The sequence below is a fragment of the Acidovorax sp. GW835-FHT14B10 genome, assembly GCF_058793725.1.
On sequence record NZ_JBXAGC010000009.1, the window covers coordinates 55,949 to 113,619 of the forward strand.

Here is a 57,671-nt window from a genome sequence, read left to right on the forward strand (position 1 = left end):
GAGGCAAAGGTTGCTTCGGGTCCTGCACGGCTCCCGCACTTGACAAGGATTGATCATGAAAGAAGGCATTCACCCCAACTACCGCGAAGTTCTGTTCGTGGACCTGTCCAACGGTTTCAAGTTTGTCACCCGCTCGTGCGTGAACACCAAGGAAATGGGCAAGACCGACGACGGCCGTGAGCTGCCCCTGTTCAAGCTGGACACCTCCAGCGAATCACATCCTTTCTATACCGGCACGCAAAAATCCGTGGACAACATGGGCGGCCGTGTGGAGCGTTTCCGCAACCGTTTCGGCAAAACCGCAGCGAAGTAATTCGCCGCGTTTCCGCCAAGAAGGCAGCACGGGCAACCGCGCTGCCTTTTTGTTTGGATTTGCCCTTATTCTCGACAGCCAGCCATTGCCATCCTCCTGACGCGTGAACGCTCCCACCCCCGCCATCGTTACCCGAAATGCTGCACGCCCGCTTCCTCGCTGGGCCTTGCTGCTGCTGTGCCTGGCTTATGTGGTGCCTGGCTTTGTCGGCCGAGGCCCGTGGAAGAACGCCGATGTAACGGCCTTTGGCTACATGCTGGAACTGGCCAACGGGCACACCCCGTGGCTGAAACCGCTGCTGGGAGGGGTCCCTCCCGAAACCGACGGTTTGCTGCCCTACTGGTTGGGAGCCTGGGCCATCCGGATCACTCCCGATGGGCTGATGGCGCCCGAGATGGCGGCCCGCCTGCCCTTCATGTCGCTGCTGGCGCTGACGCTGGCTGCCACCTGGTATGGCGTTTACTACCTGGCGCGCAGTCCGGGTGCTCAGCCTGTGGCATTTGCCTTTGGCGGCGAGGCCAACCCCCTGGATTACGCCCGCGCCATTGCCGATGGCGCCTTGCTGGCCCTGATCGCCTGCCTGGGCCTGGCACAGCTTTCGCACGAAGCCACTGGCTATCTGGTGCAACTGGCATGTGCGGCACTGATCTTCTTTGCCGTAGCCGCCTTGCCTTACCGCACGGTGGTGCCCGCCGTGGCTCTGGTTGCGGGCATGATGGGACTCACGCTGGCCGGCGCGCCCACGTTCGCCGCCTTGCTGGGGGGGGGCTGCATTGCACTGGTTGCGCTGGCACCACCCGGCCCCGCCGACCCCACCCATCGCCCCGATCGACGCCTGCACTGGGTCGCGGCGCTGGCCGCCATCACGCTGCTGGCCGCCGCCGTGGCATGGCAACTGGATCTGTGGCGCTGGCGCCTGCTCGATGCGGCCACCGAGGGCAAAGAATTCAGAAGCCTGATACGGCTGCTGCTCTGGTTTGGCTGGCCAGCCTGGCCCATGGCCACCTGGACGCTGTGGCGCTGGCGCAAACAGCTGTTCGACCGCCGGTTGCACCGCCACCTGTGGTTGCCCCTGTGGTTTTTGCTGGTATCGGTAAGCGCCACTTTCACCACACAACCGGCAGACCGTGCACTGCTGGTGGGTTTGCCGGCGATCGCCACACTGGCAGCGTTTGCGCTGCCCACCTTCCGCCGCAGCATGGCGGCACTGATCGACTGGTTCACCTTGCTGTTTTTCAGCGCATCGGCCCTGGCCATCTGGGTGATCTGGCTGGCGATGCAGACGGGTGTGCCTGCAAAGCCTGCGGCCAACGTGGCCAAACTGGCACCCGGGTTCACCCCCGAGTTCTCGTGGCTGGCGCTGGCAGTGGCACTGGCGGCCTCTGCGGCATGGTGCCGGTTGGTCTGGTGGCGCGCAGCACGCAACCGTGCCGCCATCTGGAAAAGCCTGGTATTGCCCGCCAGCGGGGCGGCGCTGGGCTGGCTGCTGCTGACCACCCTGTGGCTCCCGCTGCTCGACTATGCCCGCAGTTATGCACCGCAGGCGCACAAACTGGCGGCTGCCCTGGGCCCACACCCCGGATGCGTGCAGATGGTCGGCCTGAGCCGGGCGCAGGTGGCCGCACTGCAATACCACGCCCGGTTGCGCCTGCAACCGGCCAGCCCGGCAAATCACTGCCCCTGGCTGATTGCAGACAACAATGCCTGGCCCGCGCCCGCAAACCTGGTGAATCCTGACCACTGGAAGAGACAAGCCACCATCGGCCGCCCTACCGACAAGAACGAGTTCATCCTGCTGTTCCGGAGAACGGCATCGCCCGACTGATGTCGGAGTCTTCCACCATCTCCCGCCACGCCCTGACCGTGCTCACGGGGCAGCTGGCGGTGATGGCCTTCGGCGTGACCGACACCATCGTGGCCGGGCGCCACGGCGAGACCTCCCTGGCGGCACTGTCGGTGGGCTCGGCCATCTTCATCAGCGTCTATGTTGCCCTGATGGGCATCTTCCAGGCCCTCATGCCGGTCTGGGCCGAGCAGCGGGGCGCGCGCAACCCGAGCGCCATTGGCCAATCGCTGCGCCAGGCGCTCTACCTGTTTGCCGTGGCAACAGCCGTCGGCATGCTCGTCCTGTTGTCGCCCGGTCCGCTGCTGCGCTGGACCGAGGTACCCCAGGCGTTGCGCACCGAGGTAGAACAATACCTTGCAGTGCTGGCCCTGGCGCTGCCGCCCGCCCTGCTCTTTCGCCTGTACAGCACGCTGAACCAGGCCATTGGCCGACCGCAATTGGTGACCTGGCTGCAGGTGGGGTCACTGTTCATCAAGGTGCCCCTGTCCATCTGGTTCACCTTTGGGGGCGCCGGCCTGCCGGCGCAAGGGGCCGTGGGCTGCGCCTGGGCCACCCTGGTGGTGAATGCCAGCATGCTGGCCCTGGCTTTCTGGCTGTTGCGCAGCCAGGATCTCTACACGCCGCTGCGCATCTGGCAGCGCATGGAGCCACCCCATTGGCCCACCATTTTCGGCTTCACCCGGCTGGGCGTGCCTGCGGGGCTTGCCATCCTGGTGGAAGTGACTTCGTTCACCTTGATGGCCCTTTTCATTGCCCGCCAGGGCACGGTGGCCACCGCAGCCCACCAGATCGCAGCCAACGTGGCGGCCGTGCTGTACATGGTGCCCCTGTCACTGGCCATTGCCACCAGCGCCCGGGTGAGCTACTGGCTGGGTGCCGGCAACGCTGTGCAGGCACGCAGCGTCGTTTTTATAGGTTTCAGAATCGCAGTGCCTATGGGTATTGCGCTATCAACTCTATTATTTATAGCAAATGGAACCCTCGCCGCCCTGTATTCCAGCAGTGCCGCCGTGGTGGCAACCACCGGTGGATTGCTGTTGTGGGTTGCGATCTACCATGCCGCTGACGCCGTGCAGACCCTGTGTGTCTTTGTGCTGCGCAGCTACCGCATCACGATCGCCCCCCTGGTGGTTTATTGCGCGCTGCTGTGGGGCGCCGGGCTTGGCGGGGGCTATGTGCTGGCCTACCAGGGGCTGGGCCCTTGGGCACCCATAATGTCCCCTGTGCCGTTCTGGGCGGCCAGTGCGCTGGCACTGGCCATCACGGCAGGGCTGTTTGTGCTGATGCTGCGGGTTGCAATCCGGCCGGCAACGCGGAGCGGCGAAGCCGGTTGGCAGGAAAAGTAACCGAGAAAACCGATCCCTTGCCCAGTGCACTGGTGATATCGAGCGTGGCGCCATGCCGCTGCACGGCATGCTTGACGATGGCCAGCCCCAGGCCCGTGCCGCCCGTTTCCCTCGACCGGCTGCGGTCGACGCGGTAGAACCGCTCGGTGATGCGCGGAATATGCTCCGGCGCAATGCCGGGCCCGGTGTCGCTCACGGAAAAGATGGCATTGCCATCGGTCGTGTAGCGCCATTGCACCGTGATGGTGCCGCCTGCGGGTGTGTAGCGCACGGCATTGCTGATGAGGTTGGACAGCACACTTTGCAATTCGGCCTGCACACCGGCAATTTCGCCCACGGCACGCAAATCCTGCGCCGAAGGAAATTGCAGTACATGGTGCCGATGGTTGTTTTGCGTCAACAGGGCCGACAGGGCCCGGCCCTCTTCCTCGCACCGCAGCATCAGGACCTGTACCGACGTCCATTCGGAAATACCAGGCAGGGGACTGCCTTCCAGGCGCGAGAGTGTCAGCAGATCGTGCACCACGCTTTGCATGCGCGCCGCCTGCTGGGCCATCATGGCCAGGTAGCGCGCACGCTCCTCGGCATCCAGCGGCAGGGTTTGCAGGGTTTCCACAAAACCCGTCAGCACTGTCAGGGGCGTGCGGATTTCATGGGACACATTGGCCACAAAATCGCGGCGCATGGCGTCGGCCTGCTCCAGCGCCGTGACATCCCGGGACAGCATCAGCTTGCGCCCATCGCCATACGGATGCAGATGTACCGCAATGCGCACGGGCCGGGACAGCGTGCTTTCCCGGCCCTGCAGCACCACATCGTGGGTGTAATCCTGGGCGGCATAGTAGGCACTGAAATCGGGGTCCCGCACCAGGTTGCCGACAGACTGCATGACATCCCGCTGGGCATCGAACCCAAACTGTGCAGCCGCCAGCTGATTGCACCATTCAATGCGCCCTTCACCGTCGAGCAGGACAATGCCATTGGGCGTGGCCTGAAGTGCCGCCAGAATTTCCTGCAGACGATCCTCGCTTTCGTTGACCTGCGCCTGGTGCTGGCGCAACAGACGCCGCGCGCGATCTGCAGCTTCGCCCCACATGCCAAAGCTTGACGGAGCCGCCGACAGGTCACCCGAGCGCAGCCACTGCAGCACCCGCACCCCCAGCCACAAATCTCCGACAAACCACAACCATGCAGCCACCCCGGCCCCGAGCACTGCGCCCCAGGGGCCTCCTTGCCACCAGCCGAGCGCGCCTCCAGCCAATTGCCAGGCCAGAAAATAGAGAAAACGCCAGAGCATGCGGACTACACAACTTTCTCGGTGGTCACGAAGGCGCTCCGCCCCCGGACTGAAACATTCAGGCCTGCATCAGCGCGGGCGGCTGGGCGGTGAGCCGGTAGCCCGCGCCGCGCACGGTTTCCACCATGACGCCAGCCGCACCCAGGGCCTCCCGCAGCCGCTTCACATGCACGTCCACGGTTCGCTCTTCAATGAACACATGGTCGCCCCACACCTTGTCCAGCAGTTGTGAGCGGCTGTGCACGCGCTCCGAATGCTTCATGAAGAAATGCAGCAGCTTGAACTCGGTCGGCCCCACCTTCAACGGCTGCCCCTGGAAGGTGACCCGGTAGGTACCCGCGTCCAGCACGAGATCGCCAATGGTGACGCTGTCGCTCACCTGCTCGGGCGCGCGGCGCCGCAGCACCGCCCGGATGCGCGCCAGCAGTTCCTGCGTGGAAAACGGTTTGGTGATGTAGTCGTCCGCTCCCGCATCGAGCCCTGCCACCTTGTCGGGTTCATCACCCCGGGCGGTCAGCATGAGGATGGGGATGGGTTTGGTCCGACTGTCTGCACGCCACTTGCGCGCCAGCACGAGGCCGCTTTGACCGGGCAGCATCCAGTCGAGCAGGATGACATCGGGGAGGACAGCATCGAGTTCACGCTGGGCCGAATCACCATCTTCGGACCAGATGGGCTGAAAACCGTTGTGGCGCAGATTGACAGCAATCAGCTCGGCAATCGCCGGCTCATCTTCCACAATCAATACGCGAGGAAGCTTTTTCATGTCAATGCCAATAGGTCACAAAAGCGCAGCGGATTCAATTTCATCCATCGTCGTGTGTCGCACGTCCTTGCCCTTGACGAGGTAGATGACGAGTTCGGCCACATTCTTGGAATGATCGCCAATGCGTTCGATCGCCTTGGCCAGGAACAACAGGTCCAGGCTGGCGGAGATGGTGCGTGGATCTTCCACCATGTAGGTGATGAGCTTGCGGACAAAGCCATCGAACTCTTTGTCAATGAGGTCGTCCTCCTTGAGGATGGCCAGCGCCGCCTTGGTGTCCAGGCGCGCAAAGGCATCCAGCGCCTTGCGCAGCATGCCCGAGGCCAGGTCGGCCGATACGCGCAGGTCGCTCGATGGCAGTGAACGGGCCGCACCGCTCTCAATGATCGACTTCACCATGCGGGCCATCTTGTTGGCCTCGTCACCCACGCGTTCCAGATTGGCGGTGGCCTTGGAAATGGAGAGCAGCAACCGCAAGTCGCGGGCAGTGGGTTGGCGCCGGCCAATGATGGACGCGAGTTCGTGGTCAATCTCGACCTCCATGGCATTCACGCGCTGCTCTATCAACGCCACCTGCTCCACCGCTTCGAGGCTGAAATGTGAAAGCGCGTAAATTGCCTGGCGAATCTGCGATTCCACCAACCCCCCCAATTCCATGACGCGGGCAGAGACGCCGTTGAGTTCGCTGTCGAACTGCGATGAAAGGTGCTTGTCAGCCATGAATTTGCCTCCTCAGCCAAAACGGCCGGTAATGTAGTCTTCGGTTTCCTTGCGCTGGGGCTTGAAGAACATCTGTTCTGTCTCACCGAATTCCACCAGATCCCCCAGATACATGTAGGCGGTGTAGTCGCTGCAACGCGCTGCCTGCTGCATGTTGTGCGTGACGATCACCACGGTGTAGTCGTCCTTCAGTTCGGCAATCAACTCCTCGATCTTGGCGGTGGAGATCGGGTCGAGGGCCGAGCACGGTTCGTCCAGCAGCAGCACCTCTGGCTTGATGGCAATGCCACGCGCAATGCAAAGACGCTGCTGTTGCCCGCCCGAGAGACTGGAACCACTCTGACCGAGCTTGTCCTTGACCTCATTCCACAGCGCCGCCTTGCGCAATGCCCACTCCACGCGGTCATCCATGTCCGTGGCGCTGAGGCTTTCAAACAGCTTCACGCCAAAGGCGATGTTGTCGTAGATGGACATGGGAAAAGGCGTTGGCTTCTGGAACACCATGCCGATCTTGGCCCGGATCAGCGCCACGTCCTGCTTGGTGGTCAGCAGGTTTTCGCCATCCAGCACGATCTGGCCTTCGGCACGCTGCTCGGGATACAGCTCGAACATGCGATTGAAGGTGCGCAACAGCGTGGACTTGCCACAACCGGACGGTCCGATAAAGGCCGTGACCTTGTTTTCCGGAATATCCAGATTGATGGCCTTGAGGGCGTGGAACTTGCCGTAATAGAAGTTCAGGTCCCTGACCGTGATCTTCGACGGGCCCGGTTGTGATTTTTGGAGAGTGGAGGGCATGAAAGTCTTCCTTGCTTATTTCTGCCGGGTCAGAACCCGCGCGAGGATATTGAGTCCGAGAACGGCCAGTGTGATCAGGAACACCCCCGCCCAGGCCAGTTGCTGCCAGTTTTCATAGGGACTCATGGCGAACTTGAAAATGGTGACGGGCAGACTGGCCATGGGTTTGGACAAGTCCGAGCTCCAGAACTGGTTGCTCAACGCCGTGAATAGCAAGGGCGCCGTCTCACCCGCAATGCGCGCCACCGCCAGCAATACCCCCGTAATGACGCCGGCCCGCGCCGCACGCAGGGTGACCATGGTGATCACCCTCCACTTGGGTGTGCCCAGGGCGTAGGCCGCCTCGCGCAGGCTGGCCGGCACCAGAATCAGCATGTTTTCAGTGGTCCGGATGACCACCGGAATGACGATCAATGCCAGGGCCAGAATCCCGGCGTAGGCCGAAAAGCTCTTGAAACGCACCACCACCACGGCATAAACAAAAAGGCCGATCACGATGCTGGGTGCCGACAGCAGAATGTCGTTCACGAAGCGTGTCGTGGATGCCAGCCAGCTGCGCACGTCGTACTCGGCCAGGTAAACCCCGGCCATGATACCGATGGGGGTTCCCACGAAAGTGGCCAGCACCACCATCACCAGGGAACCGAAAATGGCGTTGGAGATGCCCCCCGCCTCGTTGGGCGGTGGCGTCATTTCGGTGAACAGGGTGAGGCTCAACCCACCGACCCCGAGGCGCACGGTTTCCCACAAGATCCATACCAGCCAGAACAAGCCAAATGCCATGGCGGCCAACGACAGGGTCAGGGCAATCTGGTTGACGCGCTTGCGGCCGTTGTAGCGGGCCTGGCGCGCCTGCGCGACATCGGCCGCCGAGATAAGAGGCTGCGAGGTGGTCATGTGCGGGCTCCTTCGTTCTTTTGAAGGCGTGACAGCAAGATCTTGGACAAGGCCAGCACCACAAAGGTGATGAAGAAGAGCACCAGCCCCAGATAGATCAGTGACGCCTGGTGCAGGCCTTCGCCAGCCTCTGCAAATTCATTCGCCAGGGCCGACGTGATGCTGTTGGCGGCCTCGAAAACCGACAGGGAATCGAGCTGGTTCATGTTGCCGATGACGAACGTTACCGCCATGGTTTCCCCCAGCGCACGCCCCAGCCCCAGCATGACACCCCCCAGCACGCCCGTCTTGGTATAGGGCAGCACCACCTTCCACATCACTTCCCAGGTGGTCGAGCCCAGACCATAAGCCGACTCCTTGAGGAGTGCTGGCGTGACATCAAAAACATCCCGCATCACCGCAGCAATGAAAGGAATGATCATGATGGCCAAAATGATGCCCGCCGACAAAATGCCAATGCCTACCGGGGGACCCGAGACCAGCGCGCCCAGATAGGGAATACCGGCAAACAAGGACTGCAAGGGCTGCTGCACAAAACGCGCGAGGATGGGGCCAAAAACCATCAACCCCCACATGCCATACACAATCGACGGCACGGCGGCCAGCAACTCGATCGCCGTTCCCAGGGGCCGCTTCAGCCAGGCGGGAGACAGCTCGGTGAGGAACAAGGCAATACCAAAACTCACAGGCACGGCAATCAGCAACGCGATGAACGACGTGGCCAGCGTGCCATAGATCATGACCAGGCCGCCGTACTCGTTTTGAACGGGATCCCAGACGCTGCGGGTGAGGAAACTCAGGCCGTATTGGGAAATGGAGGGCCAGGCACCCGCCACCAGCGACGCCATGATGCCCAACAGCAACAACAGCGTGAGGATGGCCGCGCCACGCGCGAGCCATCCAAAAATTCGGTCAGCCAACATGCCTGATATCAGCGGATTGCGGGGTGGAGGCGTGCTCCGCTTGATGCCAGAGGCCGCCTCTGAGGGCGAACTCTGGCGAGCCGGCATCGTAGTAGACACGTTGGTAGCCTTGAAAGGTTAAATCAAAAGGCCGGCAGGGTGCCGGCCCCGCAGATTACTTGAACGACACAGCCTTGCCAGAGGTGTCCTTGATATCACCCCAGGATTTCAGGATGTTGCTCTTAACGATCTCGGGCATGGGCACGTAGTCCAGATCAGCGGCCGTCTTGTCACCCGCCTTGTAGGTCCATTCGAAGAACTTGAGAGCCGTAGCGGCGTCCGCAGGCTTCTCCTGCACCTTGTGCATCAGGATGAAAGTGGGGTTGGTAATGGGCCAAGTAGCATCGCCCGGCTGGTTCGTCAGAATCAGATAGAAGCTCTTGGGCCAGACAGCGCCGGCAGCTGCGGCCTTGAAGCCCACGTCATCCGGCGAGGCAAACTTGCCCGCTGCATTTTGCAGCAGCGTGTAAGTCATCTTGTTTTGCTTGACGTAGGCGTACTCCACGTACCCAATGGAGTTGGGCAGACGGCCCACAAAAGCGGCCACGCCCTCGTTGCCCTTGCCACCCGCACCCACAGGCCAGTTCACGGCGGTACCCTCACCCACCTTGGCCTTCCACTCGGGATTGACCTTGCTGAGGTAATTGGTAAAAACAAAGGTGGTGCCCGAACCGTCAGCGCGGCGCACCGGCGCAATCGCGGCGTCCGGCAGCGGCACGGAAGGATTCAGCGCCTTGATGGCAGGGTCGCTCCAATTGGTGATCTTGCCCAGATAGATATCCCCCAGCACCTGGCCCGTCAGCTTGATCTGACCGGGGTTGATACCTTTGATGTTGACCACTGGCACCACGCCACCAATCACGGTAGGGAACTGCACCAGCCCCTTCTTTTCCAGGTCCTCGTCCTTCAAGGGCATGTCAGAAGCGCCAAACGCCACGGTCTTGGCATCAATTTGGCGCAAACCCGCACCCGAGCCCACCGACTGGTAGTTGACCTTGACACCTGTGGCCTTGTTGTACTCAGAAGCCCACTTGGAATACAGCGGCGCCGGAAACGTGGCGCCAGCGCCCGTAACCTCTTGCTGCGCCATGGCGCCAGAAAATGCGCCAGCAGAAGCCACACCAGCCACCAGAACTCGGATCACGGACATTTTCATGAAGATACCTTTGGGGTTGAAAAAGTTGGGATGCCGCGACTCTAGGTGCCATATATGACAACACCGTGACATTTACCAATACCTGTCACACACCTATTTTCCCGTTCCCACGGGGCAGCATTGAATCAAATCGTCATATTTTTGTCATGGCTGTTGCGTAGTCTCCTGCGACCGACATGCGTCGGCTATCTACTTCCAGGAGAATTCCATGTTTCGCCGTCATGCACTTCAATCTGCCCTCGCCCTGGTGGCAGTGACCGCTTTGGGCGCCTGCGCCACGCACGCGCCAGCATCCCAGACTCTGGCCGACACGGTCGCCAAAACACCCTCGTTGCAGACTTTCAACACCCTGGTTGCAGAAGCCGGCCTGACGGAAACCTTCAAGGCTGCAGGCCCTTACACTGTTTTTGCACCGTCCGATGCGGCATTCAAGACAGTTCCCGCCAAGACCCTGGAAGCACTCAAGAAAGACAAAGCGCTGCTGAAATCCGTGCTCAGCTACCACATCGTGCCATCGCGCCTGGCCTCTGCCGAAGTGAAGCCAGGCAATTTCAAGACCGTGCAGGGCGCAAACATCGCGCTGGCGCGCGCTGGCACGTTCCTGACCGTTGAAAACGCCATGGTGGAGCAAGCCGACATCGCGGCCACCAATGGCGTGGTGCATGTGGTGGACCGCGTGCTGATGCCGCCGAAGAAATAAGCACCGCTCAGACCATCAATGGCCATGTACTTCTCCGACATTCCCGCGGTTTCACTGAATCGCCGACACTGGATTCAATGGTCCGCTGCTGCCAGTGCCGTCATGGCAGGCGAAGTAATGGCCCAGCCCTCCTCAGTGAGCCCTTCTCGCAATAGCGACGGAGAACGCTCGCTGGTGGTGGCTCAGATTGTTGACCTGACTTTCGGCCAGCAGGATGTGAGCCGCGATTTTCTGGTGGGCTCCCGATCTGCCTGGCAAGACCTGAACGCCCGCGGCGGGGTGCGCGGACGGACCGTGCGGCACGTCACCATCGAGACCGATGGCACACCCCAAGGCCTCGCGGCCGCATGGCAGGCCGCCCATCGTCAACCCGAGTGCATAGCGCTGTCTGGTTGCGTGGGCAATGCCGCAGCCGCCGGGCTTGTGACCCTGCAGACTTCGGCGGGTTCGGCATCCCCCCTGGCACTCGTGGCCCCGTGGCTGCACAACGCCGTCACCGACAACGAGGCAGAGACAGTGTTCGAGGTGTTCCCGGGCCACCAGATTCAGATAGCGCATGCCATCCAGACCCATGCATCCCTGGGCGTAAAGCAGATCGGCGTGGTGTTTGCTTCCGCACAGGTACAACACCAATCCCAAGCCTATGTTCTCCAGGCAGCGAAGAGCCTGGGTCTGCAAGCACAGCTATTGCCGCTTCCGGGCACAGAAGGTCCGGCAGCGAATCAGCTCATCAATCCAACCCAGACCATCATCTTGTTCGTGGGCGGAACACCAGAGCTGCATGCATTCACCAGCAAGCTGATTGCCCCGGCAGGCCGCCAGTGCTTTGTCGTGGCCCTGGCCGATGTGAACCTGCAGGTGCTGGCCCAGATGGGAGGCACGCCCAAAGGTATCTCCATCATTGCCACCCAGCCCGTTCCATTGATCACATCCAGCCTGCCCGTGGTGCGCGCATACCGTGCCGCGCTCAGCCGATTCTTTGACGAGGCCCCCTCCCCGCAAGGTCTGGCCGGGTTCATTGCAGCGCGCTATACCGCCGAAATCCTGGGCGGAATTTCAGGGCCATTGACGCGCGCCAGCATGCTCTCGGCATTGCAAAGGCGCGCCGACGTCAATGTGGGCGGGTATACCGTTGCCTATCAAGGAACCAAGCGTTCAAACGCCTACGTCACGCAAAGCATGCTGACGCAGGACGGGCGCATCATCGGTTGATACAGGTCCGAGAAAAGGGGCGCGGGTGCTATGCTGCCCGCTGGAGATCAAGCGCATCACGCGCAGAAACATGCACAACGGAACAATGCTCGCAGCTGTCGATCTGGGATCGAACAGCTTTCGCCTTGAAATCGGCCGTTACGAGCACGGTCACATCCAACGGATGGAATATCTCAAGGAAACCGTGCGCCTGGGCAATGGCCTTGACGAAGACTTCAATCTCACCCCCGAAGCCATGCAGCGTGGCTGGGATTGCCTGGCGCGCTTTGGTGAGCGCCTGGCGGGATTTGAGCGCGCGCAAGTGCGCGCCGTGGCAACCCAGACCCTTCGCGAAGCCCGCAACCGGGAAGGCTTCCTCATCCGCGGTGGAGAAATTCTGGGCTACCCCATTGATGTGGTGTCAGGCCCCGAAGAAGCTCGACTGATCTACCAGGGGGTTGCACGCCTGCTTCCCCAATCGGACGAACGCCGGCTCGTGGTGGACATTGGCGGCAGGTCCACGGAGTTCATTCTCGGCCAGCAATTCAACCCCCACACGGTGGCGTCGTTCCGGGTCGGCAGCGTGGCATGGTCCACGCGCTACTTTGCCAATGGCCAGTTCACACGGCAGGCATTCATGGCCGCAGAAATCGCGGCCAAGGCGGTGCTCGATGAGGCGCTTGGCACATTCCGGCCGGAAACCTGGGATATCGCTTATGGGTCTTCGGGTACGGCTGGAGCGGTAGGGGACATCCTCTTTGCCGCAGGTGGCCCGCAGGGGCTGATCACCCTGGAAGGACTGGAATGGCTGCATGACCGCCTGCTGCGCGCACACCATGCAGATCGCGTTCGCCTGGAGGGGCTCAAGGACGATCGACGGGCAGTGATTGGCGGCGGTATCAGCGTGCTGCGGGCTGTTTTTGATCTTCTCGAGATCCGGCAAATGCAAGTGGCCCAGGGCGCGCTGCGCCAGGGTGCACTCTACGACCTGCTGGACCGCGAGCAGCCCGAGACCGACTTGAGAACCACCACGGTGAAAGGCCTCATGCAGCGTTTCTCGGTGGACGCAGCACAGGCCGAACGGGTGGCACGCGTTGCATCCGACCTCTTCACCCAGGCGGCCCCCCAGAACAGCGAGCGCGCCGCATGGAAGCTGCAATGGGCCGCTCGCCTGCATGAGATTGGCGGCATCATCTCTCACAGCGAATACCACCGCCATGGTGCCTACATCCTGGATCACACCGACGCGGCAGGGTTTGCCGTGTCCGAACTGCACCGGCTCGGTGCGCTGGTGCTGGGGCAGCGGGGCAAAGTCCGCAAGCTGGAGACAGCCCTGATCAATGACCCTGGCTTTGCCCTGCAATTGTTGAGTTTGCGCATGGCGGTCGCGCTCTGCCATGCACGACGCGACCCGGATGTGGAAGGCCTGTCCTTGCACGCACTGGGCACGCGCCACACCGTCAGCACCCGGGCCGGATGGTCGGCTGCCTACCCCCAATCGGCCTACCTGCTGCGGGAAGAGCTGGTGGCCTGGCAAAAAACGCCCTGGGAGCTGGAACTCCGTCTTGGGTGACGCGATGCAATAAACGGTATAAACTGTTTATACCGTTTATTCATTCATTCACCATGACCACTTCCAGCACCGCTCCAGGCCAAAGCGCCAACACAACGCCCACCCAACCTGCCGCCAAAACCGCAGCAGCGAGCACAGTGGCAACGGCAACAGCGTCCGGCGTAAAAAAATCAACGACGAGTCCACCCAAGACAATTGCCAAAAAGGCACCGGCCAAACCCGTCAAGCGTTCGCCAACACCGGCTCCTGCCAAGGCAGCACCGGCTCCTGCGCCCGCGTTGCAAGCCAAGGAAGTTCGCGCCAAAAAACCCAAACTGGTTCGCGACAGCTTCACCATCCCCAAGGACGAGTACGCTGTCATCGAGACACTCAAGCAACGCGCGAACTTGCTCGCCCAGCCAGCCAAGAAAAGCGAATTGCTGCGCGCCGGCCTGAAGGTGCTGGCAGGACTGTCGGACGCAGCCCTGCGCAATGCCTTGCAAGCGGTTCCGTCCATCAAGACGGGGCGTCCCAAAGCGGAGACTCCAGCCGCCAAGCCCTCGGCAAAAACAGTCCGCAAGCCAGGAAAGTGAGCTGGGCAGTACCGGAATGGCCCGGTGATCGCAGGTCAGAGGAATTCCGGGGACTGCACTGTCATGAGCACGGTCTGGCTATGGTCCAGCCTTTGGCGCTGGCGAAGCCACCACACGGCGCCCTTGCGCACGGTACATTCGGAGGATTGCATTTCCAGCAATTGAGCAATCGCCTGTCCGAGCACAGGCTGATGCCCGATGATCAGCACGGTTCCACGGGCACGCGGCCACTGGGCCAGTTCCAGCAAATCCTGCACGCTGCCCCCGGGCAGAAGCTCGGCACGCATCTTGAACTTGCGCCCCAAAGCCCTGGCCGTCTGCTCCGTACGCCGAGCCGGGCTTGCGAGCACCCTCAAACCTTCCGGCAATTGCCGGTCCAGCCAGGCGGCCATGCGTGCCGCCTGCTTCTCGCCTCGCGGTGTAAGAGGACGCGCCGCATCATCCACACCATCAGCCGCCTCCTCGGCTTCAGCGTGACGCCAGAGGATGAGGTCCATCACGCCGCTCCCTGATCCTGCCGAGCCGCAGCCGACATGCCGCCGTATCGCACCATCAGTGCATTCTGAGCCCCCCGGCCGGCGATAGGCTGGCTAGCACGCTCATAGGTTCCATCCGCCTTGAGCGTCCAGGCGTCCTTGTCGTCGTGAAGATAGGCGACCAGGCATTCGTCCACGATCTGCTGACGCAAAACCGGGTCCGTCACGGGCCAGGCAAGCTCCACCCGCCGCATCATGTTGCGGTTCATCCAGTCGGCGCTGGACAGGTACAAATCTTCCTGGCTGCCTGAGCGGAAATAAAACACCCGTGTGTGCTCCAGAAAACGGCCAATCACCGAACGCACACGGATATTTTCAGTGACTCCAGGCAACTGGGCCGGCAGCATGCAGGCACCCCGCACAATGAGGTCAATCCGAGCCCCGCGCTGCCCGGCAAGGATCAGCGCCCGGATCAATGCCTCGTCCGTCAGGGCGTTCATTTTGGCCACAATGCGCGCATCTTCCCCTCGGCTGGCTGCCAGCCCCACCTGCTCAATTTTTTCCAGCATGCGGCGGTGCAGGTGAAACGGCGCCAACAGCAGCCTGCGCAACTTGGGTGGGCGATTCTGGCTGGCCAGATGGTTGAACACCCCGTCCATGTCGGCGGTGGTTTCTTCGTCCGCGGTGAGATAGCTCAGGTCGGTGTACAGGCGTGCGGTGCGCATGTTGTAGTTGCCCGTGGACAAATGACCATAGCGACGAAGCTGACGCCCCTCCCGCCTGGTGACCAGCAGCATCTTGGCATGTGTCTTGAGCCCCACCACACCGTAAACCACCTGGGCACCAATGGATTCCAGCGCTTCAGCCCAGTTGATATTGGCTTCTTCGTCAAAGCGCGCCTTGAGTTCCACCACGGCCATGACCTCCTTGCCGCGGCGCACTGCCTCGGTCAACAGATCCATAAGCTCAGAGTCTGAACCGGTGCGGTAAATGGTCTGCTTGATAACCAGCACCTGGGGGTCATTGACCGCCTCGCGCAGAAAGGCCAGCAAACCGTCAAAGCTCTCGAACGGCTGGTGCATCAGGATATCGCGGTGCCGCAATTGCTCCAGAATGGAAACACCGGGCTGAATCTGCCGCGGCCAGGCAGAACGCCAGGGGGAAAACAGCAACGCGGGATCGTTGGCCAGATCCACCAACTGAGTCAAGCGCACCAGGTTCACAGGCCCACTGACGCGATAGAGGGCCGCGCCTGGCAATTCAAACTGCTCCAGCAGAAAATCCGAAAGAAACGCGGAACAACCGGAAGACACCTCCAGCCGAACCGCCTGACCATAATGGCGGTGCTGCAAACCCTGGCGCAGCGCTGTTCTCAGGTTGCGGACATCTTCTTCGTCCAGTGCAAGATCGGAGTGGCGGGTCACGCGGAACTGCGAAAACTCGGTGACCTCCCGCCCAGGGAAAAGGTCGTGCAAATGCGCACGCACGATGCTGGAGAGACTGACGAACAAAGCCTCCTTGGGCGCAACCCTGGCCGGCATGCGGATCAACCGCGGCAAGGCGCGGGGGACCTTGACGATGGCAATTTCGTTCTCCCGCCCAAACGCATCGCGACCCTTGAGCCGCACGATGAAATTCAAGGATTTGTTGGCAACCTGCGGAAATGGATGGGCAGGATCCAGCCCCACGGGAATGAGCAGCGGTCGCACCTCGCGCATGAAGTAGTCGTGAACCCAGCGTTTCTGCGCTTCCGACCGCTCACCATGCGCAACAATGCGAATGCCGTGCGCCGCAAAAGCGGGAACCAGCGAGTCGTTATACAGAGCGTATTGCCGCGCCACAAGATCATGCGCCTGGGCTGACAGAGTTTCGAAGGATGCTTCGGTGTAAAGCCCCTTGGTTTCACCGTTTTTGGCAGCGGTGATGTGCGGCGCGGCCCTCACTTCGAAGAACTCATCCAGATTGGAAGACACGATGCAAAGATAGCGCAGCCGCTCCAGCAGCGGCACGTCGGTCCGGACAGCCCAGTCGAACACACGCTCATTGAAGGCCAGAATGCTGTGATCCCTGTCCAGAAGGTCCACAACAGGAAGTTGCTTCGCCTGCGCTGCGGGCTGCCGATCCGGCATTACTGCGGCGCCAGAACCCGCTGCGACGACAGGTAGTTTGGCGCGCGATGAGGCCACGACAGCGTCAGGGGACAGTGGAGACATGGGCACGCAATCAGGGGTTGTACAGACTTCCCCAGTATTCAATACGAATATGACAATCTTGTGTCAATCCATGTGACGCTTTATATGACAGACATAAGGCGCAGCAATCCATCTGATCGTGCGGGAACCAGATGCTGAACGAAAAGTTTTGTTGCATTGGCCCAGGTGAAATCCAGTGCCCTGCGACGGGCCTCGTGACGCGGAACAGCCAATGCAGCCTGGCATGCCGAGAGCAGGTCGTCATGCAAAACACCACCCCGCACACCTTGTGGCTCCAGAGCCCCCAGAACTTCCAGCGGACCATCCACCGGAAACGCCGCCACGGGGGTTCCGCAGGACATGGCCTCCAGCATGACCAGCCCAAAGGTCTCTGAGCGGCTGGGAAACACGAACACGTCGGCACAGGCATACAGTGCCGCAAGGGATTGCCGATCCAGCAAACCCATCCACCGCACCTCGGGATGACGCTCCTTCAACCGCTGCGCCAATGGGCCCACGCCACACACAATCTTGGTGCCGGGCATCTTGATCTGCAGGAAGGACTCAATGTTCTTTTCGTACGAAATTCGACCCACATACAGGCTCACGGGATGGGCCAATGCGCCAACCAGGGGACTGGGTGAAGCCTCCCCCTGGAAAGGGAACGCCTGCGTATCCACACCATGGGTCCACTGGCGCAAATTGCGAAACCCACGACGCTCCAGCATTTGCAGGACTCCTTGCGTGGGCACCATGACTCCCGAGGACGGACGATGGAAGTGCCGGAACAACGCATAGCCCCATGCCAGCGGAACACGCAAGGCTGCATTCAATATTTCAGGAAATCGCGTGTGAAATGCCGTGGTGAAAGCCAGCTTGTGGCGCAGACAATAGCCTCGGGCAGCCCATCCAAGAGGACCCTCCGTGGCGAGGTGGATGGCGTCCGGTTTGATGGCGTCCATGGCGCGCCCCAAAGACGCTGCCGGTCGAACCGCGAGATCGATGCCCGAATAGCCGGGACAAGGGCGGGTACGAAACTGGCCTGGGTGAATCACATGGACTTCGTGCCCCAACCCCTGCAGTTGCTGCACCAACTCCATGAGAGTCGTCACCACCCCGTTCACCTGCGGATGCCACGCATCCGTCACCAGAACAATCTTCATGCAACCAATTCCGAGACCGGGGCTACAGATGGCACTGCGGGCCGCGCAGGCCATTGCAACAACTCCAATCGACCGTCCAGATGCTCCACCAGTGCGGTACGACTCTCGACCCAGTCGCCATCGTTGCAATACAGAATGCCGTCGATCTCCCGCATTTCTGCGCGGTGGATATGTCCGCAAACCACGCCATGGTGCCCCCGCCGGCGCGCCTCTGCCGCAACGGCGATCTCGAAGTCCGTCACATAATTGAGCGCCTTTTTCACCTTGCCCTTGAGATAGGCCGACAACGACCAGTACGGCAAGCCCATGCGCGCACGCAACGAATTGAGGTGCCGATTGAGCTTGAGAGTGAACTCATAGAGGTTATCCCCCAGATAGGCCAGCCACTTGGCACACTGGATAACTCCGTCAAAGTAGTCGCCATGGGTGACCCAAAGCTGTCGGCCATCGGCCGTCAGGTGCACGGCATCGGCAACCACTTCGATACCGCCGAACGAATGGCCGACGAACGCACGGGCAAATTCATCATGATTGCCCGGCACGAACACCACGCGACATCCCTTGCGGGCACTGCGCAACAGTTTTTGGACCACATCGTTGTGGGCCTGCGGCCAAAACCATCTGCGACGCAACTGCCACCCGTCCACGATATCCCCCACAAGATAAAGCGTTTCGCTGGGATGGTGCTTGAGAAAATCCAGCAGCGCCGTTGCCTGGCAGCCCGGAGTTCCGAGGTGCAGATCGGAAATGAACACCGCCCGGAAACGGTGCGGCTCGGGCACATGCACGTCACCCGGATGGCTGGCGACTCCCTCCATGTCCAAGGCTGCACCCCACGGTCCCAAGGCGTCGAACGCCGTACGCATCAGACCCCCAGAAAGTGCTTGCGATAGCGGGAGGGCAGATCGGCAATGCGCATCAGCATCGGCAGGTCGGCCGTATTGAAATCCGGATCCCAGGCCGGCGCCCCCAGAACCCGGGCCCCCAGGCGCAGATAGCCCTTGATCAAGGCAGGTGGCTCGATCAGCAGAGAGCCATCGAGTTGCTCTACCGGCAATGGCAACCGGGGCCGCACATGGAAATCAATGGGTGCCATGTGGGTCTGGCGCAATTGCTGCCAGATGCTGGCGGCTGCATCGCCGCTCACCACGCCGTTGTGCAGCATCGGAATACTGGCGCAGCCAATCATCGTATCGAGCTGGTTGCGCACCATGAAGTCCGCCAGCGCCCCCCACAGGGCCAGAATGACACCCCCATGGCGATGGTCCGGATGCACGCAACTGCGGCCCAGCTCAACCATGCGGGGGCGCAAACTGCGCAAGCGGGTCAGATCAAATTCATTGTCGCTGTAGGTTCCCCCCACACGCTTTGCCTGTGCCGGGGTGAGCACCCGGTAGGTTCCGATCACCTGCTGGCTTGGCACATCGCGCACCAAAAGATGCTCGCAGTAGTCGTCAAACAGATCCACATCGTGGCCCGGCAGGGTCGTTGCCAGCCGCGCGCCCATTTCTGCGGCAAAGACATCGAAGCGCAGTCGCTGCGCCTGACGCACTTCATCAAGGTGCCGCGCCCAACCCACCTGAATATTGCCCTGCACCTGCATCAACGGGGCAACGCTGCTTTTGCCCTCTGCGCGCGCCTGCGCCCCCCCGGTTGGCTGTGAAGCAGGTAACAGCGGCAGGTTGGTCAACTCATTCATGGAACGTCTCCGAGGGGCAGGAAAATGGCTTTCTCCGGAAGTGGCTACCCATTCGGGCACCGCTTCCTCGCAAAGCAGTGTGAAAGCTTCCTGTGACAACGCCATGTCGTTGTCATGTCGATTGCATGACGCATTGCCCGCAAAACAATGGCGGCACCGGGCAGCCGCCGTCAACGAGACGGTGTCGGCGACCAGGGATGGCCTTGCAACCACCCAACACTTGCCATAGGCTCAGCTGCGCCATCAAGAGCGCGAGCGAAATGCCGGAGCTCCCTGTTCCTGATTTCTCGCACTGGCCCTTAGTACGTGTTCACGATCTGAGCGCTCAGGGAAACGCTCCGGCGCCTCCCTGTCCTTTGGGCACAAAAAATTCAGCCCGCGCGCGCCGCATCGGCCAGCGCCTGTGCGCAGCGACTGGCCATTTGCGCATCACGCGCCTCCACCATCACCCGCAGCAGGGGCTCCGTGCCGCTGGCGCGGATCAGGACGCGCCCGGTGGAACCCAACTCCTGCTCAACAGCCTGGGTGGTCTGTGCAAGCAATTTGTTGGACTTCCAATCCTGCCCCGGCGCCAGGCGAACATTCAAGAGCACCTGGGGGTAAAGCACCACGTCAGACAGCATGTGTGCCATGGTTTTCCCATTGCGCACGCATGCCTGCAGCACCTGCAAGGCACTGACAATGCCGTCGCCCGTCGTATGGCGGTCCAGCGCCAACAGGTGGCCCGAGCTCTCGCCACCCAACACCCAGTGGTGGCGTGCCAATTCTTCCAGTACGTAGCGGTCGCCCACGCGCGCCCGCACCAACTTCACGCCGCGGGCGTGCAGAGCAACCTCGACGGCCATGTTGGTCATCACGGTGCCCACCACGCCAGGCACATGCTCATCGCGCCCCATGCGATCGACCGCCATGAGGTACAGCAACTCATCCCCGTTGTACAAACGTCCCGCCGCGTCCACCATCTGCAGCCGGTCGGCATCTCCATCGAGCGCGATGCCATAGTCCGCATGGTTGGCGCGCACCGCCCGTACCAGTGCATCGGGATGGGTGGCCCCCACTTCGTGGTTGATATTGAGACCATCCGGCGCACAGCCTATGGTCAGCACTTCGGCGCCGAGTTCATGGAACACCTTGGGAGCCACCTGGTAGGCGGCACCATGGGCGGCATCCACCACGATCTTGAGGCCTCGCAAGGACAGCGCGTGCGGGACCGTGCTCTTGCAGAACTCGATGTACCGGCCTGCCGCATCGTCCAGGCGGCGGGCCTTGCCCAGGGAGGCCGAATCAGCCCACTTGGGGGGCTCATCCAGTGCGGCTTCCACGGCCAGTTCCCAGGCATCCGGCAGCTTGGTACCCTGGGCGCTGAAGAATTTGATGCCGTTGTCGGGATACGCGTTGTGGCTGGCACTGATGACCACCCCCAGGCTGGCCCGCTGCGCCCTGGTCAGGTAAGCCACACCCGGTGTAGGTATCGGCCCCAGCAGCACCACATCCACCCCCGCAGAGTTGAAGCCTGACTCAAGGGCGCTCTCCAGCATGTAGCCTGAAATGCGCGTGTCCTTGCCAATCAGCACCGTGGGGCGCTCTTCGGCCTGTTTCAATACCCGACCGACGGCATGCGCCAGACGCAATGCGAAGTCAGCGGTGATGGGGAACTGCCCGACGGCGCCGCGAATGCCATCGGTACCAAAGTATTTTTGAGTCATGGAAACGGCTATGCACTGATATTGTGAATTTTGAGTCTAGCGCATGGCACGCCCGCCCCCGTCCTGCGGACCCATCGCAGCCAACTCCCCGCGATGCGTTGTCAATAGCACCGGGCTGCCCTTACCCAGCCACCACGGGATCTGATTCCATGGCACGCCAGACCGCCAGTGCCTGCACCGTTTCGCGGACATCGTGCACGCGCACCACGCGGGCGCCGCGCTCCACTGCGAGCAGCGCAGCGGCCACGCTGGGCTGCAGCCGCTGCTCCACGTCCAGCCCCGTCACAGCACCCAGCGACGATTTGCGCGACCAGCCTGCCAGCAACGGATAGCCTGGCGCCAGCAACTCGCGCTGGCGCGCCAGCAGGGCGAAGTTCTGCGCCACTGTTTTGCCAAAGCCAATGCCCGGGTCCAGCACAATTCTGGTCTTCTTGACCCCCAGCGCCTGCAGGTTATGCGCTGACAGCTCTAAAAAAGAGAGCACCTGCGGCAATACATCGCCCACCATGGGCGCCACCTGCATGGTCTGCGGATCGCCGTGCATGTGCATCAGGCACACACCGCAGTGCGGGTGCCGCGCCACCACCTGCGCCGCGCCGGGCTGGCGCAAAGCCCATATGTCGTTCACGATATCGGCCCCCAGATCAAGCACCGCCTGCATGACCTCGGGTTTGTAGGCATCCACCGAGATCGGCACGCCCAGGCCCACCGCTTCGCGCACCAGGGGGAGTACGCGCGCCAGTTCCTCATCGAGACCCACGGCCGGACTGCCGGGACGGGTGGATTCACCGCCGATGTCGAGGATGTCGGCGCCGTCCTTCACGAGTTGCTCGCAGTGGCGCAGCGCCGCCGCAGTGGATCCATGGCGCCCCCCGTCGGAGAAGGAATCTGGCGTCACATTGACAATGCCCATGGTGTGCGGGCGGGTCAGATCCAGGGTGAATCGGGTGGTTTGCCAGAACATGGGACTCCGGGAAAATGGGGGTTGAAAACAAAAACGGGGCCGCAAGCCCCGTTTTGGTGATGAAGATGCTTCCGCGTCAAGCAACGGTAGGGGCGGGCTCCGTGGTCACCGCGGGCGACCCACCGCTGGGGCCATCGCCGGAGGATGGGGGCGTACGCGGCGTCCAGTCCTTGGGTGGGCGCGGTGCCTTGCCAGCCATGATGTCGTCGAGCTGCTCCGTGTCGATGGTTTCCCATTCCAGCAAAGCTTTGGCCATGGCGTGCATCTTGTCGCTGTTCTCTTCAATCAGGCGACGGGCCTGGTTGTATTGTTCGTCGATGATGCGGCGCACTTCCATGTCCACCTTTTCCATGGTCTGCTCGCTCATGGTGGTGGTCTTGGTCACCGAACGGCCCAGGAACACCTCGCCTTCGTTTTCCGCATAGACCATGGGGCCCAGGGCATCGGTCATGCCGTAGCGCGTGACCATGTCGCGGGCGATGTGGGTGGCCCGCTCGAAGTCGTTGCTGGCACCGGTCGTCATCTGGTTCATGAACACTTCTTCGGCAATACGGCCACCAAACAGCATGCTGATCTGGTTGAGCATGTACTCGCGGTCATAGCTGTAACGGTCCTGCGCGGGCAGGCTCATCGTCACGCCCAGTGCGCGGCCACGGGGAATGATCGTGACCTTGTGCACCGGGTCGCACTTGGGCAGCAGCTTGCCAATCAGGGCATGGCCGGACTCATGGTAGGCCGTATTGCGGCGCTCTTCCTCGGGCATGACCATGCTCTTGCGCTCTGGGCCCATGAGGATCTTGTCCTTGGCCTTTTCGAAGTCCTGCATTTCCACGGTGCGGGCGTTGCGGCGCGCAGCCATCAGGGCGGCTTCGTTGCACAGGTTGGCCAGGTCGGCACCGCTCATGCCGGGCGTGCCACGGGCGATGATGCCGGCATTCACGTCCTGGCCGATCGGAATCTTGCGCATGTGCACGTTCAGGATCTGTTCGCGGCCGCGGATGTCGGGCAGCGTCACATACACCTGGCGGTCGAAGCGGCCGGGGCGCAGCAAGGCGGCGTCCAGGATGTCAGGGCGGTTGGTGGCCGCCACCACGATGACGCCCAGGTTGGTCTCGAAACCGTCCATCTCGACCAGCATCTGGTTGAGGGTCTGCTCGCGCTCGTCGTTGCCACCGCCCAGGCCCGCACCACGCTGGCGGCCCACGGCGTCGATTTCGTCGATGAAGATGATGCAGGGGGCATTCTTCTTGGCGTTGTCGAACATGTCGCGCACGCGGGCCGCGCCGACGCCGACGAACATTTCCACAAAATCAGAACCCGAGATGCTGAAGAACGGCACCTTGGCTTCGCCGGCAATGGATTTGGCCAGCAAGGTCTTGCCGGTGCCCGGTGGCCCGACCAGCAGCAGACCACGGGGGATGCGGCCACCGAGCTTCTGAAACTTCTGGGGATCTTTCAGGAAGTCGACGACTTCCTTGACTTCTTCCTTGGCCTCATCGCAACCCGCCACATCAGCGAACGTGACCTGGTTGGTGTTTTCGTCCAGCATGCGCGCCTTGCTTTTGCCAAAGCTGAAGGCACCGCCCTTGCCGCCACCCTGCATCTGGCGCATGAAATACACCCACACGCCGATCAGCAGCAGCATGGGACCCCAGCTGACCAGCAGGGTCATGAGCAAAGAGCCCTCTTCGCGCGGCTTGACGTCGAACTTGACGTTGTTGTTGATCAGATCGCCGACAAGGCCGCGGTCAAGGTAGGTGGCGGTAGTGCGGATCCTGCGGTCATCGTTGGTGACCGCAACGATCTCGGTGCCACCCTGACCTTCCTGGATGGTGGCGCTCTTGATGCGATTGCTGCGGACTTCCTCCAGGAACTCCGAATAGCCGACATGGCCTGCACTGGCACCGGCGCGGGTGTCGAACTGTTTGAACACAGTGAACAGCACCATGGCGATGACAAGCCACACGGCAATTTTTGAAAACCACTGATTGTTCAAGCAGGACTCCAGTCGCGGGAAAAAACGGTCACAAAGCCATCACGGCTTACGTATGGCCCATTTTAGGTGTTTCAAGCCTCAGGAGGTCTTATTCCCCCTGCCTGCCATGGACTCAGCACGGACTTTGGCGCCAAATTGCGTAAGCCATGGCCCCAACCCACCCCACTCACGCGTTATTTCTGAGACCCATGCCCACCAGGAAAGTTTCGGAGGACTTGTCTCGTGAAGCCTTGGGCTTGATCGGTTTGACGGTTTTGAAGCTCCGCTTGAACAGAGCCACCAGCTCGCCATAGCCGCTGCCATGGAACAATTTCACCACCAGCGTGCCCTCAGGTTTCAGATGCTGGCAGGCAAAGTCCACGGCAAGCTCCACCAGATGCGCAATGCGCGCCGCGTCGGCCGACTCTATGCCGGACAGGTTGGGCGCCATGTCGGACACCACCACATCCACGGCCCGGCCCTGCAATGCGTCCTCCAGCTGCCGCAATACCTCGGGCTCCCGAAAGTCGCCGTGCAGGAAAGTCACGCCCTCGACGGGCTCCATGGGCAGAATGTCCAACGCAATGATGCAGCCATTGAGCTGCCCGGCCGCCGCCCCTGCAGGCGACAGGCGCCGGCGCACATATTGGCTCCAGGCCCCGGGGGTGGAGCCCAGATCCACGACCGTGTGGCCCGGCTTGATCAACCCCAGCTGCTCGTCGATTTCCTTGAGCTTGTAGGCCGCACGCGCGCGATAGCCGTCTTTCTGGGCCAGTTTGACGTAAGTGTCATTGACATGGTCGTTCAACCAGGCCTTGTTGACCTTCTTGCTTTGGGTTTTAACTTTCATACCGCTCCATTGTCTCTCGACAATCGGCACCGCTGATTGCGTCAAGGGCTCACCACGCGCAACGGGGTGAAGTCGCTGCGTGACGGGCCGCAGACATAATACGGCCATGCCCCAAATTCAACTGACTCCCGCAGAGCGCCGGGAACATCGCGCCAATGCCCACCACCTCGACCCCGTGGTCCTTGTAGGGGGAGATGGCCTGACCGCCGCGGTGCAAAAAGAAATCGATGCCGCCCTGAACGCCCATGGGCTGATCAAGGTGCGCATCTTCAACGATGACCGCACGGCCCGTGAACTGATGTACCAGCAGCTGGCGGCGGACCTGAACGCGGCCCCCATCCAGCACATCGGCAAACTTCTGGTGCTCTGGCGCCCCCAGCCCGCCAAGGAGCGCACACCGGACGAAGACCGCATGCCCGGCCCGCGTGACGTCAAGGTGCTCAAATACAGCAAACGCGGCGGCCAGCGGCCCGAAATCAAGCAACTGCGCGTGCTGGGCAACCAGCGCCTCACGTCCGGCGGGCAGATCAAGCGGGCAAAAAAGCCCAAGCTGAAGTCGATCAAGAAAAGCCAGGCTGACTGACGCCATGGCCGCACCCACTGCCGCGGCGCAGCAGCGCCATGTGATCTGCATGAAATGGGGCACGAAATACGGCCCCGAATATGTCAATCGGCTGTACGCGATGGTGCGCCGCAACCTCACGGGTGATTTTCACTTCGTTTGCCTGACCGACGACAGCACAGGCATTCGCCAGGAGGTGCATTGCCTGCCGATTCCCGATCTGGACCTGAATCTGGCGCCCGGCGAGCGCGATGGCGCCTGGCAAAAGCTCACCACCTTCGAAGCGGATCTGCATGGCCTGCGCGGCACGGCCTTGTTCATGGACCTGGACGTGGTGGTGGTGGGCAGCCTCGATGGCTTTTTCGAGCAACCCGGCAGCTTTCGCATCATCCGCGACTACGTGCGTCCCTGGCAGTTCGGGCGCATCACCGGCAACTCGTCGATCTACCGCTTCGAACTGGGCGCACACGCCGACCTGCTGGACTACTTCCGCACCCATATCAACGAGGTACGCTCGCAATTTCGCAATGAGCAGGCCTACCTGTCACACCGGCTGCACCGCCAGGGAAAACTGCAGTACTGGCCGCAAGCCTGGTGCCCCAGCTTCAAGTACAGCTGCATTCCCGCCTGGCCCAGCAACTATTGGCGCGAGCCGATCGTGCCTGCAGATGCGCGGGTGGTGATATTTCATGGCGAGTGCAATCCGCCCGATGCCCTCGCCGGCCGCCGCAACAAGCGCTTTCGGCACATGGAACCCGCGCGCTGGATTGCGCGCTACTGGAACGAATGACCTTGCTCGGTGGGACTCCCTAAACCCCCACCAGGGGTCGCCCCGTCAGGCGCGTCAGGATCGCCAGCGGGCTCGCGGCGGGGTCGTACTCATGGCCGGGGGCCAGGTGCAGGGTCTGCTCCAGCATGTACTGGCCCGACATCACTGCATGCGAAGCCTGGTCGGAAAAACAGATCCAGGTCGATCCGGCAGGAAACGGCACCGTTTCCTGCGTCGCCTCTTTCTGGTAGGCCAGATCGCGCTTCATGCCGTCGTGCAGTTGCAGCATCAGGTGATCGTATTCACTGCGCAGCGATTTGGTCACGTGCAGCGCCTGGAGGGCATGGGCCTGCCAGCGCACATAGGGCTTGGCCTTGGGCAGGAAATTGCACGCCACCGTTTCAAACGGCTCACCCAGCCGCCACACCCGGGGCTGGCCCTCGGGATTGACATTGGTGAACACGCGCAAAATGCGCTCGCCATCATTGGGGCGCGATGGAAAGGCGTCCACATGCAGGCGGCGATCGTCCGCGCGCCACGACTGCACGCGCGACTCCACCTGCATGGGCCGGAAACTCGTGGGCGCCAGGCGCAGCGCGGGCACATAGTCCGGCAGCAGGCCCGAGACCAGCGCCATGGCCTGCTCCCGAAAGCGCCCCACCATCGCCGCCAGGCCCGCCTGTGTTGCCGCGTTGCCCGCCGCCCCCTTCAGGCGGCCCTGGGCATCCAGGCTGATGTTGCGTGCGCCCGGGTCGCGGATGTCCGGGCGCAGGTATGTGTTCTCCTCCGGCAGCAGTGCAAAAGCGAGCTGGGGAAAGAACAGCACCTGCCCCCCCTCCACCGCAGTCGTCCAGGCAGGATTGCCCTGCAGCCCCTGCCATTGCGTTGTTTCAATGCGTACGACTTGCGAAACCATCACCTGCCTCCCGTTGCGATCACAGAGCCGCGACCGACCGATCAGCCGTCATTGTGGATGACGGGCCGGCAGCGTCCGCCAGAGCGTCATGCCTGCACACACCCATTGCACGGCATACATTACGCTCCCCACCGTGTGCCACAGGCGCAAATCCTGCCGGGCGACGATGCGCGGCGCCACGCCAAACTGGGTCAGCAATGCCAGCAGCAACCCACCAACGATGAAAACCATAGCCGCTTTAGCCCATGGATATTGGGTCACCTCGCCTTTTGGCCTTGAAACCAGCAGCAACAGCACGCAACACGCCACCGTCACCCAGGTCTGGGCAGCAAACAGCCTTGCCGCCATGCCGCCCGCCAGTGCAGGGGTGGGCAAATGGGCGAACAACAGCGGCACCACCAGCAGCCCGATGGTCGTCAGACTGCCCCACCAGAGGGCCGCCAGAAAGGCAGGAAGGCGGATGCGCATGGTGCTTCGGATCACAGGTAGCTGACGGCCACCACTTCATAGCGGCGCACGCCGCCCGGTGCCTGCACTTCCGCCGTGTCGCCCTCTTCCTTGCCAATCAGGGCCCGGGCAATCGGGCTGGAGATATTGATCAGGCCCTGTTTCAGATCGGCCTCGTCCTCGCCCACGATCTGGTATTTCACCGTGTCGCCCGAGTCTTCATCCTCCAGCTCGACCGTGGCGCCAAACACCACCTTGCCGCCACCGTCCACACCGCTCGGATCAATGACCTGCGCCACCGAGAGCTTGCCCTCGATTTCCTGAATGCGGCCCTCGATGAATCCCTGGCGGTCCTTGGCCGCATCGTAGTCGGCGTTTTCGCTGAGGTCACCCTGCGCACGCGCCTCGGCAATCGCCGTGATCACAGCGGGCCGCTCTATGGTCTTGAGGCGGTGCAGCTCGGCCTTGAGCATTTCAGCGCCGCGCTTGGTAATGGGAATGGTGGCCATTGCGATGAGTCTCCGTCAATCAAAGCGGTGGGAATGCGAAGCACCCCCACCGGTCAGTCACCCGACATGGACAGGAAGCTTCGCTGTCCATGCCTTTGGCGACCCTAAAAAGGAAACCGCCGCACGTTGCCGCGCGGCGGTGTCTGGTCAGGGCAGATTATGCCGCGTTTGCCCGGGTGCAGACCACCATCAGACGGTCAGCTGGGCGTGCAGTTCCTGCACCGAATACACGTCGAGCTTGTCGAGGAATTTCATGCCCTCGACCGCGGCTTCCGCACCAAAGATGGTGGTGAACGTGGTCACGCGCGCCAGCAGCGACGAGGTGCGGATGGCCCGCGAGTCGGCAATCGCATTGCGGCGCTCTTCCACCGTGTTGATGACCATGGCGATCTCGTCGTTTTTGATCATGTCCACGATGTGCGGGCGACCTTCGGTCACCTTGTTGACCACCGCCACCGGCACGCCGGCCTCGGCGATGGCCGCCGCCGTGCCCTTGGTGGCCACGAGCACGAAGCCCATCGCCACCAGATCGCGGGCGATGGCCACGGCGCGTGCCTTGTCGCTGTTCTTCACGGTGAGGAACACCTTGCCCGAGGTGGGCAGCTTGGTGCCCGCGCCCAGCTGGCTCTTGACGAAGGCTTCGCCGAAGGTCTTGCCCACACCCATCACCTCGCCGGTGGACTTCATCTCGGGGCCGAGGATGGTGTCCACGCCAGGGAACTTGACGAACGGGAACACGGCCTCCTTCACGCTGAAGTACGGGGGCGTCACTTCCTGGGTGATGCCCTGGCTGGCCAGGGTCTGGCCCGCCATGCAGCGCGCGGCCACCTTGGCCAGCTGGATGCCCGTGGCCTTGCTGACGAAAGGCACCGTGCGCGAGGCGCGCGGGTTCACCTCCAGCACGTAGATGATGTCCTTGCCGTCGGCTTCCTGGATGGCGAACTGCACGTTCATCAGGCCCACCACGTTCAGGCCCTCGGCCATGGCGGCCGTCTGGCGCTTGATTTCATCGATGGTGGGCTGCGACAGGTAGTACGGGGGCAGCGAGCAGGCCGAGTCGCCGCTGTGCACGCCGGCCTGTTCGATGTGCTCCATCACGCCGCCGATGAAGGTGACGCCTGCGGAATCACGCACGCAGTCCACATCGCACTCGATGGCGTTGGAGAGGAAACGGTCGAGCAGCACGGGCGAGTCGTTGCTCACCTTGACGGCCTCGCGCATGTAGCGCTCCAGGTCACGCTGCTCGTGCACGATTTCCATCGCGCGGCCGCCCAGCACGTAGCTGGGGCGCACCACCAGGGGGTAGCCCAGGGCGGAGGCCTTTTCCAGCGCCTCCGGCTCGGTACGCGCAGTCGCGTTGGGCGGCTGGCGCAGGCCCAGCTCGCCCAGCAGCTTCTGGAAGCGCTCGCGGTCTTCGGCCGCATCGATCATGTCGGGGCTGGTGCCGATGATCGGCACGCCTTCGGCCTCCAGGCCCAGGGCGAGCTTCAAAGGCGTCTGGCCGCCGTACTGCACGATCACGCCGACCGGCTTTTCCTTGTCCACGATCTCCAGCACGTCTTCGAGCGTGACGGGCTCGAAGTACAGGCGGTCGGAGGTGTCGTAGTCGGTGGAGACAGTCTCGGGGTTGCAGTTGACCATGATGGTCTCGTAGCCGTCCTCGCGCATGGCGAGGGCCGCATGCACGCAGCAGTAGTCGAACTCGATGCCCTGGCCGATCCGGTTGGGGCCGCCGCCCAGCACCATGATCTTCTTGTTGGTGGTGGGCTCTGCCTCGCATTCCGCGGCGCCCCCGTAGGTGGCATTTTCGTAAGTGGAGTACAGGTAAGCGGTGTCGGTGGCGAACTCGGCCGCGCAGGTGTCCACGCGCTTGTACACCGGGCGCACGTTCAGCGCTCGGCGCGCTTCGCGCACGGCCTTCTCGGTGGTCTGGAGCAGCTTGGCCAGACGGCGGTCGGAGAAGCCCTTTTGCTTGAGCGTGAGCAGCGTGCCGGCATCGATTGCTGCCAGGGCGCCCGCGCCCTTCTCGGCAACAAGCTTGTCGATATCGAGCTCGATCTTCACGATCTGCTCGATCTGCACCAGGAACCACTTGTCGATCTTGGTGAGGTCAAACACCTCATCGACCGACAGGCCCATGGCAAACGCATCGCCCACGTACCAGATGCGCTCGGGGCCGGGCTCGCCCAGTTCCTTCTCCAGGACTTCGCGGTCCTGGGTCTTCTCGTTCATGCCGTCCACACCCACTTCCAGGCCACGCAGGGCTTTCTGGAAGGACTCCTGGAAGGTACGGCCCATGGCCATGACCTCGCCGACGGATTTCATCTGCGTGGTCAGGCGGCTGTCGGCCGTGGGAAACTTCTCGAATGCAAAGCGTGGAATCTTGGTGACCACATAGTCGATCGAGGGCTCGAACGACGCGGGCGTGGCGCCTCCGGTGATTTCGTTCTTCAGCTCGTCGAGCGTATAGCCCACGGCCAGCTTGGCCGCCACCTTGGCGATGGGAAAACCCGTGGCCTTGGAGGCCAGCGCCGAGGAGCGGGAGACGCGCGGGTTCATCTCGATGACGACCATGCGGCCATCCTGCGGGTTGATCGAGAACTGCACGTTGGAGCCGCCGGTGTCCACGCCGATCTCGCGCAGCACTGCCAGGCTGGCGTTGCGCAGAACCTGGTATTCCTTGTCGGTCAGGGTCTGCGCGGGAGCCACGGTGATCGAGTCGCCGGTGTGCACGCCCATGGGGTCCAGGTTTTCGATCGAGCAGATGATGATGCAGTTGTCCGCCTTGTCGCGGACCACTTCCATCTCGTACTCTTTCCAGCCGAGCAGCGACTCTTCGATCAGCAGTTCGTTGGTGGGCGAGGCTTCCAGGCCGCGCTTGCAGATGGTCTCGAACTCTTCGGGGTTGTAGGCAATGCCACCGCCCGTGCCACCCAGCGTGAAGCTGGGGCGGATCACGGTGGGGAAGCCCACGCTCTTTTGCACCGCCCAGGCTTCGTCCATGCTGTGGGCGATGCCTGAGCGCGCGGAGCCCAGACCGATCTTGGTCATGGCGTCCTTGAACTTCAGGCGGTCTTCGGCCTTGTCGATGGCTTCGGGCGTGGCGCCGATCAGCTCGACCTGGTACTTGTCGAGCACGCCGTTGCGCCACAGGTCCAGAGCGCAGTTCAGCGCGGTCTGGCCGCCCATGGTGGGCAGGATGGCATCGGGGCGCTCCTTGGCGATGATCTTCTCGACCGTCTGCCAGGTGATGGGCTCGATGTAGGTGACGTCGGCCGTGGCCGGGTCGGTCATGATCGTGGCGGGGTTGCTGTTGATCAGGATGACCTTGTAGCCCTCTTCGCGCAGCGCCTTGCAGGCCTGCACGCCGGAATAGTCGAATTCGCAGGCCTGGCCGATGATGATGGGGCCGGCGCCGATGATGAGAATGCTTTTGAGGTCTGTGCGCTTTGGCATTATTTTTTCTCCTGGGCCGTGGCCATCAATGCCGTGAAGCGGTCGAACAGGTAGGCAATGTCGTGCGGGCCGGGCGATGCCTCGGGATGCCCCTGGAAGCAGAAGGCGGGCTTGTCGGTGCGCACCAGGCCCTGCAGCGTGCCGTCGAACAGGCTGATGTGCGTGGCGCGCAGGTTGGCAGGCAACGACTCCAGCTCCACCGCAAAGCCGTGGTTCTGGCTGGTGATGCTGACGCGCCCGTTGTCCAGGTCTTTCACCGGGTGGTTGGCACCGTGGTGGCTGTGCTGCATCTTGAAGGTCTTGGCGCCAGAGGCCAGGGCCATGATCTGGTGGCCCAGGCAGATACCGAAAGTGGGAGTCCCGCTGTCGATGATCTCGCGCACCGCCGTGATGGCGTAGTCGCAGGGCTCGGGGTCGCCAGGGCCGTTGGACAGAAACACGCCGTCGGGGTGCATGGCCAGCACTTCGGCGGCCGGCGTCTTGGCAGGCACCACCGTCAGCTTGCAGCCGCGCTCGGCCAGCATGCGCAGGATGTTCAGCTTCACGCCGTAGTCGTAGGCCACCACATGGAAGCGGGGCGATTCCTGCTTGCCGTAGCCTGAGCCCAGCTTCCACTCGGTCTGGTCCCAGGGGTAGGCGGCGGGCGTGGTCACGACCTGGGCCAGATCCAGGCCCTTCATGCTGGGCGCGGCCTTGGCTGCGGCCAGCGCGGCGTCAACGCGTGCCTGTGTCACGGCTTCACCGGCCGCCAGGCCAACGATGGCGCCGTTCTGCGCACCCTTGTTGCGCAGCAGGCGGGTCAGCTTGCGGGTGTCGATGTTGGCAATGGCCACCGTCTTGTGGCGCACAAGGTATTGCGAGAGGGTTTCGGTCTGGCGGAAGTTGCTGGCCAGCAGGGGCAGGTCCTTGATGATGAGGCCTGCGGCATGGACCTTGTCGGCTTCGATATCCTCGGTGTTGACGCCGTAGTTGCCGATGTGCGGATACGTGAGCGTCACGATCTGCTGGCAATAGCTGGGGTCGGTGAGGATTTCCTGGTAGCCGGTGATGGCGGTGTTGAACACCACTTCGCCGACGGTGGTGCCCGCATCTGCGGATGAAGCACCGATCGAATTACCGATAAAGACCGTGCCGTCTGCGAGCGCCAGGATGGCGGGCGGGAAGTTTCCCTGTAGAGACAAGAGCACTGGATTCTCCGGATGGTTACGGTCGCCCGGCGCCTGCAGGCCGCTCGCGCAAGGTGTGCCGGCGGCTGCTCTCAGATGGGTTGTTGCTTTGGGTGCGATCGGGCGACGCTGTTGCGAGAAAAGCCCCTGATTATACCCAGCTGAGTCCCGCCCCGAATGCCCTCATGCCGCAATGCGGCATCGCGGCCGGGGCTGCAGCACGCCACGCAATGTGCCTGTCTTTCACCACCGACCCAGTCGATGCGTTCCAAATTTCAGCGCGTGGCGCCACTGGCGTGCAGGCAGATGGCTGCGGCGGCAGCCACGTTCAGGGACTCCTCGCCGCCAGGCTGCGCAATGCGGATACGCCGGGTGGCACGCTCCTCCAGCGCGGGCGACACGCCCTGCCCTTCATGGCCCAGCACCCAGGCGCACGGCCACGGCAAGGCGGCGCGGTGCAGGAAGTCGCCATCGTGCACATGGGTCACCAGCAGTGGCACCTGAAGCGCCTGGAGGCCCTGCACCTCCAGCCCTTCCACCAGATCGAGCGCAAAGTGCGCGCCCATGCCCGCGCGCAGCACCTTGGGCGCCCACAGCGCCGCACTGCCCTTGAGCGCCACCACCTGCCGGAAGCCAAATGCCGATGCACTGCGCAGGATGGAGCCCACATTGCCCGCATCCTGCACGCGGTCCAGCACCACCGTGGCCACCGCCGCCTGCAACCCCCTCGGCGCGGCGACATCCACAACAAACCCCATGGGCGCCGGTGATTCCAGGCCACTGATGTCCGCAAACAGGGCATCGGCGATCACTACGACCTTAATAGCCGCTTGCGCATATGCAACGGGTGCCTGAGGCCAAAAAGACTCCGAAAACACCGCCACCACGGGCCGCACGCCACGCTGCAGGGCCGCGCTGCACAGGTGGTCGCCCTCCAGCCAGACACGGCCCTGCTTGCGGTAGGCCGTGCTGTCCTGCGCCAGCCGGCGCAGGTCTTTGACAAAGGCGTTGTCACGCGAGTGGATGACGGTCAGGGGAGCGGAGGTCATGCGGTGTCCCGTGCGGGCAAAGAAGGGGCCCGGTACGCCGGGCCATTCAGGCCAGCACCCTGGCCACGGGTGCAAAGCTGTGCCGATGGTGTATGCAGGCGCCATGCTCGCGCAGGGCGGCCATGTGCACGGCCGTGCCGTAGCCCTTGTGGCCGGCAAAGCCGTATTGCGGGTACTGCGCATCGACCTGCACGCACCAGCGGTCCCGGTGCACCTTGGCCAGGATGGAGGCCGCCGAAATGGCAGGCACCAGCGCATCGCCCTTGACAATGGCCTCGGCCGGCATGTCCAGCGTGGGCAGCCGGTTGCCATCGACCAGGACCATCTTCGGCTTGAGCCGCAGGCCCAGCACGGCGCGGCGCATGGCCAGCAGCGTGGCCTGCAGGATGTTCAGACGGTCGATTTCCTCGACACTGGCTTCGGCGATGCTGCAGCACAGCGCCTTGGCCCGGATCTCGTCAAACAGGGCCTCGCGCCGCGCGGCGGTGAGCTTCTTGGAGTCGGCCAGTCCGGCGATAGGGTGCAGCTCGTCGAGGATGACCGCAGCGGCCACCACGGGCCCGGCCAGCGGGCCGCGGCCGGCCTCGTCCACCCCCGCCACCAAACCCGGGGGATGCCAGGGCAAGCTGGCCTGTTCAGGCGGCAAGGATTTTCTGGATCGCATCGGCAGCCAGTTGAGGGGTGTTGCGTTGCAGGCTTTCGTGCAGCGCCGTGAAGCGCCGCTCCAGGGCCGCGATTTTCTGGGGATTGCTGCGCCGCGCGTCCAGCCAGTCCAACGCTGCCGCGCAAAGCGCTTGCGGCGTGGCCGCGTCCTGGATGAGTTCAGGCACCACAAACTCGCGGCAAAGGATGTTGGGCAACCCCACCCAGGGCTGCAACTGCCTGCGGCGCATGAGCCACCAGCTCCAGCGATGCATGTGGTAGCCGATCACCATGGGGCGCTTGAAGAGTGCCGCTTCCAGCGTTGCGGTACCGCTGGCGATCAAGGTGGCATCGCAGGCGGCAAGCACGGTGTGGGACTGCCCCGCAATGATCTGCACCGCCCCACCCAGGCCACAGTGGTGGGCGATCTGAACGATCCGATCATGCAAGGCGGGCACCGCCGGCACTACCAATTTGATGGCGGGTCGCGCTTTAAGCACCAGCGCCGCCGCCTCAAAGAAGGGCTGGGCTATGTACTGAATCTCGGAAGAACGGCTGCCGGGCAGGATGGCCAGCACCTCGTCCGAATCCTGCAGACCGAGTTGCGCCCGGGCGGCAGCGCGGTCTGGCAGCATGGGAATCACACCCGCCAGCGGGTGGCCCACATACGTAGCCGCAATGCCATGGTGCGCCAGAAGTTCCGGCTCGAACGGAAAAATGCACAGCACATGGTCCGCGCTGCGTCGGATCTTCTCGACCCGGTCGGCACGCCAGGCCCAGATGGACGGACACACGAAGTGCACCGTCTTGATGCCGGCGGCACGCAGATCGGCCTCCAGCCCCAGATTGAAGTCGGGCGCGTCCACGCCGATGAAAACATCGGGACGGTCCCCGAGCAAACGCTCGCGCAGCTGTTTGCGGATTCCGAGCAACTCCCGCAGCCGGCGCAGCACTTCCATGCTGTAGCCATGGACGGCCAGCTTCTCGCTGGGCCACCAGGCCTGAAAACCACGCCGCTGCATTTGCGGGCCACCAATGCCGCAGGATTGCAACTGTGGCCAGTGGGCCTGCATACCATCGATCAGCAGGCCTGCGAGCAGATCGCCCGAGGTCTCGCCCGCCACCATGGCAACGCGGGGGGAAATACTCATGGGCGCCCCTCAGCGCGCAATGCCGCGCGTGGAGGCATCCAGAAAGGCCAGCACCAACGCGATGTCGGCGGTGGCTTCCGGATGGGTGGCCGGCAACTCGGCGATGGCGGTGCGGGCGGCCCCCAGGGTCAACCCCTGCCGGTACAGCATGCGATGCATCTGCTTGATGCCCGCCATCCGCGCAGCCGAGAAACCACGGCGACGCAGGCCTTCGAGGTTCAGCCCCCGCACGGCCAGCGGGTTGCCGTCCACCATCATGAAGGGCGGGACGTCCTGCGAGATGTGGCTGGCAAAACCGGCCATTACATGCGCGCCCACCTTCACAAACTGGTGAATGCCCGTGAGCCCGCCGATGATGGCCTGGTCCGCCACCTGCACATGCCCGGCCAGCGTGGCATTGTTGGCCAGGATGGTCTGGTTGCCCACCACACAGTCGTGTGCGATGTGCACGTAGGCCATGATCCAGTTGTCATCGCCTATGGTCGTCACGCCCTTGTCCTGGGTGGTTCCCAGGTTGAAGGTGCAGAACTCGCGGATGGTGTTGCGGTCCCCGATGACAAGCCGTGTGGGCTCGCCCGCGTACTTCTTGTCCTGCGGCGCGGCACCGAGCGATGCAAACTGGAAAATGCGGTTGTCCGCACCGATGGTGGTGCGCCCTTCGATCACGCAATGCGGGCCCACTGTGGTGCCGGCCCCGATGGAAACATCGGGGCCTATCATGGTGTACGGCCCCACTGTCACGGAGGGATCGATGCGGGCACCCGCCTCGACAATGGCTGTGGGATGAATATTGCTCACGGTCCAACAGATCTGAACAGTTTGGTCAGTCAGCCTACGCTGCGCATGGTGCACATGAGTTCGGCTTCGCAAGCCACCTCGTCGCCCACGCTGGCCACGCCCTTGAACTTCCAGATGCCACCGCGCACGCGGTCGATGGTGATGGACAGGATCAGCTGGTCACCCGGCTCCACGGGGCGCTTGAAGCGCGCGCCGTCGATACCGACAAAATAATAGATGTTGTTTTCATCGGGCACCTTGCCCATGGCATCAAAAGCCAGCAGGCCTGCGGCTTGCGCCAAGGCTTCAAGGATCAACACACCGGGCATCACGGGGCGGCCGGGGAAATGCCCCATGAAATATGGCTCGTTGAACGTGACGTTCTTGATGGCCTTGATGCGGGTGTTGCTCTCAAGCTCGATCACCTTGTCTACCAGCAGAAACGGGTAGCGGTGGGGCAGCTGCTTGAGAATTGCGTGGATATCCATCATCGAGTTGTTCTTCCGTTCATGCTGCCTTCAGGGCCTGCTCCAGCGCCTTGATGCGCTCGCGCAGGCTGTGCAATTGTTTGAGTGTCGCAGCGTTCTTTTCCCAGCGGGCATTGTCGTCGATGGGGAACATGCCGGTGTACTGGCCCGGCCTGTTCAAGGAGCGTGTGACCACCGTGCCCGCGGAAATATGCACGTTGTCGGCCAATTTCAGGTGGCCCAGCACAATCGCGCCCCCACCAACAGTGCAATGCGCTCCAATGGTGGCGCTGCCCGCGATGCCCACACACCCGGCCATCGCAGCATGCTTGCCGATGTGCACGTTGTGGCCCACCTGGATCAGATTGTCGAGTTTCACCCCGTCTTCGATCACGGTGTCCTGCAGCGCACCGCGATCTATGCAGGTGTTGGCACCGATCTCGACATCGTCGCCAATGCGCACGGCGCCCAGTTGTTCGATCTTGATCCATTGCCCGTTTTCTGGCGCAAAACCAAATCCGTCGGCCCCGATCACCACGCCGGCGTGCACGATGCAGCGCGCGCCGATGTGGCATTCTTCACCCACCGTCACGCGCGACTTGAGCACCGTGCCTGCGCCAATGTGGGCACCGCGCTCGACAACGCACAGCGGGCCGACCGAAGCACTGGGATGCACCACGGCGGTCGCATCCACCACGGCACTGGGGTGCACACCGGCTTGCACGGCTTCGCCATGGCGCTGCCGCCAAAGCTGCGTCACCCGGGCGAAATAGGCATAGGGGTTGTCCGCCACGATGCACGCGCCGCGCACCAGCGCAAGCTCGTGCATGGCAGGCGCCACAATGACGCAGGCCGCCCGGGAGGCGGCCAGTTGCTGCTGGTAACGCGGGTGGCTCAGGAAACTGATGTCCCCTGGACCGGCGGTTTCGAGCGGTGCGATGCGAAGAATCTCGGTTTCCCGCAGCCCCCCTTCCAGCGATCCGCCCAGCGCGTCGACAATGTTCCCGAGGAGCAAACTCACGCGCCACCCACCCTGAGCCGCGGCTTATTTGCCAGCGGCATTCAGCGCCTTGATCACCCGATCGGTGATGTCGTGCTTGGGATTGATGTACACAGCTTCCTGCAGGATGACGTCGTACTTCTCCGCCTCGGCCACTTGCTTGACCACTTTGTTGGCGCGCTCCAGAACCTGTGCGAGCTCTTCGTTCTTGCGGGCATTCAGGTCTTCCTGGAACTCACGACGCTTGCGCTGGAATTCACGGTCCTGGTCCACCAACTGGCGCTGGCGGGTGGTGCGCTGGCTCTCGGCCATGGTAGGGGCCTCGCGCTCAAATTTCTCCGTCGCCGTCTTCAAGGTGTTGCCCATGTCGATGAGTTCCTTCTCGCGACGGGAAAACTCCTGCTCCAGCTTGGCCTGGGCCGCCTTGGCGGTGGTGGCTTCGCGGAAGATGCGGTCGGTATTGACAAAACCGGCCTTGAATTCTTGTGCCTGCAGCGCAGGAGCAGCCACGGCCAGTGCGCTCAGCAGCACACCCAAAGTGAAATGGCGGGAAAGGGATTTCATTAGAAGGACGTACCAATCTGGAATTGAAGTTTCTGGATTCTATCGCCGGCGAACTTGCGCACCGGTTGCGCATAGGCAAGACGCAGCGGACCCAGGGGGGAAATCCAGCTCAGGCCCACACCTGCGGATACGCGCATGTCATTAAAACTGACTTTGTCATCTTCGCCATACACATTACCCACGTCCACGAAAGTGAAAATGCGCAGCGTGCGGTCATTGCCGGCCCCTGGGAAAGGTGCCATCAACTCGGCATTGAGCGTGACTTTCTTGGGCCCGCCCAAGGAAGCGCCCGTGACATCGCGCGGCCCCAGTGTGCCCTGATCGAAACCACGTACGGAACCCAGGCCACCGGAGTAAAAATTCTTGAACACCGGAAACGGCCGACCGTTCATGCCCTTGCCATAGCCCAGTTCGCCATTGAAGGCCACCGTGAAACGCTTGTTCAGCGGGATGTACTGCTGGTACTGGTAGTTCGCCCGCAGATAGCGCGCATCACCTGCCACAGACCATTCGGAATTGAGCCGCTGATAACGCCCCGAATTGGGTGCCAGCGCACTGTCGCGGTCATCGCGCGACCAGCCAATGGTCAGGGGAGCGGCGATGCTGCTGCTTCCATAGGTGTCCGCGTAGGCCAAGTAGGCGGCCGGCATGAGGGTGCCTGCCTTGATCTTGATCTGCTCCACCCCGCCACCGAAGAACACGGTGTCGGTCTCGCTGAAGGGCACCCCGAAACGAATGGATGCACCCGTGGTGACCAGCTGGTAATTGCCACCCTGCTCTTCATAGGGCTTGTCGGTACGGTAGTAGAGATCCATCGTACGGGAAATGCCATTCTGGGTGAAATACGGATTGGTGGTGCTGAACACCAAGGTGCGGCGGTACTTGCTGGTGTTGACATCCACCCCCAGATAGTTGCCGGAACCGAAAACGTTTTCCTGCTTGATGGAAAAGGACAAGGCCACCTTTTCAGCACTGGAAAAACCGGCGCCCAGTTGCAGTGACCCTGTGGGCTTCTCGGCCACATTGATCACGAGGTCGACCTGGTCTGGCGATCCAGGCACTTCCTGGGTTTCGATGCCCACTTCGGTAAAGTAGCCAAGCCGGTCCACACGGTCGCGCGACAGGCGGATCTTCTCGCCGTCATACCAGGAGGCCTCGTACTGTCGGAATTCACGGCGCACGACTTCATCACGGGTGCGGTTGTTGCCGCTCACATTGATGCGCCGCACATACGCCCGGCGGGCCGGTTCGGCCTGCAGCACCAAGGTCACGCGGTTGTTTTCGCGATCGATGTCGGGCACCGCCTCGACGCGCGCGAAGGCAAAACCGAAACGCCCAAAATATTCGGAAAAAGCCTTGGTCGTTTCAGTGACCTGATCGGCGTTGTAGGGCTCGCCCGGGCGAATGGTGACCAGCGACTTGAACTCGTCGTCGCGATCGAGGTAATTGCCTTCGAGCTTCACCCCCGACACCACGAAACGCTCGCCTTCGGTGACATTGACCACAATGGAGATGTCCTGCTTGTCGGGCGAGATGGCCACCTGGGTGGAATCCACGCGAAACTCCAGGTAGCCGCGCTGCAGATAGTACGAGCGCAGGGTCTCCAGATCGGCGTTGAGCTTTGCACGGGCATAGCGGTCCGACTTGGTGTACCAGCTCAGCCAGCCGCCGGTGTCCTGGTCAAAGAGCCCCTTGAGCGTGGACTCGCTGAACGCCTTGTTGCCCACAATGCGCACTTCCTTGATGCGTGCAGGCTCGCCTTCCACCACCGTGAAGGTGAGGTTGACACGGTTGCGCTCAATGGGCGTCACAGTGGTCACCACTTCGGCGCCGTACAGGCTCTTGTTGATGTACTGGCGCTTGAGCTCCTGCTCTGCCCGGTCGGCCAGCGCCTTGTCGTAGGGACGCCCTTCGGTGAGCCCCACGTCGCGCATGCTCTTCTTGAGAGCCTCCTTGTCGAATTCCTTGGTGCCTGCAAAATCGACATCGGCAATGGTCGGGCGCTCTTCCACCACCACCACCAGCACATTGCCGGTGGCTTCCAGCCTCACATCCTTGAACAATCCCAGACCGAACAGCGCCCGGATGGCGGCCGCGCCCTTTTCATCGTTGTAGTCATCGCCCACCCGCAGCGGCATGGAAGCAAAAATGGTCCCAGGCTCCACGCGCTGCAACCCCTCCACCCGGATGTCCTGCACCTTGAAGGGCTCCAGAGCCCAGGCCGCATTGGCGACAAAAACCATGGCGGCAACGGCCGCTGCAGTACGCACGCCCAAGCGATTGATGTGTTTTTTCATGAGTGAAGCGGAAGCCGCATGACGCAGGGGACAGCGGCAAAAAGGTTAGCCAAATAGCCGGGTGATATCGTTGAACAGGGCAATGGACATCATGAGAAGAAGCACTGCCACGCCACCGCGCTGCAACTGCTCCATCCACGCATCCGACACCTTCCTGCCGGTCACACCCTCCCAAAGATAATACATCAGGTGCCCACCATCAAGGACTGGCAAGGGCAGCAGGTTCAGCACGCCCAGACTCACGCTGATGAGTGCCAGAAACACCAGGTACTGCGTGAAACCCATGCTGGCCGAGCGGCCGGCATAGTCGGCAATCGTCAAGGGTCCACTGAGATTTTTCAGGGACGCCTGGCCAAGCACCATGCGGCCCATCATGCGAAGCGTCAGGGCGGACACGTCCCAGGTCCGTACAACGCCATTCCACAAGCCCTCAACGGGCCCATGCTGAACGATCACCAGCTCGGGCGGCGCGCCCACATAGGCACCGATGCGACCCACAATGCCGTCTTGCTCTTTAAAGATTTCGGGCATCACGTCCACGGTCAGCTGCTGACCTCCACGCTCGATGCGCCAGGGCTGCACCACGGCCGCCTCGGCGCGCACGGACTGGCGAATCAGTTCGCGCAGCTGCTGGCCATCCACCACTTCTGTCACGCCTATTTTCAGGACCACATCGCCCTGGCGAAGCCCCGCGCGCTGCGCAGCGCCACCGGCCATGATTTCGCCCAACACCGGACGCGTCCAGGGCCCCAGAAGCCCCACCTTGCGAAACAGTTGCGCATCGGCCTCGCGCGTGTCGAGCTGCGCCATATCCAGCAACACCTCCCGGTGCACGGCACCAGGTGTTGGCTCGACCTCCAGCCGCACCCTTTCGCCCTCCAGGGCGCCGCGGGTCAACAACCAGCGCAAGTCCTCGAAAGAACGCACGGGCTCCAGTTCGTTCGCACCCAAGGCCGCGCTGTGCACCAGCTCACCGCCGCGCAAACCCGCAGCCTGCGCTACCGAACCCGCCACGGGGCTGGCCAGCAGCGCCCTGGGTTCCTGGACACCGATCCAGTTGACCACCGAATACAGCAACACGGCCAGCAGCAGATTGGCCAGTGGACCCGCTGCCACGATGGCCGCGCGCGCGCGCAGGGGCTGGGCATTGAACGCAAGATGGCGCTCGGCCTCGGACACGGGCGCCTCGCGCTCATCGAGCATGCGCACATAGCCCCCCAACGGGAACGCACTCAGCACAAATTCGGTGGCGGAACCCTTGGGCTGCCAGCGCAGGAGCGGTTTGCCAAAACCCACCGAAAACCGCAGCACCTTGACACCACAGGCCACCGCCACCCGGTAATGTCCATACTCGTGCACTGCGATTAGCACGCCCAGAGCAACAACGAAAGCGACAAGCGTCAACAACATGCAATGGCTCCGTGAATCAACCGCATTCAGCCGGCCATGCGGCCGACAGCCTGCTCGGCCACACTGCGCGCCTGGGCATCCAGGGCCAGCAAGGCCTTGAGCGAATCGGGGTTGGAGGGGGAAACCGCTTCCAAAGTTGCAAGATTGAGATGGTGTATCTGATCGAAACGGATGCGACGCTCCAGAAACGCCGCCACCGCCACCTCGTTGGCCGCATTCAGGACCGCCGTCGTGCCCTGCGGGGCCGCCAGGGCGTCCCACGCCAGCTGCAGCCCGGGAAAGCGGTCGCGATGCCCATGGTCGTCGATGGACTCGAAGGTCATGGCGGAAAGCGCATGGAAATTCAGCGCCGAAGCCCCCGACTCGACCCGCTCGGGCCAGGCCAGGCCGTACGCGATGGGAACACGCATGTCCGGGGTGCCCAGTTGCGCCACCACCGAAGTGTCCCGGTACTGCACCATGGAGTGGATGATGCTTTGGGGGTGGATCACCACATCCAGTTGCGACGGAGCCAGGCCAAACAGATAGCGCGCCTCGATGACTTCGAGTGCCTTGTTCATCATGGTGGCCGAATCCACCGAAATCTTGCGCCCCATGCTCCAGTTGGGATGGGCGCAGGCCTGCTCCGGCGTGACATCGCGCAGCGTGTCGGGCGATCGGGTGCGAAATGGCCCCCCGGAGGCGGTCAGAATGATTTTCTCGACCCGCTGGCTCCAGGTGGCGGCATCTTCGGGCAAGGACTGGAAGATGGCTGAATGCTCGCTGTCGATCGGCAGCAACGTGGCCGCCCCTTCGCGCACCGCATCCAGAAACACGTCGCCCCCGACGACCAGCGCCTCCTTGTTGGCCAGCAGCAGGCGCTTTCCGGCCCAGGCCGCCGCGAGACAAGGCGCCAGCCCCGCCGACCCGACAATGGCCGCCATGACCGTATCCACCTCCTCGTTGGAAGCTATTATTTCAAGAGCATCTGGGGATTGAAGGACATGCGTTTTGAGCCCATTTACCTTGATTTTCTCAGCCAGCAAACGGGCATGCGGTGCGCTGGCCATCACGGCAAAGCAAGGCTTGAATTGCGCGCACTGCGCCAGCATCAGGTCCACCTGGGTGGCTGCACTGAGGGCAAACACCTCGAATCGATCCGGATGGCGTGCCACCACGTCGAGCGTGTTGGTACCAATAGAGCCAGTAGAGCCCAGAACAGTGAGTCGTTGTTTCATAGGGGTGTCGTCAGGCGCGTCAGCATCAGGGCCAGGGGAAGTGTGGGCAACAAGGCATCCACGCGGTCCAGGACCCCGCCATGCCCCGGCAGCAGGCCACTGCTGTCTTTCACGCCCGCACTGCGCTTGATCAGCGACTCCACCAGATCACCGGCCACGCTCATGGCCACCATGAACAGGACCGAAATCACCAGCAGCCAACCACCCTGCTGCGCCAGGCGGCTGTAGAAACTGGGCACTGCGGCCTGCCAGTAGGTATCTGCGGCAACCCAGGCAAATGCCAGCACGATCACGCCCGCCAGCCCGCCCCACACCCCTTCCCAGCTCTTGCCGGGACTGATGGAAGGCGCCAGTTTGCTCTTGGTGAAACGCAAACCAAAGGCGCGGCCGGCAAAGTAGGCAAAGATATCGGCCACCCACACCAGAACCAGCACCGACAGCAGAAAATTGACGCCCAGATGGCGGGCCTGCACCACGGCCAGCCAGGCGAGCCAAAGTGCCAGCACCCCGGCCACCAGGCGCACGGCCGCAGGAATGCGGGGCCAGCCCGGCACGCCGGCGCGCAGCAGCCAGGCCGCACACAGCACCCACAGGCCACCTCCAACGATCCACAGGGCGGTCAGGGGCCGATCAATCCAGCCCAGCGCCCAAGACGCACCGCACAGGGCAACGCAGGCAGCGCCCACGGCCAGCGAACCTGCCTGGCCAAAGCCGCTCAGGCGCCCCCACTCCCATGCGCCGGCAGCCATGAGCACCAGCACGACCAGCGTGAATGGCACCGCGGAGGGATAAAAAAGCGCGGGCAGCAGAATGGCCAGCAGGACAAGAGCGGTGATGACACGCTGTAGAAGCATGGGGCCTATTCAGCCGAGCACCGGGACGGGATGCGCGGTCAGGATTTGTTCGGAGGTTTTGCCAAAACGGCGCTCGCGTGCACTGAAGGCGGCAATCGCCTCATCCAGTGCCGATTCGTCGAAATCCGGCCAGAGCCGGTCGCTGAAAAACAACTCGGAGTATGCGGCCTGCCACAACAAAAAGTTGCTGATCCGCATCTCGCCCCCGGTACGGATCACCAGGTCCGGGTCGGGCACATGGGCCAGGCCCATCGCGCCATTCAGACTGGCCTCGGTGATGGGTTCGCCGCGCACTGCCAGCGACGCAGCGGCCCGGGCGATGTCCCAGCGGCCGCCGTAGTTGAAGCACACGTTGAGCACGAGGCGGGTGTTTTCCGCTGTGGCGGCCTCCGCCCGTGCCAGGCCGTCACGCACCTTGGATGATAGGCCCGCGCGCTCGCCCACAAAGTACAGGCGAACGCCGTCTTTTTTGAGCTGCGGCACCTCGCGCGCCAGCGCCATCGCCAACAGTTCCATGAGGCCAGAGACCTCATCGACCGGACGGTTCCAGTTTTCGGATGAGAACGCAAAGACGGTCAGCACGGCCACGCCCCGCTGCACGCAAGCGCGTGCGCAACGGCGCAGCGAATCAACCCCTTGCTTGTGGCCCGCCAGGCGCGGCAGGAAGCGGCGCGTAGCCCAACGGCCGTTGCCATCCATGACGATGGCAATGTGGTGTGGCACCACCTTGGGTTCAGACATGTAGAACGATCAGGCCCGTCAATGGACGGCTCAGACCGCCATGATTTCCTGTTCTTTGCCCGCCACCAGAGAGTCGATCTCCGCGATGTGCCTGTCGGTGAACTTCTGCACTTCGGCTTCGGCGCGCTTTTGGTCGTCTTCCGATGCCAGCTTGTCCTTGACCAGCTTCTTGACGGATTCGTTGGCGTCACGGCGCAGGTTGCGCACGGCGATCTTGGCGCTCTCGCCTTCATTGCGCGCCAGTTTGGTCATTTCCTTGCGACGCTCTTCGCTCATGGGCGGCATGGGCACGCGGATCAGATCACCCATGGACGCAGGGTTCAGCCCCAGATCGCTTTCGCGGATGGCTTTCTCGATCTTGGCGCCCATGCCCTTTTCCCAGGGCTGCACGCTGATGGTGCGCGAGTCGATCAGGGCCACATTGGCGACCTGGCTCAACGGCACAAACGATCCGTAGTACTCCACCTGCACGGTGTCCAGCAGCGCAGGGTTGGCACGGCCGGTGCGAATCTTCTGCAGGTTGTTCTTGAATGCGGTGATGGACTGGTCCATCTTGGTTTCGGCAGTCTTCTTGATGTCGGCAATCGTCATGTTTTCTCCTGGGGCCGGCCTGCATCCGGTGCAGGCCCATCCATCGTGATCAAGCGTAAACCAACGTACCTTCGTCTTCACCCATCACCACGCGCTTCAAGGCGCCGTGCTTGATGATGGAGAACACCTTCACCGGCAGCTTCTGGTCGCGGCACAAGGCGAAGGCAGTCGCATCCATGATGCCCAGATTGCGGGACATGGCCTCGTCGAAGCTGAGCTTCGTGTAGCGCGTGGCCGTGGGATCCTTCTGGGGGTCGGCAGTATAAACGCCGTCCACCTTGGTGGCCTTGAGCACCAGCTCGGCGCCAATTTCGGCACCGCGCAGGGCAGCGGCCGTGTCGGTGGTGAAGAAAGGATTGCCCGTGCCAGCCGCAAACACGACGACCTTGCCCTCTTCGAGGTACTGCAAGGCCTTGGGGCGCACATAGGGCTCGACCACCTGCTCGATGGCAATGGCAGACATCACGCGCGCCACCAGGCCCTGCTTGTTCATCGCATCGGCCAGGGCCAACGCGTTCATCACGGTGGCCAGCATGCCCATGTAGTCGGCGGTGGCACGGTCCATGCCAACCGAGCCGCCCGCGACGCCACGGAAAATATTGCCCCCACCGATCACCACCGCCACCTGGACGCCCAGGCGGGTGACCTCGGCGATCTCCTCCACCATGCGAACGATGGTGGTGCGGTTGATGCCGAAGGCATCATCCCCCATCAGCGCCTCACCAGACAGCTTGAGCAGGATGCGCTTGTGGGCTGGTGCAGCGTGGGACATGGGGACTTTCTCCGGTGATAGGAACGGGGCTTGGGGGATAACGGAAACGATCAGGCAGCAGCCTTGGCAGCAGCCACTTGCGCAGCCACTTCGGCGGCGAAGTCGTCCACCTTCTTCTCGATGCCTTCACCCACGACATACAGCGTGAAGCCCTTCACGTTGGTGTTGGCAGCCTTGAGCATCTGGGCCACGGTCTGCTTGCCGTCGGCAGCCTTCACGAAGACCTGGTCGGCCAGCGAGACTTCCTTGAGGTATTTCTGCACAGCGCCGTCGATGCGCTTGGCGGTGATTTCCGCGCTTTGCGCAGGCTTGCCGGCAGCCACCAGTTCCTTGTTGGCTTCGTCGGCCTTGCCTTCGGCGACAGAACGCTCCTTGGCGATCAGTTCGGCAGGCACGTCGACGCTGGTCAGCGCCACGGGCTTCATGGCGGCCACATGCATGGCCACATCCTTGGCGGCAGCTGCATCACCGTCGAACTCGACGACCACGCCGATGCGCGAGCCGTGCAGGTAGGCCGCCAGGCTGGAGCCGCTGAAGCGCTTGAAGCGGCGGAACGACATGTTCTCGCCGATCTTGCCGATCAGACCCTTGCGCACGTCTTCCAGCGTGGGGCCGAAGCTGTCTTGCTCGTAGGGCAGCGCGCCCAGGGCTTCAATGCTGGCGGGGTTGTGCTCGGCCACCAGCTTGGCGGCAGCGTTGGCCATGGCGATGAAGCTGTCGTTCTTGGAGACGAAGTCGGTTTCGCTGTTGACTTCGATCAACGCACCCAGGTTGCCGTTGATGAAGCTGGCGACCACGCCTTCAGCAGTGATGCGCGAAGCGGCCTTGCCAGCCTTGGTGCCGAGCTTGACACGCAGCAACTCTTCGGCCTTGGCCATGTCGCCGTCGGCTTCGGTCAGGGCCTTCTTGCATTCCATCATGGGAGCGTCGGTCTTGCCACGCAGTTCAGCCACCATGCTTGCGGTAATTGCAGCCATCTTTATTCCTTCAGTATTCAGTTCAGTCAGTTCAGATTCGGGCTAAAAAAAAGGGGGCTCACCAGGGGCCCCGCTTTTATCCGCGATACATCGCGCAGTCGGGACTTCAGGCAGCGGACTCTTGCACTTCCACGAATTCATCGCCGCCTTCGGAGGCAACCGCCTTGACCACTTCGTTCACGGCGTTGGCACGGCCTTCGATGATCGCATCAGCGATGCCGCGTGCATACAGCGTCACAGCCTTGGCAGAGTCGTCGTTGCCGGGGATCACGTAGTCGATGCCTTCGGGCGAGTGGTTGGTATCCACCACACCGATCAGCGGAATGCCCAGCTTCTTGGCTTCGGCCACGGCGATCTTGTGGAAACCCACGTCGATGATGAAGATCGCGTCGGGCAAGGCCGCCATGTCCTGGATGCCACCGATGTCCTTCTCCAGCTTGGCGATTTCGCGGCTGAACGTCAACTGCTCTTTCTTGCTCAGGCTGTCAAGGCCGGTTTCGAGCTGGGCCTTCATGTCCTTCAGGCGCTTGATCGAGGTCTTGACGGTCTTGAAGTTGGTCAGCATGCCGCCCAGCCAGCGCTGGTCCACAAAAGGCACGCCAGCGCGCTGTGCTTCGGTGGCCAGAATTTCACGGGCCTGGCGCTTCGTGCCGACCATCAGGATCGTGCCGCGGTTGGCAGCCAGCTGCTTGGCGAACTTCTGGGCTTCCTGGAACAGTGGCAGCGACTTTTCCAGGTTGATGATGTGAATCTTGTTGCGATGGCCGAAGATGTAGGGGGCCATCTTGGGGTTCCAGAAGCGGGTCTGGTGACCGAAGTGGACACCTGCTTCCAGCATTTCGCGCATGGTAACGGACATAAAAATACTCCAAAGGTTGGGTCTAAAATCCAGCCCCAATACTTGCGCCGCCGTGCATCTGCACGAAGACGCAACACCTTGACAGGGCTGGTTTGCGATTGGTTTTGCCGCCTTCGCAGAACACACCACCGAAGGCATTGCACGCGCCGACGCTCTCAGCAAAACCCAAAGATTCTAGCACAGCCATGCTTATTGACCTCACCTCCACCCGCCAGCGCCTGCAGGACGGCACCCACACCGCCACTGCGGCACTGGAGCAGTGCCTGGATGCGGCACAGTCTGCCGCCTGCACCCATGCCTTCTTGCGCCTTATGCCGGATGCAGCGCACACCCTCCCGGTGCCAGGCGATCTCACCCGGTTGCCGCTGGCCGGGCTTTCCGTATCGGTCAAGGATCTGTTTGACATCGCCGGCCAACCCACCGCCGCCGGCTCCACGGCCCTGGCCGACGCGGCGCCGGCGCCGCACGATTGCCCTGCCGTCGCCCGCCTGCGCTCCGCCGGCGGCACGGTCATCGGCCGCACGAACATGGTGGAATTTGCCTTCTCGGGTGTCGGCGTGAACCCGCACTTTGACACGCCCGCAGCGTGGGATGGGCGCTTTGGCGCGTTGCCGGGGGCGCCGAGAATTCCCGGAGGCTCGTCTTCGGGCGCGGCCGTGTCGGTGGCGACCGGGGCCGCATTTGTGGGCCTGGGCTCGGACACGGGCGGCTCCATCCGCATCCCCGCGGCGCTCAACGGTATCGTGGGCTTCAAGAACACGGCCCGGCTGGTGCCCACGGCGGGCGCCATTCCGCTGTCCACCACGCTGGATACGGCCTGCGCCATGACGCGCAGCGTGCGCGATGCCATCGTGGTGCACGAGGTGCTGGCCGCGCGGCGCGTCACGCGCAGCCCCGCCCCCCTGCGTTGGTGGCGGCTGGCCGTGCCATCCACCACCTTCCTCGACAACCTGGATGCCACGGTGGCCCGGGCATTCGGCCGCACGCTGGACACCTTGCGCCAAGCGGGCGCCCACATTGAAGAAATCGACCTGCCGCTGACGGCCGAACTCGGCCCCATGCAGGCGGGCGGCAGCCTGTCGGCGGCAGAAAGCCACGCCTGGCACCGCCCCTTGCTGGCGCGGCAGGCGGCGCAATACGATCCGCGGGTACGCAGCCGCATCGAGCGTGGCGCCACCATGGTGGCCGCGGACTACATCGATCTGCTACAGGCCCGCCAGCGCTGGATAACCCGCATGGACGCCGCACTGGCCCCTTACGACGCCCTGCTCTCGCCCACGGTGCCGATGGTGCCCCCCCCCATCGCCGAGGTGGCGCCTGGCGCCGAGCGCGATGCCGAGTTCTTCCGCGTCAACGCCCTGCTGCTGCGCAACACCAGCGTGGTGAACATGCTCGATGGCTGCGCGCTGTCGCTGCCCTGCCATGTGGCCGGGGAACTCCCGGTCGGGCTGATGGTCTGGCACGCTGCCTTGCACGACGACGCGGTACTCAACGTGGGCCTGCAGATCGAGCAGATACTACAAAAATAATAGCTACCAGCGCTTTACCATCAAGCGCTAGAGAAAACCATTCAATTTCATGAAAATCGCCATCGTGGGCGCCGGCATTGTCGGCGTGTCCACCGCATACGAGCTGGCCCATGATGGCCACGAGGTCACCGTCTTCGAACAACGCAACGCCGCCGCCGAGGAGGCCAGCTTTGCCAACGCCGGCCTGCTGGCGCCGCACCTGCTCACACCCTGGGGCACACCCGGCCTGGGCACGCCTCTGAAGCTCCTGGGCCGCCGCGCCACGCTGCGGCTGGCCGAAGGCTTCAAAGGCACCGACCTGGCATGGCTGTGGCGCTGGCGGCGCGCAGCGCGGCGCGGCGCACCGGCCGCACAGCTGTCGACCCTGGAGGGCCTGGCACGCTACAGCCAGCAGCGCCTGCAGCACATCGCCGCGCAACACGAGCTGGATTTTGAAAGCAGCCAGGGGCGCCTCATCCTGCTGCGCACCGCGCAGGAACAGGCCCGCTGGCAACCCGCCCTGCAGGTTCTGCGCGACGCCGGGATTGCGCTGCGCGAGATCGATGCCGACGCCGCACGCCAGATCGAGCCCGGCCTGTGCCCCGAAACCCCGCTGGCGGGGGCGCTGCACCTGCCCGACGCCATGGCCGGCAACTGCCGGCTGTTCGCCCAACTGCTGCGCCAGGGCACCCAGGCCGGCGGCGTGCAATTTGCCTTTGGCACCCGCGTGGCCCGGCTGGCCTCCCAGCCCCTGGGCGTGCAGGTGCAGGGCGAAAGCGGCACCCGCTCGTTCGATGCTGTCGTGCTGTGCGCCGGCATCGCGTCGGCCGCCCTGCTGCGCCCCCTGGGCCCGCGCCTGCCGATGGCGGCGGTACATGGCTATTCCGTCAGTGCCCCGCTGCGCGAGGCCCTGCATGCGCCGGTGGCGAGCGTGGTGGACAGCCAGCTGCAGATCAGCATCACGCGGCTGGGCCAGCGTGTGCGCATCGCGGGTGGCGCCGAACTGGGCGCGACGGATGCCGCACACCACGTCCCCACGCTGCAACAGCTCTACCGGACCCTGAACGACTGGTTCCCCGGCGGCGCCCTGCTCTCGTCCGGGCTGCAGGTATGGCGCGGAGCACGCCCCACGCTGCCCGACAGCGCGCCCGTGGTGGGGGCCAGCGGCGTGCCGGGCCTGTGGCTCAACACGGGCCATGGCGCGGGCGGATGGGCACTGGCCAGCGGCTGCGCCCGCGCCGTGGCAGACCTGATCGGCCAGCGCGGCCCGGATATCAGCCTGGAGGGGCTGGGTATCCAGCGCTTTTGAATGGCCAAGGACCGGAGATGGCGTGCGACCGCGTGCGCCACACCGCCATAAAACAAAGGGGCCGATGGCCCCTTTGTTGCATGCAGTGCCGTATCCGCCTTACTTCGCCGTCGGCATCACGAACTCGGCGCCCTTGGGTGTGCTCTCGGGCCAGCGCTGCATGATGCTCTTTTGCTTGGTGTAGAAGCGCACGCCTTCTTCGCCATAGGCGTGCATGTCGCCAAACAGGCTGCGCTTCCAGCCGCCAAAGCCGTGCCAGGCCATGGGCACCGGGATCGGCACGTTGATGCCGACCATGCCGGCCTGGATGCGGCGGCCAAACTCGCGGGCCACGTTGCCGTCGCGCGTGAAGCAAGCCACGCCGTTGCCGAATTCGTGGTCGTTGACCAGTTTCACCGCTTCACCAAAATCCTTGGCACGCACCACCGCCAGCACGGGGCCGAAGATTTCTTCCTTGTAGATGCGCATGTCCGGCGTGACGTGGTCGAACAGCGTGCCGCCCAGCCAGAAGCCGCCTTCGCAGCCCTCTCCCGCCTGCTTGCCATCAAAGCCACGGCCATCCACCAGCAGTTGCGCGCCTTCCTTCACGCCCAGGTCGATATAGCCCGAGATGCGCTCGTGGGCGGCACGGGTGACGATGGGGCCCATCTCGGCGGCCAGGTTGGTGCCGTTGAGCACCTTGAGCGCCTTGGTGCGCTCGATGAGCTTGGGCACCAATTTGTCGGCGGCATCGCCCACCAACACGGCCACGCTGATGGCCATGCAGCGCTCGCCGGCCGAGCCGTAGCCCGCGCCGATGAGGGCGTCCACCGCCTGGTCGATGTCGGCATCGGGCATGACGACCATGTGGTTCTTGGCGCCACCCAGGGCCTGCACGCGCTTGCCGTGGCGGGCGCCGGTTTCGTAGATGTAGTTGGCGATGGGGGTCGAGCCGACAAAGCTGATCGCCTTGACATCGGGGTGTTCGATCAGCGCGTCCACCGCCTCCTTGTCACCCTGCACCACGTTGAACACACCGTCGGGCAACCCCGCCTGCTGGAACAGATCGGCCATCATCAGCGAGGCCGTGGGATCGGTCGGGCTGGGCTTGAGCACGAAGGTATTGCCCGCCGCAATGGCCACCGGGAACATCCACATGGGCACCATCACCGGGAAGTTGAACGGCGTGATGCCTGCCACCACCCCCAGGGGCTGGCGCAACGTCCAGTTGTCGATGCCCGTGCTCACCTGGTCGGTGAAGTCACCCTTGAGCAATTGCGGGATGCCGCAGGCGAACTCGATGATGTCGATGCCGCGCGCCACCTCGCCCTGCGCGTCGGTGAACACCTTGCCATGCTCGGCGGTGATGGCACGGGCCAGCGCATCCTTGTTCTGGTTGACCAGTTCCAGAAACTTGAACAGCACGCGCGCACGGCGGATGGGCGGCGTGTCGGCCCAGGCCGGAAAGGCCGCCTGCGCAGCAGCCACGGCTGCGTCCACATCCGCGCGGTGGGCCAACGCGACGCGGCCGGTCACCGCGCCCGTGGCGGGATTGGTCACATCCTGGCGGCGGGTGCTGGCGCCGGCAACGCGCGCGCCCTGGATGTAGTGGCCAATGGGGATGGGCTGGGTGGCGGTGGTCATGCAAACCTCTTTCAAAAACAGTGGAACGTGGCCTGCAGTCTAGGAACCAAACCCCGCCGCGCCAAGGCCGCCGCCGTGAAATGATTGTTCACATTGGTGAACAATAGCACCATGAAATCGACAGACCACACCCAACCCGAAGCCCTCTGGTCCCACCTGCACTGGCTGGTGGTACTGGGCGAGCAAGGCAGCTACACCGGCGCGGCGGCGCGGCTGGGCGTGAGCAAGGCGGCCATGAGCCAGCACATCGCGGAGCTGGAGCGCGCCGCGGGCGTGCCGCTCGTGCGGCGCACCACCCGCAGCGTGGGCCTGACCGAGGCGGGGCGGCAACTGGTGGACGACACGCGCGGCGCCTTCGAGCGCATTGCCGAGAGTTTTGCCGGCGTGCGCGACCGCGCCGGAGTGCCCCAGGGCCGCCTGCGCGTGACCGCCCCGGTGGCGCTGGCGCGCCAGCAACTGGTGCCGCGGCTGCCGACATTTCTGCGCGCCTACCCCGAGGTGCGGCTGGAGCTGGACCTGTCGGACAACCTGCGCTCGCTGACCCTCGAAGGGTTGGACCTGGCCATCCGCCACACCGCCGTGGCCCCCGACACCCACGTGGCCTGGCGGCTGTGCACCACGCGGTCGGTGCTGGTGGCCAACCGCGCCTATCTGCGCCGCGCTGGCACGCCCCGTGCGCCCGACGACCTGCGCCAGCACGACTGCCTGCACTACCCCCGCACCCAGGAAGCCCCGGCATGGACTTTCGAGCCCCAGGTGCCCGGCGCTTCGCCGCGCGTGACCGTGCCCGTGACCGGCCCGCTGGCCGCCAACAACAGCGAAGCCCTGCGCGATGCCGCGCTGGCGGGCCTGGGCATTGCGCTGGTGCCCGACTTCAGCGCGCAGGCCGCGCTGCAGGCGGGCAAGCTCGTCGAGGTGCTGCCGGATTGGCGCCCCGTGGGCACCTTCAGCGAGACGATCCATGCCATCCGCCCCTATTCGGCCCATGTGCCGCGCGCGGTGTCGGTTTTCGTGGAATGGCTGCGCGAGGCCTTTGCGCCGGGCTTTGGGGCCTGACGCAATAATGGGTTGACACGCTTTGCGCCGATCGAATCCACTCCGGAAAAACGCAGCCATGCACCCCATCACGCCGCAGCAGCCGCACCCCCTGTTCAACACCGCAGCCACCCGGCGCACGGAACGGCAAGCCGCCGCGAGCCTGCCGCCCCACACCCTCATGCAGCGCGCCGGCCTGGCCGTGGCACGGCTGGCACGCGCGCTGGCACCCCATGCCCGCACGGTGTGGATTGCCTGCGGCCCCGGCAACAACGGCGGCGACGGGCTGGAGGCAGCCATGCATTTGCAGCGTGATGGGCGACGGGTGGTGGTGACCTGGCTGGGCCACCCGGAGCACGCCCCCGCCGACGCCCGCCAGTCGTGGCAGCGCGCGCAGGCCGCAGGCGTTACATGGGCCGACGAAGCACCCACCGGCATGACGGCCGCGGACCTGTGCATCGATGCCTTGCTGGGGATTGGCGTCACATCCATCGCTACGCGGGCGCCCGACAACCGGATGCTTGCGGCACTGACCGCCCTGCAGCACAGCCCGGCTGCGGTGCTGGCCGTCGATCTGCCCTCGGGCCTCGATGCCGACACCGGCCAGTTCGCTGCGGGTTTCAGCCCACCCCCCACTGCAGCAGCCCATTTACCGCAAAAGGCGCACCACACCCTCAGCCTGCTGACGCTCAAGCCCGGTCTGTTCATCGCCTCGGGGCGTGACGCTGCCGGCAGCGTGTGGCTGGATGATTTGGGCACATCACCCCCTTCAGAATCCCCCAGCGTCTGGCTTTCCGGCCCCGCCCTGCCCGCGCCACGCAGCCACGCCAGCCACAAGGGCAGCTACGGCGACGTGGCCGTGGTGGGCGGTGAGGGCCTGGCGGCGCGCGGCCTGGGCATGACGGGCGCGGCGCTGCTGGCGGCATCGGCCGCATTGCATGCCGGCGCGGGCCGGGTGCTGGTGGCATTGCTCGACGAGGGCCGGATGGCACTGGATGGAGCGCAGCCCGAACTGATGTTCCGCCGCTTTGACGCGCTGGCGCTGGAAGAACTCACGGTGGTGTGTGGCTGCGGCGGCGGCGAGGCCGTGCGCACGGTGCTGCCCGCCGTGCTGGCACAGGCCGACCGGCTGGTGCTAGACGCCGACGCGCTCAACGCCCTGGCCTCTGATGCGGCGCTGCGCTCCCTGGTGGTCAACCGCAGCGGGCGCGGGCTGCCCACGGTGCTCACGCCCCACCCCCTCGAAGCGGCACGCCTGCTGGGCCTGTCTGCCGCGGAGGTGCAGGCCGACCGGCTGCGCGCTGCCCAGCAACTGGCGCAGCAGTTGCACTGCATCGTGGTCCTCAAGGGGTCCGGCACGGTGATCGCGGCACCGGGGCAAGCCCCCGCCATCAATCCCACTGGCAACGCCCGGTTGGCCACCGCTGGCACCGGCGATGTGCTGGCGGGCATGGTGGGCGCCGGCCTGGCAGGCGGCAGGGCCACGGGGGCCGATGCCCTGCGTGCCGCCACGGAGGCTGTGTACCGGCACGGCTTTGCCGCCGACCGCTGGCCTGCCGGCGGCACATTGACGGCCGGCGCCCTGGCGCGTTACATCGCAAATTATTGAGAAAATAGCTGCTTGCACTTGTGAGTCAAGCGCAGGCAGCTATCAATACAAGAGCAAATCATTCCCTGCAGCGCGCGCTGCAGGCGGCTCAACTGCGGCGCGGCTTGCGGCTCTTGCTTTTGCCCGCCTTGCCATTCACGGCCGCCTTCTTGGCCGATGCCTTGGCTGCTCCGGCAGGCGAGCGCGCTGCCTGTTCCCGCGTCAGACCGGCGCGCTCGGTGGCCGAGGGTTCTGGCGCCTGGGCGCGCTTGCGCCCGCCCGAACGCCCTGCCTTGCGGGCCGCGGATTCCGGGGCCACGCCCTTCTCCTTGAGCGCACGGCCGATCAGCTCCTCGCCCTCGCGGATCAGGCGGAAATCGATCTTGCGCCCATCGAGGTCCACACGGCTGACCTGCACCCGCACCCGCGTGCCAATGGAATAGCGGATGCCCGTGCGTTCACCGCGCAGTTCCTGGCGCGCCTCGTCGAACTTGAAGTACTCGCCCCCCAGCTCGGTGATGTGCACCAGGCCTTCCACATACATCGCATCCAGCGTGACGAAGATGCCGAAGCTCGTGGCCGCACTGACCACGCCGCTGTATTCCTCGCCCAGGTGCTCGCGCATGTACTTGCACTTGAGCCAGGCCTCGACATCGCGGCTGGCCTCGTCGGCACGGCGCTCGTTGGCGCTGCAATGCAGGCCGGCGGCCTCCCAGGCCTGCGTGTCGCGGCTGGGGGGCGCCACGTCCTTGCGCGGCCTGGTGCCAGGTGCCGCCACGCGGGCCGCCAGGCGCTTGGCCAGCTTGGCGTGGGCTTCCCCGGGGGTGGGCAGCGACGGCAGGGCGTACTTGGTTTTGCCCAGAATGGCCTTGATGACGCGATGCACCAGCAGGTCGGGGTAGCGCCGAATGGGGCTGGTGAAGTGCGTGTAGGCCTCGAAGGCCAGACCGAAGTGCCCGCTGTTGATGGGGGTGTAGATGGCCTGCTGCATCGACCGCAGCAGCATGGTGTGGATCTGCTGCGCGTCGGGCCGGTCCTTGGTGGCCTCGGCAATCGCCTGGAACTCCGACGGATGGGGGTTGTCACCGATCGTCATGCCCACCGCCATCGCCTTGAGGTAGCCCCGCAGGATTTCCTGCTTCTCGGGCGTGGGGCCTTCGTGCACCCGGAACAGGCCGGGCTGGCCGCCCTGCGCAATGAAGTCGGCGCTGCACACATTGGCGGCCAGCATGGCTTCTTCGATCAGCTTGTGGGCGTCGTTGCGGGTGCGCGGCACGATCTTTTCGATGCGGCCGTTCTCATCACAGATGATCTGCGTCTCGGTGGTTTCAAAATCCACGGCTCCGCGCTGCTGACGGGCCACGAGGAGCGCGCGGTACACGTCGTGCAGGTTGATCAGGTCTTTCACCCGGTCCTTGCGTTTGCCCGCTTCGGGCCCGCGGGTGTTCGCCAGGATGGCAGCGACTTCGGTGTAGGTAAAGCGCGCGTGGCTGTACATCACGGCCGGGTAGAACTGGTAGGCATGCACCTCGCCCTTGGCGGTGACCAGCATGTCGCAGACCATGCACAGGCGCTCGACCTCGGGGTTGAGCGAGCACAGGCCATTGCTGAGTTTTTCAGGCAGCATGGGGATCACGCGGCGCGGAAAGTACACGCTGGTGGCGCGATCGTAGGCGTCGATGTCGATGGCGCTGCCGGTCTCCACATAGTGGCTCACGTCGGCAATGGCCACCAGCAGACGCCAGCCCTTGCCGCGCCCCACCTTGGCGGGCTCGCAATAGACGGCATCGTCGAAGTCGCGCGCATCTTCGCCGTCGATGGTGACCAGGGGCACGTCGGTCAGATCGACCCGGTGCTTCTTGTCCTGCGCGCGCACCGTGTCGGGCAGCTCTTTGGCCTGCGCCAGGCATTCGGCCGAGAACTCGTGCGGCACGCCATATTTGCGCACCGCGATTTCAATCTCCATGCCCGGGTCGTCCACCTCGCCCAGCACTTCGGTGATGCGGCCCACGGGCTGGCCAAACAGCGCCGGGGGTTCGGTCAACTCGACCACCACCACCTGCCCCGGCTTGGCCGCGCCGATGGCACCCTTGGGAATCAGCACGTCCTGCCCGTAGCGCTTGTCTTCCGGGGCTACCAGCCAGACACCGCTTTCCTGGAGCAAGCGGCCGATCAGGGGCTGCGGCGGACGCTCGATGATCTCCACCACGCGCCCCTCGGGGCGACCCCGGCGATCCTGGCGCACGATGCGCA

The 57,671-nt window shown here is 63.5% G+C and carries 52 protein-coding genes (1 of these 52 cut by a window edge); 13 read left to right on the forward strand and 39 right to left on the reverse strand.

Annotation, left to right across the window (positions count from 1 at the left end):
• The first annotated feature begins 55 nt into the window (after positions 1-55).
• From AC1Q5S_RS08935 to AC1Q5S_RS08945, 3 genes are all read left to right on the forward strand, one after another.
• The gene (locus AC1Q5S_RS08935) at positions 56-313 is read left to right on the forward strand and encodes a type B 50S ribosomal protein L31 (RefSeq protein WP_026436795.1); all 258 of its coding nucleotides are present in this window, start codon (positions 56-58) and stop codon (positions 311-313) included.
• Positions 314-416: 103 nt separating this feature from the next.
• Positions 417-2,138 (forward strand): glycosyltransferase family protein, encoded by a 1,722-nt coding sequence (locus AC1Q5S_RS08940; RefSeq protein ID WP_492238677.1) that lies wholly within the window; start codon positions 417-419, stop codon positions 2,136-2,138.
• A complete protein-coding gene (locus AC1Q5S_RS08945; RefSeq protein WP_492238678.1) occupies positions 2,138-3,505 on the forward strand; it encodes an MATE family efflux transporter in 1,368 nt (455 codons plus the stop codon). The genes AC1Q5S_RS08940 and AC1Q5S_RS08945 overlap by 1 nt, the downstream gene beginning before the upstream one ends.
• On the opposite strand, the gene phoR is transcribed toward AC1Q5S_RS08945, so the two are convergent.
• The 7 genes from phoR to pstS all read right to left on the reverse strand — a co-directional run bounded on the left by phoR (position 3,420) and on the right by pstS (position 10,101).
• Positions 3,420-4,802 (reverse strand): phosphate regulon sensor histidine kinase PhoR, encoded by a 1,383-nt coding sequence (gene phoR, locus AC1Q5S_RS08950; RefSeq protein ID WP_303833577.1) that lies wholly within the window; start codon positions 4,800-4,802, stop codon positions 3,420-3,422. The genes AC1Q5S_RS08945 and phoR overlap by 86 nt on opposite strands.
• Positions 4,803-4,860: 58 nt before the next feature.
• The gene (gene phoB, locus AC1Q5S_RS08955; RefSeq protein ID WP_303833576.1) at positions 4,861-5,568 is read right to left on the reverse strand and encodes a phosphate regulon transcriptional regulator PhoB; all 708 of its coding nucleotides are present in this window, start codon (positions 5,566-5,568) and stop codon (positions 4,861-4,863) included.
• A 15-nt stretch (positions 5,569-5,583) separates the two neighbouring features.
• A complete protein-coding gene (gene phoU, locus AC1Q5S_RS08960) occupies positions 5,584-6,288 on the reverse strand; it encodes a phosphate signaling complex protein PhoU (protein ID WP_303833575.1) in 705 nt (234 codons plus the stop codon).
• A gap of 12 nt (positions 6,289-6,300) precedes the next feature.
• Positions 6,301-7,086 carry a phosphate ABC transporter ATP-binding protein PstB gene (gene pstB, locus AC1Q5S_RS08965; RefSeq protein WP_303833574.1) on the reverse strand — a complete coding sequence of 262 codons (786 nt, stop codon included), beginning with the start codon at positions 7,084-7,086 and terminating at the stop codon, positions 6,301-6,303.
• Between the two features lie 15 nt (positions 7,087-7,101).
• Complete coding sequence (gene pstA / locus AC1Q5S_RS08970) at positions 7,102-7,983, reverse strand: phosphate ABC transporter permease PstA (RefSeq protein WP_303833573.1); 882 nt, start codon at positions 7,981-7,983, stop codon at positions 7,102-7,104.
• A complete protein-coding gene (gene pstC / locus AC1Q5S_RS08975) occupies positions 7,980-8,906 on the reverse strand; it encodes a phosphate ABC transporter permease PstC (RefSeq protein WP_422204273.1) in 927 nt (308 codons plus the stop codon). Before pstC ends, pstA begins: the two co-directional genes overlap by 4 nt.
• Positions 8,907-9,060: 154 nt before the next feature.
• A complete protein-coding gene (gene pstS, locus AC1Q5S_RS08980; RefSeq protein WP_303833572.1) occupies positions 9,061-10,101 on the reverse strand; it encodes a phosphate ABC transporter substrate-binding protein PstS in 1,041 nt (346 codons plus the stop codon).
• Between the two features lie 208 nt (positions 10,102-10,309).
• On the opposite strand from pstS, the gene AC1Q5S_RS08985 reads away from it, so the two are divergent.
• The 4 genes from AC1Q5S_RS08985 to AC1Q5S_RS09000 all read left to right on the forward strand — a co-directional run bounded on the left by AC1Q5S_RS08985 (position 10,310) and on the right by AC1Q5S_RS09000 (position 14,137).
• Entirely contained in the window at positions 10,310-10,801 is a 492-nt protein-coding gene (locus AC1Q5S_RS08985) for a fasciclin domain-containing protein (RefSeq protein WP_492238681.1), read from the forward strand.
• A 117-nt stretch (positions 10,802-10,918) separates the two neighbouring features.
• Positions 10,919-12,013, forward strand: a complete 1,095-nt coding sequence (locus tag AC1Q5S_RS08990) for an ABC transporter substrate-binding protein (protein WP_303833570.1) — start codon at positions 10,919-10,921, stop codon at positions 12,011-12,013.
• Positions 12,014-12,083: 70 nt separating this feature from the next.
• Positions 12,084-13,565 (forward strand): Ppx/GppA phosphatase family protein, encoded by a 1,482-nt coding sequence (locus AC1Q5S_RS08995; protein WP_492238682.1) that lies wholly within the window; start codon positions 12,084-12,086, stop codon positions 13,563-13,565.
• Positions 13,566-13,702: 137 nt separating this feature from the next.
• Positions 13,703-14,137, forward strand: a complete 435-nt coding sequence (locus AC1Q5S_RS09000) for a hypothetical protein (protein ID WP_492238683.1) — start codon at positions 13,703-13,705, stop codon at positions 14,135-14,137.
• Between the two features lie 35 nt (positions 14,138-14,172).
• On the opposite strand, the gene AC1Q5S_RS09005 is transcribed toward AC1Q5S_RS09000, so the two are convergent.
• The 9 genes from AC1Q5S_RS09005 to AC1Q5S_RS09045 all read right to left on the reverse strand — a co-directional run bounded on the left by AC1Q5S_RS09005 (position 14,173) and on the right by AC1Q5S_RS09045 (position 25,162).
• Positions 14,173-14,634 carry a SixA phosphatase family protein gene (locus AC1Q5S_RS09005; protein WP_492238684.1) on the reverse strand — a complete coding sequence of 154 codons (462 nt, stop codon included), beginning with the start codon at positions 14,632-14,634 and terminating at the stop codon, positions 14,173-14,175.
• Positions 14,634-16,742 (reverse strand): polyphosphate kinase 1, encoded by a 2,109-nt coding sequence (gene ppk1 / locus AC1Q5S_RS09010; protein WP_492238696.1) that lies wholly within the window; start codon positions 16,740-16,742, stop codon positions 14,634-14,636. The genes AC1Q5S_RS09005 and ppk1 overlap by 1 nt, the downstream gene beginning before the upstream one ends.
• Before the next feature lie 164 nt (positions 16,743-16,906).
• Positions 16,907-17,968, reverse strand: a complete 1,062-nt coding sequence (locus AC1Q5S_RS09015; protein ID WP_492238697.1) for a glycosyltransferase family 4 protein — start codon at positions 17,966-17,968, stop codon at positions 16,907-16,909.
• A complete protein-coding gene (locus AC1Q5S_RS09020) occupies positions 17,965-18,786 on the reverse strand; it encodes a UDP-2,3-diacylglucosamine diphosphatase (protein ID WP_492238698.1) in 822 nt (273 codons plus the stop codon). Before AC1Q5S_RS09020 ends, AC1Q5S_RS09015 begins: the two co-directional genes overlap by 4 nt.
• A gap of 47 nt (positions 18,787-18,833) precedes the next feature.
• On the reverse strand, positions 18,834-19,571 hold the full coding sequence (locus tag AC1Q5S_RS09025) for a GNAT family N-acetyltransferase (protein WP_422204312.1): 738 nt from the start codon (positions 19,569-19,571) through the stop codon (positions 18,834-18,836).
• Between the two features lie 467 nt (positions 19,572-20,038).
• Positions 20,039-21,373, reverse strand: coding sequence for a phosphoglucosamine mutase (gene glmM / locus AC1Q5S_RS09030; RefSeq protein WP_492238685.1), 1,335 nt, complete (start codon positions 21,371-21,373; stop codon positions 20,039-20,041).
• Between the two features lie 121 nt (positions 21,374-21,494).
• Positions 21,495-22,337 (reverse strand): dihydropteroate synthase, encoded by an 843-nt coding sequence (gene folP / locus AC1Q5S_RS09035; RefSeq protein ID WP_492238686.1) that lies wholly within the window; start codon positions 22,335-22,337, stop codon positions 21,495-21,497.
• Positions 22,338-22,413: 76 nt separating this feature from the next.
• On the reverse strand, positions 22,414-24,333 hold the full coding sequence (gene ftsH / locus AC1Q5S_RS09040) for an ATP-dependent zinc metalloprotease FtsH (RefSeq protein ID WP_303833561.1): 1,920 nt from the start codon (positions 24,331-24,333) through the stop codon (positions 22,414-22,416).
• A 166-nt stretch (positions 24,334-24,499) separates the two neighbouring features.
• A complete protein-coding gene (locus tag AC1Q5S_RS09045) occupies positions 24,500-25,162 on the reverse strand; it encodes an RlmE family RNA methyltransferase (protein WP_422204281.1) in 663 nt (220 codons plus the stop codon).
• A gap of 106 nt (positions 25,163-25,268) precedes the next feature.
• On the opposite strand from AC1Q5S_RS09045, the gene AC1Q5S_RS09050 reads away from it, so the two are divergent.
• Both AC1Q5S_RS09050 and AC1Q5S_RS09055 read left to right on the forward strand, forming a co-directional pair.
• On the forward strand, positions 25,269-25,745 hold the full coding sequence (locus AC1Q5S_RS09050; protein WP_303833559.1) for a YhbY family RNA-binding protein: 477 nt from the start codon (positions 25,269-25,271) through the stop codon (positions 25,743-25,745).
• A 4-nt stretch (positions 25,746-25,749) separates the two neighbouring features.
• Complete coding sequence (locus AC1Q5S_RS09055; protein ID WP_303833558.1) at positions 25,750-26,514, forward strand: glycosyltransferase; 765 nt, start codon at positions 25,750-25,752, stop codon at positions 26,512-26,514.
• Between the two features lie 19 nt (positions 26,515-26,533).
• Here AC1Q5S_RS09055 and kdoO read toward each other — a convergent pair whose 3' ends face one another.
• From kdoO to rpsB, 21 genes are all read right to left on the reverse strand, one after another.
• Positions 26,534-27,409: a Kdo hydroxylase KdoO gene (gene kdoO / locus AC1Q5S_RS09060; RefSeq protein ID WP_303833557.1), complete on the reverse strand. Its 876-nt coding sequence runs from the start codon at positions 27,407-27,409 to the stop codon at positions 26,534-26,536.
• Positions 27,410-27,457: 48 nt separating this feature from the next.
• Positions 27,458-27,877 carry a DUF4149 domain-containing protein gene (locus tag AC1Q5S_RS09065; RefSeq protein WP_303833556.1) on the reverse strand — a complete coding sequence of 140 codons (420 nt, stop codon included), beginning with the start codon at positions 27,875-27,877 and terminating at the stop codon, positions 27,458-27,460.
• An 11-nt stretch (positions 27,878-27,888) separates the two neighbouring features.
• Positions 27,889-28,365 carry a transcription elongation factor GreA gene (greA, locus tag AC1Q5S_RS09070; RefSeq protein WP_092696480.1) on the reverse strand — a complete coding sequence of 159 codons (477 nt, stop codon included), beginning with the start codon at positions 28,363-28,365 and terminating at the stop codon, positions 27,889-27,891.
• Positions 28,366-28,554: 189 nt separating this feature from the next.
• The gene (carB, locus tag AC1Q5S_RS09075; protein ID WP_492238687.1) at positions 28,555-31,821 is read right to left on the reverse strand and encodes a carbamoyl-phosphate synthase large subunit; all 3,267 of its coding nucleotides are present in this window, start codon (positions 31,819-31,821) and stop codon (positions 28,555-28,557) included.
• The gene (gene carA, locus AC1Q5S_RS09080; protein ID WP_303833554.1) at positions 31,821-33,008 is read right to left on the reverse strand and encodes a glutamine-hydrolyzing carbamoyl-phosphate synthase small subunit; all 1,188 of its coding nucleotides are present in this window, start codon (positions 33,006-33,008) and stop codon (positions 31,821-31,823) included. The genes carB and carA overlap by 1 nt, the downstream gene beginning before the upstream one ends.
• Before the next feature lie 254 nt (positions 33,009-33,262).
• The gene (locus AC1Q5S_RS09085) at positions 33,263-34,036 is read right to left on the reverse strand and encodes a TrmH family RNA methyltransferase (RefSeq protein ID WP_492238688.1); all 774 of its coding nucleotides are present in this window, start codon (positions 34,034-34,036) and stop codon (positions 33,263-33,265) included.
• A gap of 46 nt (positions 34,037-34,082) precedes the next feature.
• Positions 34,083-34,700, reverse strand: a complete 618-nt coding sequence (gene rnhB, locus AC1Q5S_RS09090) for a ribonuclease HII (RefSeq protein ID WP_303833552.1) — start codon at positions 34,698-34,700, stop codon at positions 34,083-34,085.
• The gene (lpxB, locus tag AC1Q5S_RS09095; protein ID WP_492238689.1) at positions 34,672-35,829 is read right to left on the reverse strand and encodes a lipid-A-disaccharide synthase; all 1,158 of its coding nucleotides are present in this window, start codon (positions 35,827-35,829) and stop codon (positions 34,672-34,674) included. Before lpxB ends, rnhB begins: the two co-directional genes overlap by 29 nt.
• 9 nt (positions 35,830-35,838) lie before the next feature.
• Entirely contained in the window at positions 35,839-36,627 is a 789-nt protein-coding gene (gene lpxA, locus AC1Q5S_RS09100) for an acyl-ACP--UDP-N-acetylglucosamine O-acyltransferase (protein WP_422204291.1), read from the reverse strand.
• A gap of 29 nt (positions 36,628-36,656) precedes the next feature.
• Positions 36,657-37,097: a 3-hydroxyacyl-ACP dehydratase FabZ gene (gene fabZ / locus AC1Q5S_RS09105; protein WP_026436865.1), complete on the reverse strand. Its 441-nt coding sequence runs from the start codon at positions 37,095-37,097 to the stop codon at positions 36,657-36,659.
• 16 nt (positions 37,098-37,113) lie between these two features.
• A complete protein-coding gene (gene lpxD / locus AC1Q5S_RS09110; protein WP_303833549.1) occupies positions 37,114-38,094 on the reverse strand; it encodes a UDP-3-O-(3-hydroxymyristoyl)glucosamine N-acyltransferase in 981 nt (326 codons plus the stop codon).
• A gap of 24 nt (positions 38,095-38,118) precedes the next feature.
• Positions 38,119-38,637, reverse strand: a complete 519-nt coding sequence (locus AC1Q5S_RS09115) for an OmpH/Skp family outer membrane protein (protein WP_422204294.1) — start codon at positions 38,635-38,637, stop codon at positions 38,119-38,121.
• Positions 38,637-40,934, reverse strand: a complete 2,298-nt coding sequence (bamA, locus tag AC1Q5S_RS09120) for an outer membrane protein assembly factor BamA (protein WP_303833547.1) — start codon at positions 40,932-40,934, stop codon at positions 38,637-38,639. Before bamA ends, AC1Q5S_RS09115 begins: the two co-directional genes overlap by 1 nt.
• 45 nt (positions 40,935-40,979) lie before the next feature.
• Positions 40,980-42,344 (reverse strand): RIP metalloprotease RseP, encoded by a 1,365-nt coding sequence (gene rseP / locus AC1Q5S_RS09125; RefSeq protein WP_422204296.1) that lies wholly within the window; start codon positions 42,342-42,344, stop codon positions 40,980-40,982.
• A 26-nt stretch (positions 42,345-42,370) separates the two neighbouring features.
• Complete coding sequence (gene ispC, locus AC1Q5S_RS09130) at positions 42,371-43,561, reverse strand: 1-deoxy-D-xylulose-5-phosphate reductoisomerase (RefSeq protein WP_303833545.1); 1,191 nt, start codon at positions 43,559-43,561, stop codon at positions 42,371-42,373.
• Positions 43,558-44,415, reverse strand: coding sequence for a phosphatidate cytidylyltransferase (locus AC1Q5S_RS09135; RefSeq protein WP_303833544.1), 858 nt, complete (start codon positions 44,413-44,415; stop codon positions 43,558-43,560). The genes ispC and AC1Q5S_RS09135 overlap by 4 nt, the downstream gene beginning before the upstream one ends.
• A gap of 9 nt (positions 44,416-44,424) precedes the next feature.
• Entirely contained in the window at positions 44,425-45,156 is a 732-nt protein-coding gene (gene uppS / locus AC1Q5S_RS09140; RefSeq protein ID WP_303833543.1) for a polyprenyl diphosphate synthase, read from the reverse strand.
• A 30-nt stretch (positions 45,157-45,186) separates the two neighbouring features.
• Positions 45,187-45,747 carry a ribosome recycling factor gene (frr, locus tag AC1Q5S_RS09145; RefSeq protein ID WP_303833542.1) on the reverse strand — a complete coding sequence of 187 codons (561 nt, stop codon included), beginning with the start codon at positions 45,745-45,747 and terminating at the stop codon, positions 45,187-45,189.
• A 49-nt stretch (positions 45,748-45,796) separates the two neighbouring features.
• The gene (gene pyrH / locus AC1Q5S_RS09150; RefSeq protein ID WP_303833541.1) at positions 45,797-46,519 is read right to left on the reverse strand and encodes a UMP kinase; all 723 of its coding nucleotides are present in this window, start codon (positions 46,517-46,519) and stop codon (positions 45,797-45,799) included.
• 50 nt (positions 46,520-46,569) lie between these two features.
• Positions 46,570-47,496 carry a translation elongation factor Ts gene (gene tsf, locus AC1Q5S_RS09155; RefSeq protein ID WP_303833540.1) on the reverse strand — a complete coding sequence of 309 codons (927 nt, stop codon included), beginning with the start codon at positions 47,494-47,496 and terminating at the stop codon, positions 46,570-46,572.
• A gap of 106 nt (positions 47,497-47,602) precedes the next feature.
• Positions 47,603-48,355, reverse strand: a complete 753-nt coding sequence (gene rpsB / locus AC1Q5S_RS09160) for a 30S ribosomal protein S2 (protein ID WP_303833539.1) — start codon at positions 48,353-48,355, stop codon at positions 47,603-47,605.
• A 185-nt stretch (positions 48,356-48,540) separates the two neighbouring features.
• Between rpsB and AC1Q5S_RS09165 the strand changes: the two genes are divergently transcribed.
• On the forward strand, positions 48,541-49,884 hold the full coding sequence (locus AC1Q5S_RS09165) for an amidase (protein WP_492238690.1): 1,344 nt from the start codon (positions 48,541-48,543) through the stop codon (positions 49,882-49,884).
• 49 nt (positions 49,885-49,933) lie between these two features.
• A complete protein-coding gene (locus AC1Q5S_RS09170; protein ID WP_303835910.1) occupies positions 49,934-51,172 on the forward strand; it encodes an FAD-dependent oxidoreductase in 1,239 nt (412 codons plus the stop codon).
• Positions 51,173-51,271: 99 nt separating this feature from the next.
• On the opposite strand, the gene AC1Q5S_RS09175 is transcribed toward AC1Q5S_RS09170, so the two are convergent.
• Complete coding sequence (locus AC1Q5S_RS09175; protein ID WP_303835908.1) at positions 51,272-52,795, reverse strand: CoA-acylating methylmalonate-semialdehyde dehydrogenase; 1,524 nt, start codon at positions 52,793-52,795, stop codon at positions 51,272-51,274.
• A 111-nt stretch (positions 52,796-52,906) separates the two neighbouring features.
• On the opposite strand from AC1Q5S_RS09175, the gene AC1Q5S_RS09180 reads away from it, so the two are divergent.
• A complete protein-coding gene (locus tag AC1Q5S_RS09180) occupies positions 52,907-53,851 on the forward strand; it encodes a LysR family transcriptional regulator (RefSeq protein WP_303835906.1) in 945 nt (314 codons plus the stop codon).
• A 58-nt stretch (positions 53,852-53,909) separates the two neighbouring features.
• On the forward strand, positions 53,910-55,439 hold the full coding sequence (locus AC1Q5S_RS09185) for an NAD(P)H-hydrate dehydratase (protein WP_492238691.1): 1,530 nt from the start codon (positions 53,910-53,912) through the stop codon (positions 55,437-55,439).
• A gap of 88 nt (positions 55,440-55,527) precedes the next feature.
• On the opposite strand, the gene rnr is transcribed toward AC1Q5S_RS09185, so the two are convergent.
• On the reverse strand, positions 55,528-57,671 hold the 3' portion of the coding sequence (gene rnr / locus AC1Q5S_RS09190; RefSeq protein WP_492238692.1) for a ribonuclease R. Its footprint extends 178 nt past the window's final position; the window shows 2,144 of its 2,322 coding nt (coding positions 179-2,322); its start codon lies off the right edge, out of view — the gene reads right to left on this strand; its stop codon occupies positions 55,528-55,530.

Coding starts and splice junctions, on each gene's coding strand:
- AC1Q5S_RS09015 (WP_492238697.1), bottom strand. CDS start 17,968: ATGAAGATTGTTCTGGTGACGGATGCGTGGCATCCGCAGGTGAACGGG.
- phoR (WP_303833577.1), bottom strand. CDS start 4,802: ATGCTCTGGCGTTTTCTCTATTTTCTGGCCTGGCAATTGGCTGGAGGC.
- tsf (WP_303833540.1), bottom strand. CDS start 47,496: ATGGCTGCAATTACCGCAAGCATGGTGGCTGAACTGCGTGGCAAGACC.
- AC1Q5S_RS09045 (WP_422204281.1), bottom strand. CDS start 25,162: ATGAAAGTTAAAACCCAAAGCAAGAAGGTCAACAAGGCCTGGTTGAAC.
- AC1Q5S_RS09115 (WP_422204294.1), bottom strand. CDS start 38,637: ATGAAATCCCTTTCCCGCCATTTCACTTTGGGTGTGCTGCTGAGCGCA.
- uppS (WP_303833543.1), bottom strand. CDS start 45,156: ATGTCTGAACCCAAGGTGGTGCCACACCACATTGCCATCGTCATGGAT.
- AC1Q5S_RS09065 (WP_303833556.1), bottom strand. CDS start 27,877: ATGCGCATCCGCCTTCCTGCCTTTCTGGCGGCCCTCTGGTGGGGCAGT.
- pyrH (WP_303833541.1), bottom strand. CDS start 46,519: ATGTCCCACGCTGCACCAGCCCACAAGCGCATCCTGCTCAAGCTGTCT.
- AC1Q5S_RS09085 (WP_492238688.1), bottom strand. CDS start 34,036: ATGACCTCCGCTCCCCTGACCGTCATCCACTCGCGTGACAACGCCTTT.
- AC1Q5S_RS09055 (WP_303833558.1), top strand. CDS start 25,750: ATGGCCGCACCCACTGCCGCGGCGCAGCAGCGCCATGTGATCTGCATG.
- frr (WP_303833542.1), bottom strand. CDS start 45,747: ATGACGATTGCCGACATCAAGAAGACTGCCGAAACCAAGATGGACCAG.
- AC1Q5S_RS09025 (WP_422204312.1), bottom strand. CDS start 19,571: ATGCAGGTGCAGGGCAATATTCAGGTGGGTTGGGCGCGGCACCTTGAT.
- ispC (WP_303833545.1), bottom strand. CDS start 43,561: ATGAAACAACGACTCACTGTTCTGGGCTCTACTGGCTCTATTGGTACC.
- AC1Q5S_RS08935 (WP_026436795.1), top strand. CDS start 56: ATGAAAGAAGGCATTCACCCCAACTACCGCGAAGTTCTGTTCGTGGAC.
- AC1Q5S_RS09180 (WP_303835906.1), top strand. CDS start 52,907: ATGAAATCGACAGACCACACCCAACCCGAAGCCCTCTGGTCCCACCTG.
- AC1Q5S_RS08945 (WP_492238678.1), top strand. CDS start 2,138: ATGTCGGAGTCTTCCACCATCTCCCGCCACGCCCTGACCGTGCTCACG.
- ppk1 (WP_492238696.1), bottom strand. CDS start 16,742: ATGCCGGATCGGCAGCCCGCAGCGCAGGCGAAGCAACTTCCTGTTGTG.
- pstB (WP_303833574.1), bottom strand. CDS start 7,086: ATGCCCTCCACTCTCCAAAAATCACAACCGGGCCCGTCGAAGATCACG.
- AC1Q5S_RS09020 (WP_492238698.1), bottom strand. CDS start 18,786: ATGGAGGGAGTCGCCAGCCATCCGGGTGACGTGCATGTGCCCGAGCCG.
- AC1Q5S_RS09170 (WP_303835910.1), top strand. CDS start 49,934: ATGAAAATCGCCATCGTGGGCGCCGGCATTGTCGGCGTGTCCACCGCA.
- fabZ (WP_026436865.1), bottom strand. CDS start 37,097: ATGATGGATATCCACGCAATTCTCAAGCAGCTGCCCCACCGCTACCCG.
- AC1Q5S_RS09165 (WP_492238690.1), top strand. CDS start 48,541: ATGCTTATTGACCTCACCTCCACCCGCCAGCGCCTGCAGGACGGCACC.
- phoU (WP_303833575.1), bottom strand. CDS start 6,288: ATGGCTGACAAGCACCTTTCATCGCAGTTCGACAGCGAACTCAACGGC.
- AC1Q5S_RS08995 (WP_492238682.1), top strand. CDS start 12,084: ATGCACAACGGAACAATGCTCGCAGCTGTCGATCTGGGATCGAACAGC.
- AC1Q5S_RS09050 (WP_303833559.1), top strand. CDS start 25,269: ATGCCCCAAATTCAACTGACTCCCGCAGAGCGCCGGGAACATCGCGCC.
- AC1Q5S_RS09185 (WP_492238691.1), top strand. CDS start 53,910: ATGCACCCCATCACGCCGCAGCAGCCGCACCCCCTGTTCAACACCGCA.
- carB (WP_492238687.1), bottom strand. CDS start 31,821: ATGCCAAAGCGCACAGACCTCAAAAGCATTCTCATCATCGGCGCCGGC.
- pstA (WP_303833573.1), bottom strand. CDS start 7,983: ATGACCACCTCGCAGCCTCTTATCTCGGCGGCCGATGTCGCGCAGGCG.
- greA (WP_092696480.1), bottom strand. CDS start 28,365: ATGGCCACCATTCCCATTACCAAGCGCGGCGCTGAAATGCTCAAGGCC.
- rpsB (WP_303833539.1), bottom strand. CDS start 48,355: ATGTCCGTTACCATGCGCGAAATGCTGGAAGCAGGTGTCCACTTCGGT.
- AC1Q5S_RS09005 (WP_492238684.1), bottom strand. CDS start 14,634: ATGGACCTCATCCTCTGGCGTCACGCTGAAGCCGAGGAGGCGGCTGAT.
- folP (WP_492238686.1), bottom strand. CDS start 22,337: ATGTTCTGGCAAACCACCCGATTCACCCTGGATCTGACCCGCCCGCAC.
- pstS (WP_303833572.1), bottom strand. CDS start 10,101: ATGAAAATGTCCGTGATCCGAGTTCTGGTGGCTGGTGTGGCTTCTGCT.
- rnhB (WP_303833552.1), bottom strand. CDS start 34,700: ATGCGATCCAGAAAATCCTTGCCGCCTGAACAGGCCAGCTTGCCCTGG.
- lpxB (WP_492238689.1), bottom strand. CDS start 35,829: ATGAGTATTTCCCCCCGCGTTGCCATGGTGGCGGGCGAGACCTCGGGC.
- bamA (WP_303833547.1), bottom strand. CDS start 40,934: ATGAAAAAACACATCAATCGCTTGGGCGTGCGTACTGCAGCGGCCGTT.
- AC1Q5S_RS08990 (WP_303833570.1), top strand. CDS start 10,919: ATGGCCCAGCCCTCCTCAGTGAGCCCTTCTCGCAATAGCGACGGAGAA.
- pstC (WP_422204273.1), bottom strand. CDS start 8,906: ATGTTGGCTGACCGAATTTTTGGATGGCTCGCGCGTGGCGCGGCCATC.
- phoB (WP_303833576.1), bottom strand. CDS start 5,568: ATGAAAAAGCTTCCTCGCGTATTGATTGTGGAAGATGAGCCGGCGATT.
- AC1Q5S_RS08985 (WP_492238681.1), top strand. CDS start 10,310: ATGTTTCGCCGTCATGCACTTCAATCTGCCCTCGCCCTGGTGGCAGTG.
- glmM (WP_492238685.1), bottom strand. CDS start 21,373: ATGACTCAAAAATACTTTGGTACCGATGGCATTCGCGGCGCCGTCGGG.
- rseP (WP_422204296.1), bottom strand. CDS start 42,344: ATGTTGTTGACGCTTGTCGCTTTCGTTGTTGCTCTGGGCGTGCTAATC.
- kdoO (WP_303833557.1), bottom strand. CDS start 27,409: ATGGTTTCGCAAGTCGTACGCATTGAAACAACGCAATGGCAGGGGCTG.
- AC1Q5S_RS09175 (WP_303835908.1), bottom strand. CDS start 52,795: ATGACCACCGCCACCCAGCCCATCCCCATTGGCCACTACATCCAGGGC.
- AC1Q5S_RS09135 (WP_303833544.1), bottom strand. CDS start 44,415: ATGCTTCTACAGCGTGTCATCACCGCTCTTGTCCTGCTGGCCATTCTG.